The 53,875-nt window shown below is 66.2% G+C and carries 54 protein-coding genes; 29 read left to right on the top strand and 25 right to left on the bottom strand.

The annotated features are described in order from the left end of the window. Window positions 1-374 precede the first annotated feature (374 nt). Together AC6LKD_RS19590 and AC6LKD_RS19585 are read left to right on the top strand one after the other, a co-directional pair. A complete protein-coding gene (locus AC6LKD_RS19590) occupies window positions 375-1,385 on the top strand; it encodes a Bug family tripartite tricarboxylate transporter substrate binding protein (protein WP_013392932.1) in 1,011 nt (336 codons plus the stop codon). Window positions 1,386-1,405: 20 nt separating this feature from the next. Then, on the top strand, window positions 1,406-3,142 hold the full coding sequence (locus AC6LKD_RS19585; protein ID WP_498117171.1) for an IlvD/Edd family dehydratase: 1,737 nt from the start codon (window positions 1,406-1,408) through the stop codon (window positions 3,140-3,142). Between the two features lie 2 nt (window positions 3,143-3,144). Here AC6LKD_RS19585 and AC6LKD_RS19580 read toward each other — a convergent pair whose 3' ends face one another. Further along, window positions 3,145-4,038 (bottom strand): LysR family transcriptional regulator, encoded by an 894-nt coding sequence (locus tag AC6LKD_RS19580; RefSeq protein WP_013392934.1) that lies wholly within the window; start codon window positions 4,036-4,038, stop codon window positions 3,145-3,147. A 133-nt stretch (window positions 4,039-4,171) separates the two neighbouring features. Between AC6LKD_RS19580 and AC6LKD_RS19575 the strand changes: the two genes are divergently transcribed. Then, the gene (locus AC6LKD_RS19575; protein WP_498117170.1) at window positions 4,172-5,161 is read left to right on the top strand and encodes a 2-hydroxyacid dehydrogenase; all 990 of its coding nucleotides are present in this window, start codon (window positions 4,172-4,174) and stop codon (window positions 5,159-5,161) included. A gap of 53 nt (window positions 5,162-5,214) precedes the next feature. Here AC6LKD_RS19575 and AC6LKD_RS19570 read toward each other — a convergent pair whose 3' ends face one another. Continuing rightward, the gene (locus tag AC6LKD_RS19570) at window positions 5,215-6,114 is read right to left on the bottom strand and encodes a pirin family protein (RefSeq protein WP_498117168.1); all 900 of its coding nucleotides are present in this window, start codon (window positions 6,112-6,114) and stop codon (window positions 5,215-5,217) included. After that, window positions 6,111-6,548 carry a DoxX family protein gene (locus AC6LKD_RS19565; RefSeq protein WP_498117167.1) on the bottom strand — a complete coding sequence of 146 codons (438 nt, stop codon included), beginning with the start codon at window positions 6,546-6,548 and terminating at the stop codon, window positions 6,111-6,113. The genes AC6LKD_RS19570 and AC6LKD_RS19565 overlap by 4 nt, the downstream gene beginning before the upstream one ends. 95 nt (window positions 6,549-6,643) lie before the next feature. Between AC6LKD_RS19565 and AC6LKD_RS19560 the strand changes: the two genes are divergently transcribed. Then, window positions 6,644-7,051, top strand: coding sequence for a winged helix-turn-helix transcriptional regulator (locus tag AC6LKD_RS19560; RefSeq protein WP_492275405.1), 408 nt, complete (start codon window positions 6,644-6,646; stop codon window positions 7,049-7,051). 33 nt (window positions 7,052-7,084) lie between these two features. Here AC6LKD_RS19560 and AC6LKD_RS19555 read toward each other — a convergent pair whose 3' ends face one another. Together AC6LKD_RS19555 and AC6LKD_RS19550 are read right to left on the bottom strand one after the other, a co-directional pair. After that, window positions 7,085-7,723 carry a hypothetical protein gene (locus AC6LKD_RS19555; protein ID WP_498117166.1) on the bottom strand — a complete coding sequence of 213 codons (639 nt, stop codon included), beginning with the start codon at window positions 7,721-7,723 and terminating at the stop codon, window positions 7,085-7,087. 87 nt (window positions 7,724-7,810) lie between these two features. Further along, window positions 7,811-8,182: a hypothetical protein gene (locus AC6LKD_RS19550; protein WP_013392939.1), complete on the bottom strand. Its 372-nt coding sequence runs from the start codon at window positions 8,180-8,182 to the stop codon at window positions 7,811-7,813. 208 nt (window positions 8,183-8,390) lie between these two features. Between AC6LKD_RS19550 and AC6LKD_RS19545 the strand changes: the two genes are divergently transcribed. Both AC6LKD_RS19545 and AC6LKD_RS19540 read left to right on the top strand, forming a co-directional pair. Beyond that, window positions 8,391-9,305 (top strand): PhzF family phenazine biosynthesis protein, encoded by a 915-nt coding sequence (locus AC6LKD_RS19545; RefSeq protein ID WP_013392940.1) that lies wholly within the window; start codon window positions 8,391-8,393, stop codon window positions 9,303-9,305. A 250-nt stretch (window positions 9,306-9,555) separates the two neighbouring features. Further along, window positions 9,556-9,990, top strand: a complete 435-nt coding sequence (locus AC6LKD_RS19540) for a GNAT family acetyltransferase (RefSeq protein ID WP_013392941.1) — start codon at window positions 9,556-9,558, stop codon at window positions 9,988-9,990. A gap of 31 nt (window positions 9,991-10,021) precedes the next feature. On the opposite strand, the gene AC6LKD_RS19535 is transcribed toward AC6LKD_RS19540, so the two are convergent. Both AC6LKD_RS19535 and AC6LKD_RS19530 read right to left on the bottom strand, forming a co-directional pair. Further along, a complete protein-coding gene (locus AC6LKD_RS19535) occupies window positions 10,022-10,975 on the bottom strand; it encodes a M14 family metallopeptidase (protein WP_498117165.1) in 954 nt (317 codons plus the stop codon). Between the two features lie 11 nt (window positions 10,976-10,986). After that, a complete protein-coding gene (locus AC6LKD_RS19530; protein WP_498117164.1) occupies window positions 10,987-11,985 on the bottom strand; it encodes a Bug family tripartite tricarboxylate transporter substrate binding protein in 999 nt (332 codons plus the stop codon). A 117-nt stretch (window positions 11,986-12,102) separates the two neighbouring features. Between AC6LKD_RS19530 and AC6LKD_RS19525 the strand changes: the two genes are divergently transcribed. The 3 genes from AC6LKD_RS19525 to AC6LKD_RS19515 all read left to right on the top strand — a co-directional run bounded on the left by AC6LKD_RS19525 (window position 12,103) and on the right by AC6LKD_RS19515 (window position 14,122). Beyond that, window positions 12,103-12,966 carry a MurR/RpiR family transcriptional regulator gene (locus AC6LKD_RS19525; RefSeq protein WP_013392944.1) on the top strand — a complete coding sequence of 288 codons (864 nt, stop codon included), beginning with the start codon at window positions 12,103-12,105 and terminating at the stop codon, window positions 12,964-12,966. A 195-nt stretch (window positions 12,967-13,161) separates the two neighbouring features. After that, window positions 13,162-13,416: a hypothetical protein gene (locus AC6LKD_RS19520; protein ID WP_013392945.1), complete on the top strand. Its 255-nt coding sequence runs from the start codon at window positions 13,162-13,164 to the stop codon at window positions 13,414-13,416. Between the two features lie 112 nt (window positions 13,417-13,528). Continuing rightward, window positions 13,529-14,122: a BPSL1445 family SYLF domain-containing lipoprotein gene (locus tag AC6LKD_RS19515; RefSeq protein WP_013392946.1), complete on the top strand. Its 594-nt coding sequence runs from the start codon at window positions 13,529-13,531 to the stop codon at window positions 14,120-14,122. Between the two features lie 69 nt (window positions 14,123-14,191). Here the strand turns inward: AC6LKD_RS19515 and AC6LKD_RS19510 are convergent, their stop codons facing one another. Further along, window positions 14,192-14,425 carry a hypothetical protein gene (locus tag AC6LKD_RS19510; RefSeq protein WP_498117163.1) on the bottom strand — a complete coding sequence of 78 codons (234 nt, stop codon included), beginning with the start codon at window positions 14,423-14,425 and terminating at the stop codon, window positions 14,192-14,194. 108 nt (window positions 14,426-14,533) lie between these two features. Continuing rightward, window positions 14,534-15,004, bottom strand: a complete 471-nt coding sequence (locus AC6LKD_RS19505) for an Lrp/AsnC family transcriptional regulator (RefSeq protein WP_006226939.1) — start codon at window positions 15,002-15,004, stop codon at window positions 14,534-14,536. A gap of 160 nt (window positions 15,005-15,164) precedes the next feature. Here AC6LKD_RS19505 and AC6LKD_RS19500 point away from each other — a divergent pair, with 160 nt between their 5' ends. The 6 genes from AC6LKD_RS19500 (at window position 15,165) to AC6LKD_RS19475 (ending at window position 19,360) form a co-directional block, all read left to right on the top strand. Next, a complete protein-coding gene (locus tag AC6LKD_RS19500) occupies window positions 15,165-16,076 on the top strand; it encodes a DMT family transporter (RefSeq protein ID WP_498117162.1) in 912 nt (303 codons plus the stop codon). Window positions 16,077-16,182: 106 nt separating this feature from the next. Beyond that, window positions 16,183-16,929: a sulfite exporter TauE/SafE family protein gene (locus AC6LKD_RS19495; RefSeq protein ID WP_498117161.1), complete on the top strand. Its 747-nt coding sequence runs from the start codon at window positions 16,183-16,185 to the stop codon at window positions 16,927-16,929. 70 nt (window positions 16,930-16,999) lie between these two features. After that, window positions 17,000-17,224: a hypothetical protein gene (locus AC6LKD_RS19490; RefSeq protein WP_013392950.1), complete on the top strand. Its 225-nt coding sequence runs from the start codon at window positions 17,000-17,002 to the stop codon at window positions 17,222-17,224. Window positions 17,225-17,573: 349 nt separating this feature from the next. Next, the gene (locus AC6LKD_RS19485) at window positions 17,574-17,786 is read left to right on the top strand and encodes a hypothetical protein (protein ID WP_008159938.1); all 213 of its coding nucleotides are present in this window, start codon (window positions 17,574-17,576) and stop codon (window positions 17,784-17,786) included. A 148-nt stretch (window positions 17,787-17,934) separates the two neighbouring features. Continuing rightward, entirely contained in the window at window positions 17,935-19,041 is a 1,107-nt protein-coding gene (locus tag AC6LKD_RS19480; protein ID WP_041655410.1) for an AGE family epimerase/isomerase, read from the top strand. A 103-nt stretch (window positions 19,042-19,144) separates the two neighbouring features. Then, window positions 19,145-19,360: a hypothetical protein gene (locus AC6LKD_RS19475; protein WP_013392952.1), complete on the top strand. Its 216-nt coding sequence runs from the start codon at window positions 19,145-19,147 to the stop codon at window positions 19,358-19,360. Window positions 19,361-19,466: 106 nt separating this feature from the next. Here AC6LKD_RS19475 and AC6LKD_RS19470 read toward each other — a convergent pair whose 3' ends face one another. Continuing rightward, on the bottom strand, window positions 19,467-20,399 hold the full coding sequence (locus AC6LKD_RS19470) for a LysR substrate-binding domain-containing protein (protein WP_498117160.1): 933 nt from the start codon (window positions 20,397-20,399) through the stop codon (window positions 19,467-19,469). Between the two features lie 112 nt (window positions 20,400-20,511). On the opposite strand from AC6LKD_RS19470, the gene AC6LKD_RS19465 reads away from it, so the two are divergent. The 7 genes from AC6LKD_RS19465 to AC6LKD_RS19435 all read left to right on the top strand — a co-directional run bounded on the left by AC6LKD_RS19465 (window position 20,512) and on the right by AC6LKD_RS19435 (window position 26,897). Next, window positions 20,512-21,501 carry a Bug family tripartite tricarboxylate transporter substrate binding protein gene (locus tag AC6LKD_RS19465; protein WP_013392954.1) on the top strand — a complete coding sequence of 330 codons (990 nt, stop codon included), beginning with the start codon at window positions 20,512-20,514 and terminating at the stop codon, window positions 21,499-21,501. Between the two features lie 2 nt (window positions 21,502-21,503). After that, on the top strand, window positions 21,504-22,373 hold the full coding sequence (locus tag AC6LKD_RS19460; protein WP_013392955.1) for an N-formylglutamate amidohydrolase: 870 nt from the start codon (window positions 21,504-21,506) through the stop codon (window positions 22,371-22,373). A gap of 72 nt (window positions 22,374-22,445) precedes the next feature. Further along, a complete protein-coding gene (locus AC6LKD_RS19455) occupies window positions 22,446-22,787 on the top strand; it encodes a hypothetical protein (protein WP_498117159.1) in 342 nt (113 codons plus the stop codon). 130 nt (window positions 22,788-22,917) lie between these two features. Further along, window positions 22,918-23,949: an ABC transporter substrate-binding protein gene (locus AC6LKD_RS19450; protein ID WP_498117158.1), complete on the top strand. Its 1,032-nt coding sequence runs from the start codon at window positions 22,918-22,920 to the stop codon at window positions 23,947-23,949. Next, window positions 23,936-24,952, top strand: a complete 1,017-nt coding sequence (locus AC6LKD_RS19445) for an ABC transporter permease (RefSeq protein ID WP_498117157.1) — start codon at window positions 23,936-23,938, stop codon at window positions 24,950-24,952. Before AC6LKD_RS19450 ends, AC6LKD_RS19445 begins: the two co-directional genes overlap by 14 nt. Continuing rightward, complete coding sequence (locus tag AC6LKD_RS19440; RefSeq protein ID WP_498117156.1) at window positions 24,946-25,737, top strand: ABC transporter ATP-binding protein; 792 nt, start codon at window positions 24,946-24,948, stop codon at window positions 25,735-25,737. Before AC6LKD_RS19445 ends, AC6LKD_RS19440 begins: the two co-directional genes overlap by 7 nt. 62 nt (window positions 25,738-25,799) lie before the next feature. Then, entirely contained in the window at window positions 25,800-26,897 is a 1,098-nt protein-coding gene (locus AC6LKD_RS19435; RefSeq protein ID WP_498117155.1) for a c-type cytochrome, read from the top strand. A 10-nt stretch (window positions 26,898-26,907) separates the two neighbouring features. Here AC6LKD_RS19435 and AC6LKD_RS19430 read toward each other — a convergent pair whose 3' ends face one another. Continuing rightward, window positions 26,908-27,750 (bottom strand): LysR family transcriptional regulator, encoded by an 843-nt coding sequence (locus AC6LKD_RS19430; protein WP_498117154.1) that lies wholly within the window; start codon window positions 27,748-27,750, stop codon window positions 26,908-26,910. A 108-nt stretch (window positions 27,751-27,858) separates the two neighbouring features. Between AC6LKD_RS19430 and AC6LKD_RS19425 the strand changes: the two genes are divergently transcribed. Next, window positions 27,859-28,842 (top strand): bile acid:sodium symporter family protein, encoded by a 984-nt coding sequence (locus AC6LKD_RS19425; protein WP_013392962.1) that lies wholly within the window; start codon window positions 27,859-27,861, stop codon window positions 28,840-28,842. 97 nt (window positions 28,843-28,939) lie between these two features. On the opposite strand, the gene AC6LKD_RS19420 is transcribed toward AC6LKD_RS19425, so the two are convergent. Genes AC6LKD_RS19420 through AC6LKD_RS19410 form a run of 3 tightly spaced genes read right to left on the bottom strand, consistent with a single transcriptional unit; the run spans window position 28,940 to window position 31,616 of the window. Continuing rightward, window positions 28,940-29,404, bottom strand: a complete 465-nt coding sequence (locus AC6LKD_RS19420; protein ID WP_498117153.1) for a chromate resistance protein ChrB domain-containing protein — start codon at window positions 29,402-29,404, stop codon at window positions 28,940-28,942. 21 nt (window positions 29,405-29,425) lie between these two features. Further along, a complete protein-coding gene (locus AC6LKD_RS19415; RefSeq protein WP_498117152.1) occupies window positions 29,426-30,625 on the bottom strand; it encodes a chromate transporter in 1,200 nt (399 codons plus the stop codon). Between the two features lie 25 nt (window positions 30,626-30,650). Next, on the bottom strand, window positions 30,651-31,616 hold the full coding sequence (locus AC6LKD_RS19410; protein ID WP_498117151.1) for a chromate resistance protein ChrB domain-containing protein: 966 nt from the start codon (window positions 31,614-31,616) through the stop codon (window positions 30,651-30,653). Window positions 31,617-31,746: 130 nt separating this feature from the next. Between AC6LKD_RS19410 and AC6LKD_RS19405 the strand changes: the two genes are divergently transcribed. After that, a complete protein-coding gene (locus AC6LKD_RS19405) occupies window positions 31,747-32,025 on the top strand; it encodes a metal-sensing transcriptional repressor (RefSeq protein WP_498117150.1) in 279 nt (92 codons plus the stop codon). 11 nt (window positions 32,026-32,036) lie between these two features. Continuing rightward, window positions 32,037-32,912, top strand: coding sequence for a nickel/cobalt efflux transporter (locus tag AC6LKD_RS19400; protein WP_498117149.1), 876 nt, complete (start codon window positions 32,037-32,039; stop codon window positions 32,910-32,912). Here AC6LKD_RS19400 and AC6LKD_RS19395 read toward each other — a convergent pair. Then, complete coding sequence (locus tag AC6LKD_RS19395) at window positions 32,909-33,301, bottom strand: Rieske (2Fe-2S) protein (protein ID WP_498117148.1); 393 nt, start codon at window positions 33,299-33,301, stop codon at window positions 32,909-32,911. The genes AC6LKD_RS19400 and AC6LKD_RS19395 overlap by 4 nt on opposite strands. 52 nt (window positions 33,302-33,353) lie before the next feature. Continuing rightward, window positions 33,354-35,159, bottom strand: coding sequence for an ABCB family ABC transporter ATP-binding protein/permease (locus tag AC6LKD_RS19390; protein WP_498117147.1), 1,806 nt, complete (start codon window positions 35,157-35,159; stop codon window positions 33,354-33,356). Between the two features lie 341 nt (window positions 35,160-35,500). Here AC6LKD_RS19390 and AC6LKD_RS19385 point away from each other — a divergent pair, with 341 nt between their 5' ends. Further along, window positions 35,501-36,328, top strand: coding sequence for an aldo/keto reductase (locus AC6LKD_RS19385; protein WP_013392965.1), 828 nt, complete (start codon window positions 35,501-35,503; stop codon window positions 36,326-36,328). 39 nt (window positions 36,329-36,367) lie between these two features. On the opposite strand, the gene AC6LKD_RS19380 is transcribed toward AC6LKD_RS19385, so the two are convergent. Then, on the bottom strand, window positions 36,368-36,553 hold the full coding sequence (locus AC6LKD_RS19380) for a hypothetical protein (protein WP_013392966.1): 186 nt from the start codon (window positions 36,551-36,553) through the stop codon (window positions 36,368-36,370). Next, window positions 36,550-37,725, bottom strand: a complete 1,176-nt coding sequence (locus tag AC6LKD_RS19375; protein WP_013392967.1) for a PepSY-associated TM helix domain-containing protein — start codon at window positions 37,723-37,725, stop codon at window positions 36,550-36,552. The genes AC6LKD_RS19380 and AC6LKD_RS19375 overlap by 4 nt, the downstream gene beginning before the upstream one ends. Before the next feature lie 173 nt (window positions 37,726-37,898). On the opposite strand from AC6LKD_RS19375, the gene AC6LKD_RS19370 reads away from it, so the two are divergent. After that, window positions 37,899-38,612, top strand: a complete 714-nt coding sequence (locus tag AC6LKD_RS19370; RefSeq protein WP_013392968.1) for a metallophosphoesterase — start codon at window positions 37,899-37,901, stop codon at window positions 38,610-38,612. A gap of 36 nt (window positions 38,613-38,648) precedes the next feature. Here the strand turns inward: AC6LKD_RS19370 and AC6LKD_RS19365 are convergent, their stop codons facing one another. Further along, a complete protein-coding gene (locus AC6LKD_RS19365; protein ID WP_498117146.1) occupies window positions 38,649-41,240 on the bottom strand; it encodes a penicillin-binding protein 1A in 2,592 nt (863 codons plus the stop codon). 232 nt (window positions 41,241-41,472) lie between these two features. Beyond that, a complete protein-coding gene (locus AC6LKD_RS19360; protein ID WP_498117145.1) occupies window positions 41,473-42,273 on the bottom strand; it encodes an AraC family transcriptional regulator in 801 nt (266 codons plus the stop codon). A 170-nt stretch (window positions 42,274-42,443) separates the two neighbouring features. Here AC6LKD_RS19360 and AC6LKD_RS19355 point away from each other — a divergent pair, with 170 nt between their 5' ends. Next, complete coding sequence (locus AC6LKD_RS19355; protein ID WP_498117144.1) at window positions 42,444-43,688, top strand: MFS transporter; 1,245 nt, start codon at window positions 42,444-42,446, stop codon at window positions 43,686-43,688. A gap of 120 nt (window positions 43,689-43,808) precedes the next feature. Here AC6LKD_RS19355 and pgaD read toward each other — a convergent pair whose 3' ends face one another. The 4 genes from pgaD to pgaA are packed head-to-tail and all read right to left on the bottom strand — an operon-like array spanning window position 43,809 to window position 50,114. Further along, window positions 43,809-44,255 (bottom strand): poly-beta-1,6-N-acetyl-D-glucosamine biosynthesis protein PgaD, encoded by a 447-nt coding sequence (gene pgaD / locus AC6LKD_RS19350; RefSeq protein WP_492275428.1) that lies wholly within the window; start codon window positions 44,253-44,255, stop codon window positions 43,809-43,811. Further along, a complete protein-coding gene (gene pgaC, locus AC6LKD_RS19345) occupies window positions 44,252-45,592 on the bottom strand; it encodes a poly-beta-1,6-N-acetyl-D-glucosamine synthase (RefSeq protein WP_454694132.1) in 1,341 nt (446 codons plus the stop codon). The genes pgaD and pgaC overlap by 4 nt, the downstream gene beginning before the upstream one ends. After that, a complete protein-coding gene (pgaB, locus tag AC6LKD_RS19340) occupies window positions 45,589-47,622 on the bottom strand; it encodes a poly-beta-1,6-N-acetyl-D-glucosamine N-deacetylase PgaB (RefSeq protein WP_498117143.1) in 2,034 nt (677 codons plus the stop codon). The genes pgaC and pgaB overlap by 4 nt, the downstream gene beginning before the upstream one ends. 20 nt (window positions 47,623-47,642) lie before the next feature. Then, complete coding sequence (gene pgaA, locus AC6LKD_RS19335; RefSeq protein WP_013392975.1) at window positions 47,643-50,114, bottom strand: poly-beta-1,6 N-acetyl-D-glucosamine export porin PgaA; 2,472 nt, start codon at window positions 50,112-50,114, stop codon at window positions 47,643-47,645. Between the two features lie 552 nt (window positions 50,115-50,666). On the opposite strand from pgaA, the gene AC6LKD_RS19330 reads away from it, so the two are divergent. After that, a complete protein-coding gene (locus AC6LKD_RS19330) occupies window positions 50,667-51,878 on the top strand; it encodes a GGDEF domain-containing protein (RefSeq protein WP_013392976.1) in 1,212 nt (403 codons plus the stop codon). Here the strand turns inward: AC6LKD_RS19330 and AC6LKD_RS19325 are convergent. Continuing rightward, window positions 51,868-53,784 (bottom strand): S9 family peptidase, encoded by a 1,917-nt coding sequence (locus tag AC6LKD_RS19325; protein WP_498117173.1) that lies wholly within the window; start codon window positions 53,782-53,784, stop codon window positions 51,868-51,870. The two genes, AC6LKD_RS19330 and AC6LKD_RS19325, sit on opposite strands and share 11 nt — an antisense overlap. Window positions 53,785-53,875 lie beyond the last annotated feature (91 nt).

Here is a 53,875-nt window from a genome sequence, read left to right as displayed (position 1 = left end):
GCCCTGCGCCATTCCGATGCTCGCCCCGCTGGGGCTGCGCTTCGGATGGCTCCGGGGTCCTCGGCTGACAGTCACCTGATGCGGTGGTTTTGGATCTTGCTCATGGGCAGATGCCTTGAGCCGGTGGCCGGGCGGAGGGATCCGAAGCGCAGCCCCACCGGGGCGAGCATCGGAATCCCGCAGTCCGGACGCCGGCGACTCAAGAACCCTATCTTACAAAACCGAAGTGCTGTCCGGATTTTCCTCATCCGGACGTCCTGGAACTCTCACGGATTTTTTTGACAGAACATAAATTTTTTTCTCTTTTCGCAGGCGAGAGTTTGCGAACATGCGTCTAGAGCTTTCAAGCCATAAGAACGCATCGGGAGACAAAAATGTTCTGTAAGCACGCCGCGCGCAAGCGCATCAACATCGTTGCGGCCGCCTTTGTCGCGGCCGCCGCGTTCGCCATTCCTGGCCATGCATCCGCGCAGGCTGCCGACAGCTATCCCAGCAAGCCCATCCGCCTGATCATTCCGTATCCGCCGGGAGGCGCGACCGACGTGATCGGGCGCATCGTGGGCCAGCGCCTGAGCGAAGAGATCGGCGGCCAGGTCGTGATCGAGAACCGGGGCGGAGCAGGCGGCAATATCGGAGCGGCCGAAGTGGCGCGCGCCCAGCCCGACGGCTATACCTTGCTGATGGGCGCGCTGACCTCGCATTCGGTCATGGCGACCTTGGAGAAGGACACCATCCCGTACGATCTGCGCAAGGACTTCGCGCCTGTCGGCGTGGTCGGCTTCGTGCCGCTGGTGGCCGTGGTCAATCCCAAGCTGCCGATCAAATCGCTGTCCGAGCTGGTGAGCTACGCGAAGGCGAATCCCGGCAAACTCAACTTCGCCTCGTCAGGCGCCGGCGCGCCCCAGCGCATGGCCATGGAACTGTTCAAGCAGATCGCGGGCGTCAAGATCGAGCACGTGGCCTACCGCGGCAGCGGCCCGGCCATGACGGACCTGGTCGGCGGCCAGGTCGAGACCATGACGGAGACGGTTCCCGCCGCGATCTCCTTCATCAAGTCCGGCCAGCTGCGTCCGCTGGCCGTGCTTACGCCCCAACGCGTCTCGATGCTGCCGGACATTCCCACCGCCGAGGAACAGGGTTTCAGCGGCTTTAACGTCAGTTCGCTCTTCGGCGTGATGGCGCCGGCGGGCACGCCGGCCCCCATCGTCGCCAAGCTCAACAAGGCGCTGACCACGGCGCTGGCCAAGGACGATGCCAAGGCCCAGCTGTTGCAGCAAGGCGTTTATGCCGACGCGCTCGATGTCGAAGCCTCCAAGGCACGCCTGAACGCGGAAATCGAACAGTGGGCCAAGGTCATCCGCGACGGCGGCATCACCGTAAATTAACTGGAAGCAGTTTGAACAAGATGAGCAAGAAGAATACCGAACCATCGCAGGACCGGGCCGGCGGCCTGCGCAAGGGTCTCACCAGCTATGGCGACAGCGGCTTCTCGCTGTTCCTGCGCAAGGCCTTCATCAAGGGCGCGGGCTATACGGACGGCGCGCTGGACCGGCCGGTGATCGGCATCGCCAACACCGGCAGCGCCTATAACCCCTGTCACGGCAATGCGCCGCAGCTGCTGGAGGCCGTCAAGCGCGGCATCATGTTCGCGGGCGGGCTGCCGATGGATTTCCCGACCATCTCCATCCACGAGAGCTTTTCCTTTCCCACCAGCATGTACCTGCGCAACCTCATGTCCATGGACACCGAGGAACTGATACGCGCGCAGCCCATGGACGCGGTGGTGCTCATCGGCGGATGCGACAAGACCGTGCCCGCCCAGCTCATGGGCGCCGCATCGGCGGACATTCCGGCGATCCAGCTGGTGACCGGATCGATGCTGACGGGTTCGCACCGGTCCGAGCGGGTGGGGGCATGCACGGATTGCCGCAGGTACTGGGGCAAGTACCGCGCCGAGGAAATCGACGATCAGGAGATCGCCGACGTCAACAACCAGCTGGTTGCCAGCGTGGGCACCTGTTCGGTCATGGGCACCGCAAGCACCATGGCCTGTATCGCCGAAGCGCTGGGCATGACCGTGCCCGGCGGCGCCACGCCGCCTGCGGTTACGGCGGACCGGATGCGCATCGCCGAGCTCACCGGCGCGCAAGCGGTCGAAATCGCCAGACAACGCCTGTCCGTTTCCAAGATCCTGACCGCGGATTCCTTCGAGAACGCCATGCGCGTGCTGTTGGCCATCGGCGGGTCCACCAACGGCATCATCCATCTCACCGCCATCGCCGGCCGGCTGGGCCTGGACCTGGACTTGCAGGCGCTGGACCGCATGGGGCGCGAGACGCCCGTGCTGGTGGACCTGAAGCCGTCCGGCCAGCACTACATGGAAGACTTCCACAAGGCGGGCGGCATGGCCACGCTGCTGCGCGAACTCAAGCCGCTGTTGAAGCTGGACGCGCTGACCGTGACCGGCAGGACGCTGGGCGAGGAGATCGAGCGCTCGGGGCCGGGCTTCGCGCAAAGCGTGGTCAGGACGCGGCAGGACCCGATCTATCCGCAGGGCGGCATTGCCGTGCTGTCCGGCAACCTGGCTCCCGAAGGCGCCATCATCAAGCAGTCGTCCGCCAATGCCGGGTTGATGGAGCATGAAGGGCGCGCGGTGGTGTTCGAGAACGCCGAGGACCTGGCGAGCCGCATCGATGCCGCCGATCTGGACGTCACGCCGCAGGACATCCTGGTGCTGAAGAACATTGGCCCCAAGGGCGCGCCCGGCATGCCGGAGGCGGGCTATATCCCGATCCCCAAGAAGCTGGCGTCGCAGGGCGTGAAGGACATCATCCGGATCTCGGACGGCCGCATGAGCGGCACCGCTTTCGGCACCATCGTGCTGCACGTCACGCCGGAAGCGGCCATAGGCGGGCCACTGGCCTATGTCAGGAACGGCGACCGCATACGTTTGAGCGTGAGCCAGCGGGAAATTTCGCTGCTGGTCTCGGAAGAAGAACTGGAACGCCGCCGCCGCGAGCAGCCGGTCACGCCGCCCACGGCCGAGCGCGGCTACAAGAAGCTGTTCCTCGATACGGTGACCCAGGCTGACAAGGGCGTCGACTTCGACTTCCTGCGCGGCGTGCCGGGCAAGTCCAAGTAAGGCTACGGCTTTGCCCGGCGTTCTTCCATGTTGCCGAAGATGGTCCGGGCATCCTGGGAAATCGACGCGGCCATCTTGGCATGATGGCCGCGGGTGTTCCAGATCAGGCCGTTCCTGCGCACGGGCGCGCGGTTGGGCAACGGAATGCGCGCCACGTCGAGCGACTTCCACATGGAGGACCAGTCCGGAATCAGCGCCACGCCCAGGCCCTCGTGCACCAGGGCGACGATGGCGAGCAGGCCGTCGATCTCCAGGCGCTGCTTGGGCCAGATCTGGTGGTCGCGCAGATAGCGGTCGGCCAGTTGGCCGCCGTATATGTTCCGGTCATAGCGTATGAAGGGTTGGGTCGACAGCAATGCGTGGGCGTCCTGGTCCGCAAGATGGGACGGCGCCACCACGACCAGCGGTTCTTCCATGAACGGCTGCCACAGACAGCTCTTGGGCACGGCGAACTGGGGCTCCACCACGATGGCGGCGTCGAGTTCGCCGTTGACCACCTTGCCGCACAGGTCTATGGAACCGCCCGGCGTGACGAATACCGATGCGTCCGGATGCCTGCGGTACAGGGACTTGAGGATAGGGGGCAGCACGTTCGTGAGCGCGGACACGAAACAGCCGATGCGGAACTCGCCCGGCTGGTCGCCGTCGATGGCCATGGCGCGCAGATCGCGGAGGTTGCGGATGGCCGCCTTGGTGCCTTCGAGGATGCGCATGCCGCTCTCGGTCGGCCTGACGGAACGCCCCGAGCGCTTTACCAGCGCCACACCCAGATCCATTTCCAGCGCCTTGATGCGCGCGGCAATGGCAGCCGAGGTCAGGTCGAGCTTGCGCGCGGCTTCGGCGAATGAACCGGCTTCGACGACCGCGACGAAGCTCTGCATGCACTTGATGTCCATGATGCGATGGGCTATTGCCCTGAAAGGAGAAACTTCAGATTGAAGATCGCACGAACTGCTACGAACCCGGCCGCGATGGTTGCAGGCTTATCGCGCCAATTCCCCGTATGTTATAGCGTCGAGGTTGAAATCCATGATGGAGCATGAACTGGCCGCAACGCGCCAGGCGGCAGCAATAAGCCCTGAGGATCGGGGCGCCCAGTTTCCCCTCTTGCTCAAGGTAGGGGTTTTTCCCGAGTCGGTGGAAGCGCAGTTCCGTTCGGTGTTCACCTTGATCGAGGAAGAGGCGCTGCAAAACGATCCGGCGCTGCTTGCAGCGATAGGCGGCATCGTCACGCGTTCGAACTACCGGATTCCCGCCGAGCTCATGGATCGTCTGCCGGGCTTGCGCATCGTAGCCACCAACGGCGTCGGCTACGACGGCATCGCGCTGGATCACGCGCGTGCGAAGAACATCGTCGTGACCAACACGCCGGACGTATTGAACAAGGCCGTGGCGGAGTTGGCGGTGGGACTGCTGCTGGCCTTGTTGCGCCGCCTGCCCGCGGCCGACGGTTTTGTGCGCACCGGGGCGTGGCAGGCCTCGCCTTTTCCGCTGGGGGCGAGCCTGGCGGGCAAGCGGGTCGGCATCGTCGGCCTGGGGCGCATAGGCAAAGAGATCGTGCAACGGCTCGCGCCGTTTGAAGTGGATCTCAGCTATTTCGGCCGCACTCGCCAGGACGTGCCATGGCGGCACTTCGATTCACTGCCGGCCATGGCCCGCGACGTGGACGTGCTGATCCTGTCGTGTCCCGGAGGCGAGGCTACGCGCCATCTCGTTGACGCGACCGTGCTGCGGGCGCTAGGACCCGACGGCCTGGTCGTCAACGTCGCCCGCGGCTCGGTCATCAAGGAGGCCGACCTGTGCCATGCGCTGGCCAACGGCATCATTCAGGGCGCCGCGCTCGACGTGTTCGAAAGCGAGCCGCTGGGCGAGAGTCCGCTGCGGCACATGCCCAATGTGATCCTGGCGCCCCATATCGGCAGCGCCACGCATGAGACGCGCCGCCAGATGGCGGAGTTGGCGATACGGAACCTGGTGTCGTTCTTCAAGACGGGGAGGGCGGTTACGCCGGTGGCATGAAGGGGAGGCTGCAGGCGTCGGGAGGATTGCGTGTACGCGGCGCCGTGGCGATCCTACAGGAAGACAGGAGTACTCCCCGATTTCGTGCGCCGCTCGCCTGCTGCTTGCAGCTTTTCATGCAGTTCCCGAATGCGGCGTTCGCCTGCTGCGAGCGCCTGCGCCGAGGTATGCACCGAGTGGTTGCCCAGGTGCAGGGGATAGCGATGGGGCACGGCCGAACCGAGGACGAGAACGGCGCTTTCCTGGCTTGATGCGGTGAGCGTGATAGGGGTTTCGCCGTGTTCGAATACAGCCATTTCGCCCGTCACCAGCGCGGTGCCCGCGTCCAGTGAACCTTGGGCGACAGCGAGCCACCCGACCGAGTGGCCCGCTGGCGGCAGGTACGTCCATGTTTGACCTGGCTGCAGGGTGATGAGCAGATAGTTGATGCCTTCAGGCGCGGGCACAGGGCTTTGCTTCCCACCATGACGTCCGACGATGACGTATGCCGGTCCGGTTGTTGGCATATCTCGGGCCTCGAGGTATCGGCTGACGGAAGCGCTGTTTTCCAGTTCAGGAGGCAGGGCGAGCCAGAGCTGAAATGCCTGGATGCGCGGGGCGGCGCCCGGCGACAGTTCCTTGCCGTGCCAGGCTCCACCACCGGCTCGCATCCATTCGACGCCGCCATAGCCGAGTGTCCCGGACGCGCTGTCCGGATCATCGTAACGGACATGGCCTTCGGTGATGAGGGTGACCGTGGCAATGCCCGAGTGGGGATGCAGTGGCATGTCGGTGATAGCTTGCATGGTTGCCGGGCTGACATCGATGAGATCAAGCAACACGAAGGGCTTGAGGGACTGCCCCAGATCGGAAGGGCTCATGAGGCGGGTGATGGGCCCATGCGCGTGGCCGAATGCGCGGTAAGCAATGGACCGCGAAGCCGTTGTCGGACGGTTGGTGGCAATGGCGTTCATGGCGTGGCGTCCGAGGGGGCGGGCATGGCTGGACGCGCGGCGGCTGCCTGTTTGCCGGGGCGATGCAGCCAGGCAATCGTAGCGGTGATGAGTAGTAGAGCTATGGCCGGAACCGGGCTGCCCTCGATGACAAATGAATGGGCCAGCACGGCGCCGACCATGGTGGCGCTCAGCAGCAGTCCGCCGAGAAAGGCGGCTGCGGGGACGAGGACGGCGATCCCGCCTATCACTTCGACGATGCCGGTAACGATGCGGAACCACTGTCCAATGCCGATGTGGTCGAAGGCCTGGACCATTTCCGGCGCACCCGACAGTTTGGCTGCGGCGGCCGCAAGGAATGCGACGGCCGCCAGGATGCGCAGCCCCCAGGAAACGTACTTGAGGGTTTTGGATTGGGCTTGCGGCTGGTCGGCGCTGCTGCGGGGTAGCTTCATTGTGGGTTGCCTCGGTATAAAATTGTGACTGAGGCTAGCAATGTAACTATGGTCCCGATCGCCCACAATACGGCACATCAGGAGAACTCGGTATCATGAATGTGACTGAAAAGCTCCACGCTTTGCACGAGCACGACTGTCAAAAGATCAGTCAGGTGCTGGCGCGCATCGGTGAAAAATGGAGCGTGCTCATCATCATGATTCTGTCTGATGGTCCGCGTCGTTTCACCGAAATCAAACGCACCATCAACGGCATCTCGCAACGGATGTTGACGCTTTGCCTGCGTGGTCTGGAGCGTGACGGCCTGGTCAAGCGCACGGTCTATTCAGTGATGCCGCCGCATGTGGAATATGAGCTGACGCCGCTTGGGCGCTCGCTCACCGAACCCGTGACCGCGTTGGGATGCTGGGCCAGCAAACATATTGCCGACATCGATGTGGCCAGGGCGGCCTTCGATGCCGAGGCCGACGCGGCGAGTGAGGCGCCGCCCCGGCGCCGGTAGCTGACGCCGCGCCGGAGTCGGCATGGCGGCCCGCTAGACCCACACCGTCGCGATCAGCAGCGCACAGCCTGCCGTGGCCGTGGCGGCCATGATGGCCGCCAGGCGCAAGGCGATCTTGCGTTCCCTGCGGCCGACGTTGGGGTTGCCGTCATTGGCCGAGCGCAGCTGTTCCCAGGTGGACGCGGCGCCCGCCTCGCGGCTCTGCATGGCCGACGCGGTATTTGCCGTGGAACGGGAAATGCCGGTGAGCCGCAGCGCCGGATAGGCCAGCAGCAGCCCCGCCAGGAACAAGGCGCAGGCGCTCATCGCGCCTGCCGTGAAGGCTGAGCTGTCGCGCGCCGCAAACAGGATGATGGCGGCCGCCAGGCCGATGACATTCAAGCCAGCCAATGCTTTCAGCGCCTGGATTCCCCAGGGGCCGGTAGCTTCCTCGGTGAAGTCGCCGACCGAGCGCCAGTAAGCGGCGTCCTGGGTAGCGGCCTGGAAAAAAAAGGCGAGATCCCTGAGGAGCACGTCGCCTTGCCTGTTGTCAGGGCTGGTGTCCCGATGCCACTGGGTGGCGAATTTCCTGCTTCGCTCGGCGTCCGCGTGATGCGCGCGGGCCCAGTTTTCCGCCAGACCTACCGCTGCTTCGACGGTAAGCGCCCCTGCGGGGCTTGCACTGTCTTTCATTTTTGTCGTCCCCATATATGGGACATTGTACTAGGCCTGAGTGTCCGGTACTTTGAGGCAGGACAGGTTGGCGCGGCGCGGCGCAGATCAAGGCAAGGCGGTGCCGGGGCGGGGCGCGGTCCGGGAAAAACATACTTCGAGCAAGCTGTTGCTGCGCAGCTTGAGGGTGACGTCCGTACGCCGCCTGCCCAGCGTGGTGGCGGCAAAGAGGCCAAGAGCCAGGCCGCCGAACCAGGCGGGAAGCAAACTCGCCAGATCCCACCCCGTGATGCCGCTGTTGTAGGGTTGCTTGAGTACCTGGACGCTCAGCCCGTGATCGTGGCAGAGCGTCTGCATTGCCGCCACGGTTTCTTCGATGTCGGGGATGTTCTCAAGAAAGAACGGCTCTTGGGCCTGCGTCAACCGGTCAAGTTCGCCAGCAGGCAGGCGGTCCTGGAAGTAGGTGCGTACCGTGGACATAGGGTGGGTTCCTGGTGTGCGCAAATCGTCGTGCGCCGGCTGCGGGGGGATGAACCGAAAAAAACGCCGGGCTGGGCCAGCGTAGTCTATGCCAAATCCGCCCGCTGTTATGGTCGGGATTCTCTGCCTCTGTGTCTGGCGGCCTGTCCATCGGCCCCGCACACTAGTCTGGTCGCCGCGCCGTCCGCGCGGCTTGAAAGGACGTACCATGCGCTACCGCTATGTCACCGCCGATGTGTTCACCAGCCATGCGTATGGCGGCAATCCCTTGGCGGTCGTGTTCGACGCGCAGGGCTTGAGCACGGCGCAGATGCAGCGCATCGCGCGCGAGTTCAACTATTCTGAAACCAGCTTCGTGCTGCCGCCGCGAGACCGTGCGCACACGGCCTGGGTCCGCATTTTTACGCCTGATCGCGAAGTGCCGTTCGCGGGGCATCCGAATGTGGGCACGGCCGTGGTGCTGGCGCGCGAAATGGCCGCCTCGGGCCTGACCGTGCCGGATGCCTTCGTGTTCGAAGAGGAGGCTGGACTGGTGCGCATTGCGCTGCGCGCGGGCGCAAGCGGCGTGGCCGGCGCCGAGCTGCTTGCCCCGCAACCGCTGTCGCGCGCCAGCGAGGCGCCAGCCGCCGCGGTCGCGCGGGCCTTGAGCCTGGAGCCCGCGGACATCGAGACCTCGGCGCATGCGCCGCAGGTGGCGTCGGTCGGCCTGACCTTCCTGGTGGTGCAGTTGGCCAGCCGCGAGGCCTTGCGCCGGGCCATGCCCGACCCGGCAGGCTACGCGGCCCTGCTGCCGCTGGGCGGCGCAAAGTCCATCTATGCCTATACCACCGACACGGGTGTGGACGCGGCGGCCGCACGCACCGACATCCAGGCCCGCATGTTTACCGGACGCATGACGGAAGACCCCGCGACCGGCAGCGCGACAGCGGCCATGACGGCGCTGCGCGCGGCCTTGCGCGGCGATGGCGTATTGCGCCTGCGGGTGGAGCAGGGCGTGGACATGGGGCGCGCCAGCGTGCTGCTGGCCCACGCCGAACCGCGCGCCGACGGCGTGTGGGCGGGCGTGGCGGGCGAGGCCGTGGTGGTCATGGAAGGCACCCTGGCGGCGCCTGATGCGTCTTGAAGTTGGCTGAGTTTCGGCGCCTCATGTATGCTTGCCTGCATGAACGCACCGCATTTCGCGCTGATGTCCGGCGCAACCTACCGACGAATCACTCGACGTCCATGTTGAGTGGCTAGTCACGTCCGGGCGCTGAACCATCGGCGCCAAAACCTGAAAGCCACGATACCCCTCGTGGCTTTTCTGTTTCTGGCTGGTCCCGCTGTCGAGGCGTATCGCAAGGCTTTCGTTGCCATCCTTGAAGGAACGAAGCATGAGTGCGCAAGACCTCGCCATCCGGCCCTACCATTCGACCGACGAAGCCGCGATCATCCAGCTGTGGCATGACTGCGGCCTGACCCGCCCATGGAACGATCCGCGCAAGGACATTGCGCGCAAGCTTGCGGTGCAGGCGGACTTGTTCCTGGTGGGGGAGGCAGACGGCGCGATCGTCGCGACGCTGATGGGCGGCTACGACGGCCATCGCGCCTGGATCAACTATCTGGCGGTATCGCCGGCGCATCAGCGCCGCGGCCATGCGAGCGCGCTGATGCAGGCGGTAGAGCGCAAGCTGCTGGAAATGGGCTGCCCCAAGATCAATCTGCTGATCCGGTCGGGCAATGTTGCGGTGAAGGATTTCTACGCGACCCTGGGCTTTCAGCAGGACGAGGTCATCAGCCTGGGCAAGCGCCTGATTCCGGATCTTTGACGGATCCGGGCCAGGCGCCGGCGGGCAGCGATCAGATCGCCACGGTCAGGTACACCGCTTCGCGGCCCACGATGGGCATGCGCGTGGGCATGAAGATGGTGCAGTCGTCACAGGGCGAACGGATCTCCTCGGTGCCATTCATGGCGATCAGCTCGTCCTTGGCAAAGGTTTCGAAGCCGATCACCGGACGCGTGAAGTTGAAGTCTTCGGATTTCACCATGTGCACTTCGAGCAGGCGGTAGCGCTGCGGCGCGGGCGGGGGCGGCGTGCCGGCGGGCATGTCGATCAGGCCCGTGTGCGCCAGGAAGCGCAGCGTGACGTCCGTGGCCAGGTCGGCGGCGGATTGCGCGAAATGCTGGCCGCATTCGACCACCAGCGAGCCGTTGCTGTCGGAGCGCGGATCGCCATGGCGGCCGTAGCCCATGACGCCGGTGCCGGGGAAGAGGTCGGGCGGCATCACCAGGTGCACCTGTGGCGCGCCGACGGCGCTGGCCAGCGCCGTGTTGCGGTCCATTTCCGTGTAGACCCAGAAGGGCTGCACCGGCGCGCGGGTGGAGTGGATGTCCAGCACGAAGTCGGCGGCGTCGAGCACCGGACGCAGTTCGCGCGCGCGGCGCAGTTCGGGGCTGTCTTCCGGACCGTCCAGCATGGCGGCCGACCAGATGCGGTTCAGGTTGTGGACGAGCTGGCGATTCTCGTAGGGGTTCTCGATATCGAAGGCTTCATAGGCTTCGACGTGGGCGAAGCTGACGGTGAGCGTGCCGATCTTGGGGCGCACGCCGCTGTCCAGCAGATGGGTCGCGGCCACCATGCCGCAGATCTCGTTGCCATGCGTGATGGCGTTGATCAGCACGTGCGGGCCGGGCCGGCCCGACTCGAAGCGGTGCACGTAGGGGATGCCGACATTGCCCTCGCGGTAGGCCGAGAGGTCGCGTGGCAGGACTTCCAGGGGAGCGGTGTCGGGTTCGAAAGCGGGATTTTTCATGAGGGTCTGGCCTATTCAGGACGGATGCCGGCGCGGTCGATCAGGTCTTTGTACAACGCCAGGCGCTCGGACATCATGGCGGTGAACTGCTGCGGAGTCTGGTTCTCGGGCGGCAGCGCGCCGGCCTTTTCCAGGGATTGCGGCATGCCGTCCTCGGTGGCGGCGGTGCGCACGGCGGCCAGCAGCTTCTGCACGATGTCGGGCGGTGTGCCGGCGGGCGCGGCCAGGCCGATCCACGACATGGAGTTGAGCACGGGATAGCCGAGTTCCTCGAAGGTCGGCACGTCGGGCAGGGAGTCCAGGCGCTTGGGGGCGGCCACCGCCAGCGCGCGCATCTTGCCGACCTGGATGTGCGGCAGGAAGGGCGCGAGGTTATCCAGCGCGAACTGCGCCTGGTCGGAGAGCAGGGCGTTGATCAGCGGCGCGCCGCCACGGTAGGGCACGTGCACGGCCTGCAGCTGCAAGGTGTTCTTCAGCAGCTCGGCGTTGAGCTGGCCCATGCTGCCGATGCCCGCGGTGGCGTAGTGCAGCTGATCGGGGCGCGCCTTCAGCAGCGCGACGAACTCGGCCAGGTTGCGCGCCGGCACGGCCGCATTGGTCACCAGCACATTGGGTGTGCGCGATAGCTGCGAGATGGAAACGAAGTCCTTGATCGGGTCATAGCCGAGATCATTGCGCATCAACGGGTTGGCCAGATGCGAGCTTTGCGAGGACGCGACCAGCGTGTAGCCGTCAGGCGTGGCGCGCGCCACGCGCTTGCTGCCGATGGCGCCGCCGGCGCCGTCGCGGTTTTCGATGATGACGCTGGTACCGAGCGCCTTGCCCAGCGCGTCCGCGTACAGCCGGCCGATCAGGTCGACGGAGCCGCCCGCAGGAAAGGGGACGACCAGCGTGATGGGGCGCGAGGGATAGGCGTTGGCGCGTGCGGCCAGCGGCAGCAGGGTGGCGCCCAGGCCGGCCAGGACCAGGCAGCGGCGGGCCAAGGACGGCCCCTGGGGGTGATGCTTCATGGAATTCTCGGTGATGACTGCGGGTTTGGTCTAATTTGCAATGAAGATTGCAGGCTGCAATATAAGATGCAATGTGTGTTGTGAAATTTGGGGTTATCACCTAGGACCCGGGCAAGCATGAATCTGCATCAACGTATCGCCGGCTACGGCCGCAAGCTCAGCAAGAGCGAACAAGTGCTGGTCGAGGAAATGCAGGCGCGCTATCCGCAAAGCCTGCTGGAATCGGCGACGGCGCTGGCCAGGCAGGTCGGCACCAGCGCCTCCACCGTGGTGCGCTTGCTGGCCAAGCTGGGCTACGAAAGCTATGCGCAGGCGCAGATGGAGGCGCGCGCGGAAGTGACGGCGCGCCTGGCCTCGCCCGGCGAACGGGCGGACGCGGTGGGCGCCGACAAGCCTACGCCGCGCGCCTGCCTGCACAACGCCTTGCTGCATGACCAGCACAACCTGAAGGAGACCTACGCGTCGATCGACGTGGCGGCCTTCGAGGCGGCCGTGCGGCTGCTGACGCAGCGTAAGGGCCGGGTGCATGTGTTGGGACTGCGCCAGGCCGCGCCGCTGGCCAGCCATGTGGCGCTCTACCTGAACCTGTGCCTGCCGTCGGTGAAGCCCATGGTCGCCGCCGGCCCTCTGTTCCTGGAGGACCAACTGCTCTGGATCGACGAGGCCGATGTGCTGCTGGCGTTTACGTTCAGACGCTATTCAGTCGCCGCAGCCAAAGCGGTGCAGTACTTCCGGCAGCGCGGCGGCAAGGTAATCCTGGTCACCGACTCCGCGTCGGCGCCCGCTGCCGCCTCCGCTCACCATGTGCTGGTCGCGCGCAGTTCCAGCGCCTCGCCTTTCGATTCCTACACTGCGGCCTTCTCGGTTTGCAATGCCTTGCTCGCGGCGGTGGCGCAGCGCAGCAAACAGGCACTGGGCGCGGCGCTCGAACGCGGCGAAGGCTTGTGGGACGCGCAATGGATACGTCCGCCGCGCGGCTGAAAACAGCAGTCCGCGCGATTGCGCAGGCCCGCTGCAAAGTCCTCGGAAAGGAGTGGCCGGCAGCCATTTCCGCGGACTTCAAGATGCGTTCGCACTAGCCGTACTAGTACGTCATAACTCCTTGAAAACATTGCTTTTCAAGGCCCAATATTTTTGGCATATTGCGGCCGGGAAAACCTCTTTCAGGAGCGAGGAATGGGCGCGTGGCCACAGCGTCATATCGATGGGTTCGAAGTGGAATGCCAGGTCATCCGGCTGGACACAGGCGTGCTGGCGATCGAGGTTGCCGTGTGCCGGAAGGCGGAGGGCGAACTGGAGCGGCGCTGGTCGTTGCCGCGCTTCGTCACCTTCGAGGATCCGGGGATTGCGAGACGCCATGCCGAACTGGTGCTGTCCGGCATCGTGTCGGTGGACGAGTCCACCGGCGAACCGCGCTACGGGATCCTGTAGCAGGGCTTGGGCATGCAGGCAGGTTTTGTTTCTTTTCACACAATCGTGTGCTTTGCGCTGGCCGATTTGCCCGGTACAGTGGCAGAGGGTGACAACAAAAAAGGAGAGTTCCATGTTTGATACTTTTCCTGTCTTGCGTCGCGCCGGCCTGGCTGCCGCGGCGATCGGTGTAGCCGGCCTGATGTTCACGGGTTGCACCACTACCAGTCCCAAATCCTCCGCAACCGCCACTGAACAGCGCCAGTCCCTGAACAGCGCGGCCGAGGCCACGCTGGGCAAGCTTTATCAAGCCTCGCCCCAGTCCAGGGAGCTGGTCGCGCGTGCCCGGGGCGTGCTGATCTTTCCCGACGTGTTGAGCGGCAGCTTCATCATCGGCGCCGAGCACGGCAAGGGCGTGCTGCACGTGGGCGGCTCCACCGCCGGCTACTACAGCACCACCGCGGGTTCGGTCGGCTTCCAGGCTGGCGCGCAGTCCAAGGCGATGGTGCTGCTGTTCATGACGGACGAGGCGCTGAGCAAGTTCCGCAACAGCAGCGGCTGGACCGTGGGCGCCGACGCCACGGTGGCCGTCGTCAATATCGGCGCCAACGGCCGCATCGACACGAATACGGCGCAGCAGCCCATCGTTGGTTTCGTGATGAACAACGGCGGCCTGATGGCGGGCGTATCCCTGGCCGGCACCAAGATCTCCAAGCTGGATCTTTGAGCCTGCCGGCAAGGCAAAACGCCGCGGATGTTTTCCGCGGCGTTTTTGTTTTTACGCGTCGTCAGCGTTTCAGCCCATCAGGGAGTCGCCGTTGTTGCGCACCGCGCTCTCGCGCTGCATCTCGGCAGCTTCGATGGCCGGGTCCAGGCCGCGCCAGCGCTTGATGGGGCCGCGGTCCTGCTCGGGCTCCCAGCCGAGCATGCCGTAGCGTGTGATTTCGGTTTCACCGGTTTCGAATTCCACTTCGAAGTAGCCCTGACGATCGGGTAGCGTGCCGCCGGGGAACCAGTCGGTTTCAGGCATGGTGTTCTCCTTGCTAGGCGATGGGAGGGGCGCTGGCGCGGGCGCGCAGCCCGCGCGGCGCCTTCATTGTGGAGGGGCGCCGGGGATCCTGCAAGTTGCTGCGGGGCTTCACGCCAGCGGGACCGCGGTGGTGTAGAGCACCTGCTTCAACGCAAAGCTGGAGCGGATGCTGGCCACGCCGGGGATGCGGGTGATGTGTTCGACGATCAGCCGCTCCAGTGCGTCCACGTCCGGCACCAGGGCGCGGATCAGGTAGTCGGCGTCGCCCGACATCAGGTAGCACTCCATGATTTCCGGCAGGACGGCGATCTCGCGTTCGAACACGTCCAGCGCCGCTTTGCGCTGCTTGTCCAGCGAGATCTGGATGAACACGTTGACCTTCAGGCCCAGCTTGCGGGCGTTCAACAGCGTGACGCGGCGGTCGATCAGGCCTTCGGTCTCGAGCCGGCGCACCCGCGCCAGACAGGGCGAGGCGGACAGGTTCACGCGCGCGGCGAGCTCGACATTAGTCAGCCGCGCATCGCGCTGGAGTTCGTTGAGGATACGGATGTCAGTGGCATCCAGGTTGATTTCCGGCATAAGTCACCCAGTTATGGTCATTCGGCAATCCATCCGTGCTGAGTATGACGGGTAATGCGATCGAATGCAGCTAAATATGCTGGGGTTTACCCTATAGACTATTCCCTCGTTTGGCAATTGGGCCAAAACACGGAATATTCAAGCGGTAGATTGGGCAGTAATGAGTCAGCAGAGCACATTGGGCAGGTTTTTGCCGCTGGTCGGCGCGGTAGCCATCTGGGGCGGCAATTGGCCTGTCATGAAGCTGGGGCTGACGCACATGAGCCCGCTCTGGTTGGCCGCCAGCCGCTTCGGCTCGGCTGCGCTGATCAGCGCGCTGGTGCTGGGCATGCTGGGCCGTCTGCGCCTGCCCACGCGGCAGGAATGGCCGCTGGTGGCAGGCGTGGCGCTGCTGCAGATGGGCGCGTTCACCGCGCTGGCGCTGTGGGCCCTGCAATACGTGGCGCCGGGACGCGCGTCGGTCATTGCCTATGCCACTTCCATCTGGGTCATTCCGCTGTCCTCGCTGATCCTGAAGGAACGCCTGTCGCTGGCCCAATGGCTGGCGACGGCGCTCAGCTATGCCGGCATCGTCGTCATCGTGGCGCCCGCGTTTAGCCCATGGCAGGCGCACACGGTGATCGGGCTGGCCATGTTGCTGGGCGCCTCCTTCGCCTGGGCCTGCAACATCATCCAGCTGCGCGGCAACCGGCATATCCGCCTGGGCGCGGACATGATTCCTTGGCAGACCGCCATCGCGGCGCTGCCGCTGGCCGCGCTGGCGTGGCTGCGCGATGGCGCGCCTGTCTTTCTGGCCGAGCCGCAAGCATGGCCCGTGATCCTGTACACCGGCCCGCTGGCCACTGCGCTGACCTTCATCGTGGTGCTGGGCATGACGCAGAAGATGCCGCCGGTGGCGACGTCGATCGCCATGCTCTGCGTGCCGGTGATCGGGCTGATCGTGTCGTCGCTGGTGTTCCAGGAGCGCATCTCGGCCGATCTCGCGCTGGGACTGGCCCTGATCGGCGCCAGCGTGGCGGCCTCGGCCGCGGCGACGCGCCTGAAGCGGCCGCTGGCGCTGCGCCCCTCGTAGCCGTAGTCCATGCAGGCGCGCCCAGCCACGGGACGGAATAGCTGCGCGTTCTAGAATGTCGTGCGCCGGGACCGGTCCCGGCTTCTCTTGCGGGCGTGCGGCGGATATGGATTCCTTATATGTGCTGGTCGCGGCGGGCGCCATGGCCGCCGGTTTCGTGCAGGGCCTGTCGGGCTTCGGCTTCGGCATGGTGGCCATGTCGTTCTGGGCCTGGACGATAGATCCGAAGCTCGCCGCCGCCATGGTGGTGTTCGGCTCGCTGACCGGACAATTGCTGGCCGCGTTCAGCGTGCGCCGCGGTTTCGCAATGGCGCAGCTGCTGCCCTTCGTGGCGGGCGGACTGCTGGGCATTCCGCTGGGCGTCAAACTGCTGCCGTACCTGGATCCGCTGATGTTCAAGGCGCTGGTCGGCGGACTGCTGGCGGTCTGGTGCCCCGTCATGCTGTTCGCGACGCGCTTGCCTCCCATCTCCGCAGGCGGAAGAGTCGCCGACGGCGTGGTGGGCGCGATGGGCGGCGTCATGGGCGGCATAGGCGGATTCACCGGCGTCATTCCCACTCTGTGGTGTACCTTGCGCCGCTTCGACCGCGACGTGCAGCGCGCGGTGATCCAGAACTTCAATCTGTCGATGCTGGTCGTGACGATGGCGAGCTACGTCTACACCGGCGTGGTCACGCGCGACATGCTGCCGTTGTTCGCGGTGATCCTGCCGGCGATGCTGGTGCCGACCTTGTGGGGCACGCGCGTGTACGTGGGCATCAGCGACCTGGCGTTCCGCCGCATCGTGTTGGGCCTGCTCACCGTCTCGGGCGTGGCGCTGCTGGCGTCATCGCTGCCCGGCCTGCTGGCCTAGCGTTCTTTACAGGTCACCAGGACCGGCCTGGCGACATGCTATCGTTGGGTATTCAAGAGAGAATCACCGCATGGCATTGCATCGTTTCGAGAAAGGCGAGTTGGGACATTGGCTGCGCGTCGTGGCCGACAATGGCGAGCCCGGCGCTGCCCAGACTGAAGTGCCCGCGCACGTGGCGCAGGCGCTGGAGACGTTGCGTTGCATTGAAGCTGGCGCGGATGGCCGCTGGCTCATCACCGACAAGGGCAAGCTCTCCCTGCGCATGGAAGAGCCTGGCGCGATCCATTTGCGATAGCGCCGCGCAGTGCGCGCCAGCTGCAGAATCCGATAATGTCGACAGGCGCTGCGGCGCAGGCCCGCGTGCCGCGTTTCGCTGCGTCTTGATCGTTTGGCTTACGAAAATCCCACACAATTTGCGAATGTTTTCGCAGTATGTCGCAGCTTCGCGAGTATTCCGGGGGCGCTACGGGAATTTCCTGAGACGGAATGCGCGATTTGGCTGCTTTTCGACGTATCGCGGGCGTCGAGTCGCCAGTAAGATGAACTTGCGTGACGTTTGCAGGTCTATTCATTTGCGCGGGAATCCTGCTCCCGCAACGTCACGCGTGGTTCACGCGTTTAGGTAACCGACTGGGAGGTAGCACATGCAGCATCGTGACCAGGAAGTTCTGATCGACGTTTCCACAGCGGCCATGGATACCGGCGGATATGGCGTACTGCTGACGGTTACGGCCGAGGGCGGCACCGAAGTGGATGCCGCGTTTTCCCACTTGGGCAACTGCGCTTCGTTGGACGAAGCACGCGATCGCGCGGAAGTATTCGCGCAGAACTGGGTAGAGGAAAACATCTTCCGATAGGGCGCTACGCCCTGGACGGAGCTGATTGGCAGGACCGGTCTGTGTGCGCATGACGCTTCGGAGAATACTCAACGGTTTGCGGCGAAAATTTCGGTTATCGTTGCTGCTCCAAAATCTGGGGCCCTTATTGGGTATGCGCCGTTCCAAGATGACTGCCGCACAGACCAACTCTTCACTTGCGGAACACATCCGCGCATTACGCCACCATTTTGATTCCGTTGTCCTGCCCCTCTGGATGGGGCAGGGTTTCAATGGCGCGCTCGGTCTGCCTTTTGAATCGCTGGACGCGGCCACTGGCGCTGCGCTGCCGGTTGAGCGCTACCGTGCCATGGCTTGCGCGCGCCAGCTCTACGTATTTTCAGAAGCGCCGGGCGCCGCCGCTGGCGCGCATGCCGATCTGCTGTTCGAATCGCTGCGGCGGGTGTTCCGCGACGAGGTCCATGGCGGTTGGCGCTACAGCGTGGATGCCGAGGCGCGTCCGCTGGACGAAACGCAGGACCTGTACACCCACGCCTTTATCGTGCTGGCTTGCGCGGCCTATTTCCGCCGCAGCCGCAACGCGGATGCGCGCAAGCTCATGCTGGCCACGTCCTCGACCATCGAGGCGCGTTTCAAGACCGCCGATGGGCTGTATCACGCCGCGCTCAGCGCGGACCTGAGCCAGCCGCTGCGCGCGCCCGCGCAGAATCCCATGATGCATCTGACCGAGGCGTATCTGGCGGCAGCCCAGGTCGCGGAGCCGGCGCTGTACGCGCAGCGCCTGCGCGGCCTGGCGCAAGGCATCAGTCAATTCTTCGTGCACGCGGCCTCGCAATGCATTTCGGAAGCGCGGCAAGGCACGGCCGGGAACCGGCTGGAGCCCGGGCATCAGTTCGAATGGCTGTCGCTGGTGCATGGCTCGGCCGAGGTGTTCGACGGCCTGGACCTGGCGGAATCACTGCCGCGCGCCGTGCGCTGGTCGCGCCGCCATGGCGTGGACGCGGGCGGAGTGGTGGCATCGCTGGACGAGTCTGGCGCCGTGATCGACGACACGCGCCGGATTTGGGCGCAGACCGAGTATCTGCGGGTACTCGGCGTGCTGGGCGACCTGCCCGCGCTGGAGGCCGGTTTGGCCCTGTTCCGAACGCGTTTCCTGCACGCGGGCGGCTGGTACGAATGCCTGGATGCGGAAGGAACGGTGGTGCGCGCGGATATGCCTTCGACCTCGCCGTACCACCTGGCGACCTGTCTGTCCGCCATGCCGACCGTTGTTTAATTGTGGCGTTAACAATTATTTTTGGATTTACCGTCACATATCGATAGAAAAGTATTGGTGAAATCCCTTACAATTTGGTTACTATGTTTGTAGGGAAGCATCAATGAGCGTTATGTGCCTGGCTTGCCAACGCATTAACCCGGGGCTTGCTGGCGTTGCGCCGCATGCCCATCTGGGGCATCAAGGCTTTACCAATCCGACGCAGAAGGGCCGTGAGGAAAGCCGTGAAGATCATTTCCGCTGCCTGAGTTGCGGCGCGAAATGGCTGCGCGAGACCGACAAGTGGGGCGTGGACCTGGGGTTCAAGCTCGCGCCTTGAGCATTCCGCCGCGTCATGTGAACGGGCTCCTCTGCAGGAGCCCGTTTTCGTTTGGTAGTAATTGATCGCCGCCGCGCGAAACCGCATGTTTCGCGCAGCCGGACTTTCAGCCCGGGCCGGCGGCCAACACGTCCGGGTCTCGCCCGGCGGTCTCCAGCAGCCACTGGCGGAAGCAGGCCAGCGCGTAATGGTCGCGGCGCTGGGCCGGGGCGCACAAGTGGTAGCCGCGGGCGATGCGGATGGGCAGCTCGGGAAACGGAGCCGCCACGCGTCCGGCCAGCAGGTCGTCGCGGACCAGGCAGCGCTGCAGGACGGCGATGCCCATGTCGGCCATGACGGCGCGGACCAGGATGGAAACCTGGTCAAAGCCATTGGCCAGCTGGACCGAGGCGCGCGGCACGCCGGCGGCGCTCAGCCATTGCACCCAGTTGTCCACGCCGTTCGAGTGATACAGCAACGGCTCCCCGAGCAGGCCCGCGGGCGTGTCCCAGAGCCCTTGCGCGCGTCGCGCCGCCAGCCGGCCGGGGTGGCAGATCACGACCATTTCCCGTCCGATCACATAGTCCGCCTGCCAACCCGGCCATTGCTCCGGCATGCCCGACAGGATGCTGGCGTCGGGCGTCGCGCCCGAAAAATCCTCGTTGCGGCGATAGGCCGCGAAGCCTAGCTGGATATCGGGATGGCGCGCGTGAAAGTCGGACAGGCGTGGCACCAGCCAGGCGCTGGCCAGCGTCGGCACCGTGGACAGCGTCAGGCGCAGGCGGCGGTCGTTGGCGCGCAATCCGGCGCTGAGCGCTTCGATTTCCTGCAATGGGCCCTGCGCGCCGTCGTACAGGCGGCGCCCGGTTTCGGTCAGGGTCAGGCCATGGGCGTTGCGATGCATCAGCGGTTGGCCGAAATGCGCTTCCAGGCGCGAGATGGCCCGGCTGACGGCGCCCTGGGTGACACACAGGACCTCCGCGGCGCGGGTGAAGCTGCCCAGGCGTGCCGCCGTCACGAAGGCGTGCAGTTCGGACATGGAGGGCGAGTGCAGTCGCATCTAGCATGACCATTGGTAATGAAGCCGTGCAATATAGTCGTTTGAAAGGGGACCGTAAAGTTCGGACACTGGCGGCCTTGTCGTTTGACCTTCAACTTTCGGAGTCATCCCCATGTCCCGCCGCCTTCTGGGCCGGTCCGCGCGCTTCGCGCTCGCCGGCATGTTCGCCACGCTGACCTTCGCCGGCATCGCCCAAGCCGCCGACTATCCCGCCCGTCCCATCAAGCTGGTGGTGCCGTTCGCCGCCGGCGGTTCGACCGACATCGTGGCGCGCCTGGTGGCCGAGTACGCCGGCCGCGACCTGAAGCAGACCATCGTGGTCGAGAACAAGGCCGGCGCCGGCGGTTCCATGGGCATGGAGCAGGTGGCGCGCGCCACGCCCGACGGCTACACCATCGGCATGGCCACGATGAGCACGCACGGCTCGAACCCGGCCGTGTTCCGCAAGATGAACTACGACCCGGTGAAGGATTTCGTGCCGGTGGCCAATGTGGTCGCGGTGCCTAGCATCTTCGCGATCAACCCGGGCCTGCCGGCCAAGAACATGGCTGAATTCGTGGCTCTGGCCAAGAAGCAGCCGGAACGCTACAGCTTCGCCTCGCCGGGCGTGGGCTCGCTGGGCCACGTGAACATCGAGAACTTCATGATGCTGTCCGGCATCAAGCTGCTGCACGTGCCGTACCGCGGCGCGGGTCCAGCGCTCAATGACGTGATGGGCGGGCAGGTGGATGCGATCACCGACAACCTGTCCTCGACCCTGCCGCAGGTGCAGGGCGGCAAGCTGCGCGCGCTGGCCGTGCTGGGCGCCGAACGCTCCCCGCTGCTGCCCGACGTGCCGACCTACATCGAACTGGGCTACCCCGACATGGGCACGGGCGGCTGGTTTGGCCTGGTGGCGCCCGCCGGCACGCCGCCGGCCGTGATCGAACGCCTGAACAAGGCGGTGCGCGCCGCGCAGGATGATCCGGAATTCCGCAAGAAGGCCGAGGAAGTGGGTGGTACGCTGGTGCGCACCACGCCCCAGGAATTCGAGGCGCAGATCCAGCAGGCCCTGGCCCGTTACGCCAAGGTCGCCAAGACCGCCAACATTCAGGCTGATTGACGATGACCCACGCCGACTTCGACGCTGTTTCCGTACACGAGCCCACGGGCCCGGCCCTGCCGCTGGTCTGCGATTCGCCGCATAGCGGCGAGCGCTATCCGGACGATTTCGGCGCCGCGGCCACCCTGGCGCAGTTGCGCCAGGGCGAGGACACGCATGTGGACGCGTTGTGGTCGGCGGCGCCCGCCCTGGGCGCGACGCTGATCGCCGCGAACTTTCCGCGAGTCTACATCGACCCCAATCGCACGCTGCAGGATCTGGACCCCGAGCTGCTGGCGCAACCCTGGCCCGAACCGTTGGACCCGGGCGAAAAGACCCGCCTGGGCAAGGGCTTGATCTGGCGCAGGATGGACAGGTCCACGCCGATCTACGATCGCAAGCTGACGCTGGCCGAAGTGCGCCACCGCATACAGGCGTACTACGAGCCCTATCACGCGGCCCTGTCGCAGGCGATCCAGCAGGTGCGGCAGCGCTTTGGCGCGGTCTGGCACCTGAACCTGCACTCCATGCCCAACGATGCCTACGAGCGCCTGGGCCGACAGAGCGAGCATCCGCTGGCGGACTTCGTGCTGGGTGACCGCGATGGCACGACCTGCGAGCCCGAGTTCATCGCCCTGATCGAGGCGGCCTTGCGCGGCAAGGGCTATACCGTGGCGCGCAACGACCCGTACAAGGGCGTGCAGCTGATCGCGCAGATCGGCCAGCCGGCCTTGAACCGCCATAGCCTGCAGGTGGAAATCCGCCGTCCGTTGTACATGGACGAGGCTACGCGCGAGCGCAATGCGGGCTTCGCGCCGCTGCAGGCCGACCTGTCCGACGTGCTGGAGCAGGTGGCGGCGTACGTGCGCGCGCGCCAGGCCGCGCTGGCTTAAGTTTCCCCGCGGCGGGCCGTAGTCGGTAACAAGGAACCGCGCCTTTCTTGGACGCGGCCACACGGAACCGCAATGGCTGAGAAGATCATCAACGGATTTTCGGTGCTCGCGTACGCGACCCAACCCGAGGGGCGCGTGCCGCCGCGCGCTTTCATCGAAACGCGGCGGCTGCCGAAGAAGCAGAGCCAGGCCGAACGGGACGCGCAGGCCGCGGCCCAGGCGGACGCGCAAGCGCAACCGGCTGACGCCGCGCCGGCAGACGCGCAGGACGCGGAGCCGGACACCCAGGCTTTCGAGATCTTCATCAGCCGGCGCTTCCGCAGCACGGTCGAGGCCATGTCGGCCGCGCGCAACGCGCTGGACCGCATCAAGCTGGTCGACGAGGACGGCGTTCCGGATCACTTGCCCGAGTAGGCCGGCTCCTGGGCGGCGATGCGCCGCCCATATTGTTATCCCGACTTTGTATTTGTCGAACCCCTGAGCGCAGGCCGATGATGCCGCATGGCAATCATCGCCATTCACAGTCTGCTCAAAAGGAAGGTTGATGAATACGAACGTCCATTCCCGCACCATCTCCACGCGGGGAATCTCGCGCCGCTCGCTGTTGCGAGCGGCAGGCGCCGCGGGCCTTGCCGCGCCGCTGGGCATGCTGGGCTCGCGCGTGCTAGCCGCCAATGCGGCGCCGCGCACTTTCAAGATCGCATGGAGCCAGACCGCGGTCTGCCAATCGCCTGTGTCGGTGGCGTTGGAGCGCGGCTTCTTCGACAAGTACAACCTCAAGGTCGAACGCATCAACTTCGGCGGCTCCACCGATCAGCTGCTGGAGGCGATCGCCACCGGCCACGCCGATGGCGGCATCGGCATGGCGTTGCGCTGGTTGAAGCCGCTGGAACAGGGCTTTGACGTGAAGCTGGCCGTGGGCACGCATGGCGGCTGCATGCGTTTGCTGACGGCGCAAGACTCGCCGATCAAGAGCGTCAACGACCTGAAGGGACGCCGCGTGGCGGTGTCTGACCAGGCCAGTCCGGTGAAGAACTTCTTCGCGATCCGCGTGGCGCAGTTGGGCATCGATCCGGAATCGGTGGACTGGCGCCAGTATCCGCAAGACCTGTTTGGCGAGGTCCTGCGCAAGGGCGAGGTCGACGCCATCGCGGGCGATGATCCGTTGATCTACACGCTGCGCGAGGACAACAAGCTGCGTGAGATCGCCACCAACATCGAGGGCGACTACGAGAACCGCACCTGCTGCGTGCTGGGCCTGCGCGGCGACCTGGTACGCAAGGATCCCGAGGCCGCGGCAGCCATTGCGCGCGCGGTGATCGACGCGCAGCGCTGGACGGCTTCCAACCCGGACGAGACCGCGCGCATCTTCGCGCCCTATGTGCCCGGCAAGGTGCCGGCCGAACGCGTGGCCGCGATCCTGCGCAGCCATAGCCATGGGCATGCGTCGACCGGGGCGGCGTTGCGCGAGGAGATCGTGGGCTATGCCAAGGACCTGAAGACGATCAAGGTGCTGAGCGCGGGCCTGGACGTCAACAAGTACGCGCAAGTGGTGGTGCCCAATGTCCTCGGCTGACGTATTGCATGCCCCGGCCGCGGGCGCGAATCCGCCTGCGCGCGACCGGCGCTTGTGGAAGTCTGGCATCGTGGCCGCCGTCCTGTGGGCGGGCGTGGGCGCTGTGACGCTGTCATGGCCGAATGTGGAAGTCGGCTTTTCGTCCTGGGGCTATACGCGCGAATTCGGCGCGGCGGCCTTGGCGTTGGCGTTGCTGCTGTTGCTGGCGGCGGCGCCGGGGGCGGGGCAGTTGCGTGCAGTGCGCGCCTTGCACCGCGCGGGCCCCTGGCTCGCGGCCCTGGCCGTGGCGGTGGGCGCCTGGGAGATCGCGACGGCCAAGCTGGCGCTCCTGCCCAGCCCGTTCTTCGCGCCGCCGCAGTCGCTGATCGAGGTCTACGCGACCGACTACAAACGGCTGGCCGACAGCCTGGCGAACTCGCTGTGGCTGCTGGCCAACGGCTTTCTGCTGGGCGCCGCCGCAGGCTTTCTGACCGGCGTGGCCATTGGCTGGTCGCGCGGCCTGGGCTACTGGGTGCATCCGGTGCTGCGTTTCCTGGGGCCGGTGCCGTCCACGGCCTTGCTGCCGATGGCGTTCTTCTTCTTTCCGTCGAGCTGGTCGGCAGCGGTCTTCCTGATTGCGCTGGCCACCTGGTTTCCGGTCACGGTGCTGACCTGGTCGGGCGTGGCCGGCGTGAACCGGGCCTACTACGACGTGGCGCGCACCATGGGCGCCACTGAATGGTTCCTGGTGCTGCGCGTGGCGATCCCGGCGGCCTTGCCGCAGGTATTCGTGGGCCTGTTCATGGGCCTGGGCGCGTCGTTCTCGGTGCTGGTGGCGGCCGAGATGATGGGCGTGAAGTCTGGACTGGGCTGGTACCTGTCGTGGGCCCAGGGCTGGGCCTCCTACGCCAATATGTACGGCGCCCTGATCGTGATGGCGCTGGTGTTCTCGGGCCTCATCACCTTGCTGTTCCTGGGACGCGACCGCCTCCTGGCCTGGCAAAAGGGAGTGGTGAAATGGTAGCGGCGGCCGTGTCTGAACAACAGAAAGCATCCGGCGCCGCGCTGGCCGTGCGCGGCGTGAGCCATCATTTCGATCTGGATGGTGCGGACTTGCCGGTGCTGGACGGCATAGACCTGGACGTGAAGCCGGGTGAGTTCGTGGCTTTGCTGGGACCCAGCGGCTGTGGCAAGTCCACGCTGCTGCGCCTGGTCGCGGGCCTGGAGCCTCCGGCCGAAGGCGGTCTGCTGGCGGACGGCGAGCCCATCACGGGACCTTCGCCTTCGCGCATCGTGGTGTTCCAGGATCCGACGTTGTATCCCTGGCGCACGGTGTGGGACAACGTGGCCCTGGGGCTGCAGGCGCGCGGGCTGTTGAAGACTCAGCGCAGCCGGGTGGACGAGGCCTTGCAGCGCGTGGGTCTGAAGGCGTTCGGCCAGGCCTACCCGCACCAGCTGTCCGGCGGCATGGCGCAGCGCGCCGCGCTGGCGCGCGCGCTGGTCAACGATCCGCGCATCCTGATCCTGGACGAGCCGCTGGGCAAGCTCGACTCGCTGACCCGCATCGCCATGCAGTCCGAACTGGTGGACCTGTGGCAACGCGAAGGCTACACGGCCTTGCTGGTCACGCACGATGTGGAGGAGGCGCTGTTCATGGCCACGCGCATCGTGGTGCTGAGCGAGCGGCCGGCGCGGATCAAGGACGAGATCGTCAACGATCTGCCTTACCCCAGGCATCGCGGTGATCCGCGCCTGGCGGCCTTGCGTCATCGCGCGCTGGCCTTGCTGGGGCTGGACGCGACGTGGTGAGCATCGCGCGGCGTCAGCCGGCGGCCGCTTGCGCGGCTCGGCCGGCCCGGCGGCGCGTTGCGGTGCTGCTGACGATCGGATTGGCCGCGTTGGCGCTGTTCCTGGCCGCAGCGATCTGGAGGTCGCTGGTCCAGGCTCCCGTACTGGCCTACTGGCCGTTCGCGTGGCGCTACGACCCGGACCTGCCCGTGAGTCCGCACACTTGGCGCCAGCTGTGGCTGGCGTTGGCGCAGTCGGCGGCGGCGCTGGCCTTGCTGTGCGGCGCGCTGTTCGCCAAGCGCCGGCGATTGGCATGGCTGGGCGCCGCTGCCGCGCTGGCGCTGCTGACCGACTGGCCGCGTCCGCAGATGTTGTTGACCGAGGCGCACAGTTCCTCCTATCAGCTTTCACCGCTGCCGTTTTCCGACGCCAACCTGCTGCAAGGCGGGCGGCTGTACCAGGCGCATTGCGCCGCATGCCATGGTGCGGCAGCCGATGGACGGGGCGAGCTCGCGGCCAGCCTGCCGGTGTGGCCCAGCGTGCTGGGACCGGCCCTGTTCCAGAACCGGTTGGAAGGGGAACTGCACTGGCGCATCGCGCATGGCGGCCAGGAGCCTGCCGGCAAGCCCGTGATGCCCGCGTTCGGTGCAACGTTGAGTGCTGACGAGATTTGGCAGATGCTGGACTATCTGCGCTTGCGGGCCTATGGCGGCAGCGGCATGCCGGCAGTCGCTGCGCCGGTCGTCGATATCGTCTGCCGCGACGGTCGGGCGACCCGGCTCAGCGGCTTGCGCGGACTGCCCCTGCGGGTGATGGCGCAGGTACCGGGCGCGTCCGACGAGCCGCAAGATCCGCGTCTGCTGACCGTGGCGCTGACGCGCGGCGAGACTCTGGACGTGGCTGCGGATTGCGTGGCTGCGGGCGTGGACGCCTGGAACGCCTACGCGCTGGCGGCGGGTGTACTGCCCGGCGAACTGGCGGGCGCGCAGTTCATGGTCGACCGCCAGGGTTGGCTGCGCGCGCGCCGCCTGCCAGGCGCGGCACCGGCATGGACCAGCGCGGACGAGGTTTGCGGGCCGGGCGGGCGGATGGAGGGGGCGACGGCCCGAGGGCTGGGTGAGCTGCTGATGGCAATGGACCGTGCGCCCATTGCGATTCGAGATACGCGCCGCGAGCACTAGATGCCGCGCCTCAGGTCAGCGTGCTGCGCATCAAAATCTCGGTCAGTGCCCGCGTGGGCTTGTTGGGCGCGGGCGTCGAGATCACGATGAATTCCACCTGCGGCAGGGCCGGCAACTGCGCGGCGCCCGCCGGCGCGGCCAGCCCCGCGGTGGACAGATGCGAGGGCTGCACCGTGATGCCCAGGCCGGCGCGGGCGGCGGCTTGGCAGCCCGCGTAGCTGGTACTGGTGCACACGATCTGCCAACTACGGCCGGCGCGGGCCAGCGCGTCCAGCGTCAGGCTGCGCGTCACGCTGGGTTCGCGCAGCAGGATCAGCGGCAGCGGTTCGCCGGGCGCCACGCGCAGGCCTTCCTTGGCCTGCCACAGCAGGGCTTCCTTGTGCAGGGTCTGGCCGCGGCGGTCGCCCTTGCGGCGCTTGCCTATCATCACGTCCAGGCCGTTGTCGTCCAGCAGCTTGTAGAGCTCGCTGGTGACGCCGATGGTCAGGTCCAGTTCCACTTCGGGATGGGCCAGCCGGAACGCGGCCAGCACGTCGGGCAGGGGACCCATCGCCAGGTCGTCCGAGGTGCCCAGGCGCACCCGCCCGCGCAGGCGGGGCGCGTCGAACAGGCGCTCGGCGCGTTCGTGCGCGTCCAGGATGATCTGGGCATGCACCAGCAGGCTGCGGCCGTCGCTGGTGAGCGCGAGCGAATGCGTGTCGCGCTGGAACAGGCGGCGGTTCAGGGCCTGCTCCAGCTGACGGATGTGCTCGCTGACCGTGGGCTGCGTCAGGTCCAGCCGCCGGGCGGTTTCGGTGAAGCTCGGGGCGGCGGCGGCGGCAGTGAAGGTCTTGAGCCAGAGGGGATTGAGCATGGCGGCCTGGTCATAGGATATTCCGATGGCAGTTAAAGTACCTAGTGGTCTTCACGATGGCAAGAGGCGCGCCTATAGTTTTCCGCAACCTTTACGGAAACCTTTGCCATGCGCCGCTTCCTGCCCGACCAATTCACGCTCATCCTGATCGCCACGGTGGTCTTCGCCAGCTTCTTCCCGGCCGTGGGCCAGGGCGCGGCCTTCATGACAGTGGCCAGCAACATCGCCATTTCGCTGCTGTTCTTCCTGCATGGCGCGCGCCTGTCCACGGATGCCATCGTGGCGGGGGTGAAGGACGTGCGCCTGCATGCGCTGATCCTGGCCTGCACCTTCGTGCTCTTTCCGGCGCTGGGCCTGGGGCTGCGGGCGCTGTTTCCCAATCTGTTGACGCCGTCGCTGTGGCTGGGCGTGCTGTTCGTCTGCACCCTGTCTTCGACTGTGCAGTCGTCGATCGCCTTTACCTCCATGGCGCGCGGCAACGTGCCGGGCGCGATCTGCGCGGCCACGGCGTCCAACCTGCTGGGCACCGTGCTGACGCCGCTGTTGGTGGCGGTGCTGCTCCACCGCCAGGGCGGCGGGCACGGGTTGGCCGATGCCGGCCGCATCCTGCTGCAGTTGCTGCTGCCGTTCGCGGTAGGCAGCCTGTTGCGGCCCTGGATCGGCGCCTGGGCCCAGCGCAACAACCGCACGCTGTCGAAAGTGGACCGCAGCTCTATCCTGCTGGCCGTCTACACCGCGTTCAGCGAGGCGGTGGCGCAGGGCATCTGGCACGCGTTCCCGCCGATCGACCTGGCCTCCATGGTGCTGGTCAACGCCTTGCTGCTGGGCACGGTGCTGCTGGTCACGACCTGGGGCAGCCGCAAGCTGGGGCTGTCGAAGGAAAACGAGATCACGCTGGTTTTCTGCGGCTCGAAGAAGTCGCTGGCATCGGGGATTCCGCTGGCCACCGTGCTGTTCGGCACCTCGCAGATGGGGGTGGTGGTGCTGCCGCTGATGATCTTCCACCAGATGCAGCTGATGGTCTGCGCGGTGCTGGCGCGCCGCTACGCGGAACGGCAGGCGCCGGCCGAAGCCGCGGTGGCGCGGGCCTGAGTGCGCAAGGGAGTAGCCGAGGCGTGCGGCGTCAAGTGTCGATGTTCATTGACGGTGGGAACTCGGGTCATGAGAATCGAAGACCTGGCGTCGCCCCTTATGCCATGGGCATGACCGGTGGCCAGCGGTGCGTTTCCTCCTGGCACGACTGGCACCAGGCATAAAAAGCGTCGTACATGACCATGCCATGGCCAAGCATGACGTGGTCGTTGGCGTACAAGTGCGACAAGCCCAGCGATAGTGCGTACAGTCCGGCTGACTGCGGGGTCAGGTCCAGGCGCGAGGTGTCGGCGCCGCGAACGATTCTGGCCATTTGCTGCAGCGCCGGGTTGTCCGCCAGCCTGTACCTATCGAGGAAGGCGTCAAAGCTGCACAGTTCTCCAACGTGCGAAAGTTCCACGCCAGGGATGTCGTAGGGAATTGCGGCGGTTTCCTTGGCGATGCGTAGAACATCCCCCGCCGGCACGTAGAGAAATTCTGGCGTTGCGTCGATGAACCGGGCGATTAGCCATGGACAGGCGATGCGGTCGATCTTGGGCCGTTCACGAGTGATCCATTGCATGATGAACTCCTGGAAAAGCACTTAGTGCAGCAGCGGATAAACCGCCAAGCCGATCATCGCCGCGCCAGCAACGATCATCGGCTCGGACAGTTTCTTGAAGCACAGCAGCAATAGCACTGCAGCCATTGCCAACAGCAATGTCGGCACATCGACGATCGTGCGCCGGGCGATAACGATGACTGCGCCCACGATGGCGCCGATCGCAGCGGCGGTCACGCCATCAACGAAGGCGAGAATACCGGGCAGTTTTCCGTACTTCTTGAAGTACGGCGCCGGGATGATGGTGAACAGATAACAAGGCAGAAAGGTAGCCAAGGCCGCCACACAGGCTCCGGGCAGGCCCGCGACCAGGTAGCCGATGAAGCCGACCGTGATTACAACGGGTCCCGGCGTGATCATGGCTACCGCGACGGCATCGACGAACTGCTTGTCATTGAGCCAGTGGAAGTCGGTAACCACGCTGCCGTAGAGAAACGGCACGATGGCCAGCCCGGAGCCGAAGACGAATGCTCCCGCCTTGGCGAAGAACAAGGCGATTTGCCAGAGCAGCGGCCAGTCCAGCGTGCTCAGCGTAGCCCCCGCCGGCACGGATACCGCTGCCACCGCCGACAGATGACCGGACTTTACCCACCTGGGCGGCGCACGCCAAAACCAGACCAGCAGACCGGCCGCCAGAAACAGCCAGGCAATTTCGGATTCGGTGATGACAGTGACGAGGGCCAGCGCCAGATAGATGGCCCACAACAGCTTGTCCTTGCCCACGCTCTTGGTAGTGAGCTTGTAGCCACTGATGGCAATGATGCCGATCACCGCAGCGCTCACGCCGTAGAACACGGCTTGCATCCACGCCAGGCCGCCAAAACGCATATATGCCCACCCCAGGGCAACGACCATGAAGAACGACGGCAGGATGAAGGCGATCCCCACCAGCGTGGCGCCAAGAACGCGGTAATGCACGTAGCCGAGGTAAATGGCGAGCTGCGCGGCCAGAGGACCTGGCGCGAGCTGGGCGAGCGCCAAACCTTCCTTGTAGTCGCCGCCGGCGATCCAGCCTCTTCCCTCCACCAGATCGCGGCGCATATAACCGGCCAGGGCAACCGGCCCCCCAAAGCCCAGGGCCCCTAGCCGGATGAAGTACCAGACGAGTTGCCAGAGGGTATAGGTTGGTTGCGCGACAAGCGTTGCCGCACTGTCGCGGACGGATTCTTGGGACGGATTCATGGTTGCGCTCTTGAACAGAGGACAGTCAGGTCTTACGCTCGCCGGAGAAATGGGCGTACAGGGAATCCAGTACGGTGCAGGCTTCGAGCAGCAAGGCATCGTCGTCGGACAGGCGTTTGCGAGCGCCAGCCAGGATGGCTTCAAAGCCCGCCGCTTCCGGCACCGCAGCCCCGCCCACGTCGAGCGCATGTACCAGCGTTCCCAACTGCGCGAGGCCGCGATTCTCCTCCAGGCCGAAACTGGCAAGCAGGACCTCGAACGACACGCGATCGCCGACGTGCGTGAAAGTGGCGCCGTCGAAATCGAATCCCAGGGCGTCGGTCGGGCAGTCGGCTGGGGTTTCCAGCCATAGAAAGCGCGCGGAAGGGTCAATGAAGCGCTGGATCAGCCACGCACAGGCAACTCGATCAACCCAGATATGGCGTCGGGTCGCCCAGATGCGTCCCCGATGGTTCATGGGATCGCGACGCGCTATGCCTCCCACCGACGCGTGGGGCTCGCCGGGCGACAGGATGGCTTCGATGGCATTGGCGAAATCGCGCTGCTGCGCTTGCGCGCGGAGCGACGTTTCAGCCGGGAAGAAATCTATGCGGCGCAACGCCTGGTAGCTACGTTCGTAGCGGCGCAACAGGCGGTTGAGCTCAGTCGCCTTCAATTCAGCCAGCGTCTGGCGCGCCTGGGCCAGTTCCGCCAGCCAAACATCGTAGTCGGCCGAACGGTCGAACAGGGCCCGGAACGAGGCGGACTCGTCGTTGTCCTGGGCCTGGACCCGCAGCAGCCAAGCCTGACCGCCTTCTTCGCTCGTTTCGGCGGCCAGATCGGTCAGTTGGAGCGCTTGCTCGGCGTGCGCCGGCAGCAGATAGGCTCCATCGCGCAAGGCTGCGCATCCCAACGCCTTGAGCTTGCGCCAGATGCGCATGCGCGCCGTGGCGCCGTTGGTGGGCAGGCTGACGATGAGCAGCAGCCAAGAGGAGGCAAGTGACGTATCCATGGGGAGCAGAATATGAAAGCATCGCTATCTCTGCAATCATGTAGATATCGCTACAGACCGATACTCCCTTTCCCCGATCGACGACATGGTTTCCTTAATCATATCCCCCCGGGGGGGATATGATGGCTCCATGAATAAACCCGATCCTCATCATCATTACGATGCCGTCGCCAAGCGCCTTAAGCGAGCTGAAGGCCATTTGCGCAGCATCCTGACAATGATGGAAGAACATCGTCCCTGCCTTGAATTGGCCCAGCAGCTGCATGCGGTCGAGCGTGCCATTGCCCAGGCCAAGAAGATCCTCATTCAAGACCATATCGACCATTGCCTGCAGGATGCGGTGGGCGAGCTGGACCAGGACAGACAGCGCGCGATAGACGAATTCAAAGAAATCACCAAGTATCTTTAAGAACGCCATCCATGCTGTCGTTTTCCGATTTGATTGCCCAGGGTGCTACGCATGCCTGGTTGTTTATTCCCAGCGCCATCCTGCTGGGCGCTCTACACGGGTTGGAACCCGGCCACTCCAAGACGATGATGGCGGCGTTCATCGTCGCGATCAGGGGGAGCGTGTGGCAGGCTGTGCTGCTTGGAATCACCGCGACCATTTCGCACACCCTGATTGTGTGGGGCATCGGGTTGGGCGGCATGTATCTCTGGCGCGGAGTCGCTGCGGAGGAACTGGAACCGTACTTCCAGGTGGCGTCCGGGGTGATCATCGTGCTGATCGCTGCATGGATGTTTTGGCGGACCTGGCGCGATCAGCATGGCGCAAGCCACGAGCATCATCATCACGACCATCGCAATGGCCACGGGCATGCCCACAGCCATGCCGTCGCATTCACGGAGCCAGATCAACACCAGCGTGATCATCGCCATGAAGGGCCGCGAGGACTGGAGGTCGCGGGCGTTGGGTATCAGGACGCCCACCAGCTTGCGCACGCCAATGACATCCGGCGGCGCTTCGCCAACCGGAACGTAACCAACTGGCAGATTGCCCTGTTTGGCCTGACCGGCGGGCTTATTCCTTGCCCCGCGGCAATTACGGTGCTCCTGCTGTGCCTGCAATTGAAGGAATTCACGCTCGGAGCGGTGCTGGTGCTGTGTTTCTCGATCGGACTGGCCATCACGCTGGTGACGGTCGGCGCCGTGGCGGCGCTAAGCGTACGCCAAGTCAACAAGCGTGCTCCGTGGTTTGGCGCGGTCGCCCAGCGGGCTCCGTATCTCTCCAGCCTGTTGATCATCGCCGTGGGCATCTATGTGGGGATGAATGGATGGCTGGGCATCCGGGGCTAGCCGTCGGCCGCGTCTCCCAAAGGACGGATCTTGCCGGCCGGCTGCCAATAGACCGCGCCGTCGCGTTCTTCGACCGCCAGCACGGTCAGGCGGCCGTTCTTACAGGGGCCGCCCACGCACAGGCCGGTGTCGGGCTGGTAGGTGGCGCCGTGGCGCGCGCACATGATCAGGTCGCCGGCGCGGGTGAAGAAGCTGCCTTCCCAATCCAGTTCCACGCCCACGTGGGCGCAGCGGTTCAGGTAGCCGTGCACGCGGTCTTGGTAGCGCACGAAGAAGGCGGTGGTCCGGCCTGCGGCGTCGGACACGGGTATTTTCACGCCCAGGCCGCCGTTGGCGAGCTCAGCGGAGGCGCAGACGCGGACGGCGGGGGCGGGGGTCGGATCCTGCATGGGTGGCCTGGAATGCAAAAGGGTGCGATGTTCGGACAGGGCGCTGGGCTTGTCAATCCGGCGCGCCGGCCTGGGAGCTTTCCTGCTGGCGGGCCCACATGCCGGCGTAGACGCCGCCGTGCGCCAGCAGTTGCGGATGGCGGCCGCGTTCGACGATGCGGCCCTCGCCTAGCACGATGATCTCGTCCGCGTCCGCCACGGTGGACAGGCGGTGGGCGATGATGAGGGTGCTGCGGCCCTGGCTGACTTCGCGCAGATTGGCCTGGATCTCACGTTCGGTGTGGCTGTCCAGCGCGCTGGTGGCCTCGTCGAACAGGAAGATGGCGGGATTCTTCAGGATGGTGCGGGCGATCGCCACGCGCTGCTTTTCGCCGCCGGACAGCTTCAGCCCGCGTTCGCCGACCATGGTCTGGTAGCCGTCCGGCATGGCCATGATCAGGTCGTGGATGTGTGCCAGGCGCGCCGCCGCCTGGATCTCGTCCTCGGTGGCGCCGGGACGGCCGTAGCCGATGTTGTAGAGGATGGTGTCGTTGAACAGCACGGTGTCCTGCGGCACCACGCCGATCGCGGCCCGCAGGCTGGCTTGCGTCACTTCGCGCACGTCCTGGCCGTCGATGAGGACGGCGCCGCCATCGGCGTCATAGAAGCGGAACAGCAGGCGCGCGATGGTCGATTTTCCGGCGCCCGACGTGCCGACGACGGCCACGGTCCTGCCGGCCGGGATGGTGAAGCTGACGCCCTTCAGGATGGGCCGGCGCGTGTCGTAGCCGAAATGCACGTCGCGGAATTCCACCTCGCCGCCGGTCACGCGCAGCGGCTGGGCATCGGGCCGGTCGGCCACTTCGCGGTCCTGTCCCAGCAGTTCGAACATGCGTTCCATGTCGATGATGGCCTGCTTGATCTCGCGGTACACGAAGCCGAAGAAGCTCAGCGGCTGGTACAGCTGCAGCAGGTAGGTGTTGACCAGGACGAAATCGCCCAGCGTGTAGCGGCCCTCGGCGATGCCGGTGGCGGCCATCCACATGACCAGGGTCAGGCCCACCGAGATGATGGCGGCCTGGCCGACGTTGAGGACGGACAGGCTGACCTGGCTGCGCACGGCGGCGCGCTCGTAGCGGGTGAGCGAGGCATCATAGCGGCGGGCCTCATGCTCCTCGTTGCCGAAGTACTTGACCGTTTCGTAGTTCAGCAGGCTTTCGATGGCCTTGGTGTTGGCTTCGGAGTCGGTTTCGTTCATCTGGCGCCGGAACTTGGCGCGCCATTCCGTGACCAGCAGCGTATACGCCATGTACAGCGTGACGGTGGCGCCGGTGGCCAGCGCCAGCCAGATGTCGAACATCTTCCACAGCACGATACAGACCAGCCCGATTTCGAAGAAGGTCGGCAGGATGCTGAAGAGCAGGAACGACAGCAGGGTCTGGATGCCCTTGGTGCCGCGTTCGATGGCGCGGTTCAGGCCGCCGGTCTGGCGCGTCAGGTGAAAGCGTAGCGACAGTGCGTGCAGGTGGCGAAAGACCTGCAGGCCGACCGCGCGGATGGCGTGCTGCCCGACCCGGGCGAAGATGGCATCGCGCAGCTCCGAGAACAGCAACGACAGCACCCGGGCGGTGCCGTAGGCCAGGATCAGGCCCAGCGGCACCGTGACGGCGCCCGGCGCGCCCTTGCCCAATTCGTCGATGGCCTGCTTGTACAGCAGGGGGACATAGACCGTGGCCGCCTTGGCCGCGAACAGGCATAGCAGGGCTGCGACGACGCGCGTCTTCAGGCCGGTTTCGCCGGGCGGCCAGAGATAGGGAAAGAGGGTGCGCAGGGTGGAGAAACCGCCGCGGCGCTCGGGCCGCGTGTCAGGAGCGTTCATGGTCAGGGCCGGGAGGGTTATGCATGGGCCGGCGGGCCGTCGGAAGCGCATTATCGGCTACGGGCGGCATTTCTGCCGCGGGGCCGCGCCAGGGGCGGGAATAGCTGCTTTGGCGGGGGCATTCAAGGAATTGGCGGCCGTGGGGGTATTATCGGCCTCACGGCCCCTGGGATGTGTGCACCTCTCCCGGGGGTTTTCAATCCGGCACGGTGACTCGGGCGCAGCCTGGCGGGCCCGTTCTTTACTATCTCAACCAAGGACGAAGCCTGGCTGCCCCTTGGTTGCGCGACCCGGCGCATATTCGCCGCGCGGACGTCGCGTCGCAAGCTACGGAGGTTCTTATGGCGAAAGTACCCGCAGTGAAATTGAACGACGGCGGCAAGATTCCCCAGCTGGGCCTGGGCGTCTGGCAGGTGCCGAACGATCAGGCGGCCGCAAGCGTGAAAGAGGCGTTGGCGGCCGGCTACCGCTCGGTGGACACCGCGGCCATCTATGGCAACGAGGCTGGCGTGGGCGAGGGCCTGCGCGCGGCCGGCGTGGCACGCAAGGATCTGTACGTCACGACCAAGCTCTGGAACGACAGGCACGGCTACGACGAGGCCCACAAAGCCATGGACGAGAGCCTGGAAAAACTGGGCCTGGCCTATGTGGACCTGTACCTGATCCATTGGCCCGTGGCTGGCAGCACCAAGTTCGTGGATGCCTGGAAGGCCATGATCGAAATGAAGGAAGACGGCCGCGCGCGTTCGATCGGCGTGTCCAATTTCACCCAGGCCAACCTGGAACGGTTGATCGACGCCTCCGGCGTGACGCCGGCGGTCAATCAGGTCGAACTGCACCCCGGCTTCACCCAGCGCGCGCTGCGGGACTTCCATGCCAGGCACGGCATCGCGACGGAGTCATGGAGCCCCCTGGCCCAGGGCGGCGTGGCGAAGGACAAGGTCATCCTGGACCTGGCGCAGAAGCACGGCAAGTCGCCCGCCCAGGTGACGCTGCGCTGGCACCTGCAGAACGATCTGATCGTGATTCCGAAGTCGGTGACGCCGGCCCGCATCCGCGAGAACATCGATGTCTTCGACTTCGAGCTGTCGGCGGCGGACATGGCCGCCATCGACGGTATCAAGGAAGGCGGACGCCTGGGGCCGGACCCGGAAGTGTTTGGCAAGTAGCCGTGTTGCGCGCGGGCGGCGCCTGGCGCGCCGCGCGCGCTACGGCTTCAGCGGAAACACCCAATAGCGTGCGATCACCGCCAGCAGGATGGCCAGGGAGGTCCAGGACGCCCAGTGCCAGCCCCCCGTGCCCAGCAGGGCGGCCAGCAAGCCGAACACGCTGAGCACGCCCAGCAGGATCGGGGCGCCCCAGACAAACATGAAACCACGGGCTGTCTTGCTCATGCGGGAGTCCTTTTGGGGATGGCGGCGGCTTGGTGTTTGCGCACGAGTTCGGCGATGCGCGCTTCGGTGGCGCGGCGGCGGGCCAGCCAGAGATAGAGGCCGCTGACCAGGACCACGATCGTGATGACGTCCAGCAGCGCCCAGATGATTTTCAAGGGCAGGCCGCCATAGTCGCCGAAGTGCAGCGGGCGCGAGACTTCCAGCGCGGTCAGGTACCAGGGCATCTTGGCCACGGTGGTCAGTTCGCCGGTCTTGCCGTCCACCAGCACGGGCGTGTTCAGCTTGGAGGTCAGCGGCGTGTCGCCGCGCATCCAGGTGATGTAGTGGTGGGGGCTGCCGAAGGCGTTGCCGGGGAAGGCGATGAACGACACCTCGTTGCCGGGCAGGGCCTTGCGGGCCGTATCGGCGGCGGCATGGGCCGATGCCAGCTCGGTGGGCACGCTCTGGCCCTTGTAGGGTTCCAGGATGCGCACCAGTTCGGTCGACTGCCACAGGCGGAACAGCGGCGTGGACAGCTCATTGATCACGCCGGTGATGCCCACTACGAAGGCCCAGACCAGCGTCACGATACCCAGCAGATTATGCAGGTCCAGCCATTTCAGGCGGGTGGAGCGGGTGGCGCGCACGGTGCCGAATTCCAGCTTCTTCATGAAGGGGCCGTAGAGCACCACGCCGGAAACGATGGCCACGCAGAACAGCAAGCCCATGAATCCCAGGAACAGCTCCCCGGGCAGCCCCGCGAACAGGTCCACGTGCAGCGCCAGCATGATGCCCATGAAGGAAAACTTGTCCTGCGTGTAGAGCGGGCCGTCCAGCAGCACGTCGCCGGTGCGCGCGTCCATGCGCACGGCGTGGCCGGACACCTGGCCGTCGCCGGGCGTTTTCGCCATGCCGACATAGACTTGCGGCTCGTCGGGGTCGAAGAACAGGTAGTCGACGACTTCGCCCGGATACATGGCGCGGGCGCTGTCGACCAACTGGTCGAGGTTGGCGCGAGGGGTCGAGGCCGGCACGTCGGACAGCGGCTTGCCATCGTCGAGCCAGTGTTCGATCTCGTGGTGGAACACCAGAGGCAAACCGGTAAGACAGATGATGAGCAGGAAGATCGTGCAGACCAGGCTGGTCCATTTGTGGACCAGGTACCAGGTTTTGATGGTGGACGCGGCAGTCATGGGGGGCGGGCCCTTGCAGGCGCGGGTTGGAGAAAACTGGATATTATCGCGAATAATATCGATTCTCGTAACCAAATTTTGACCATGGCCTTGCTAGGGGGGGCAGCCGGGTGGGCTTGAAAGCGGGTTAAAAAGAGGGATCCAGCATCAACCCAGTGGCAGTCCTGATCATCATGGAGCAGCGTTTTCTCAAAGTCCCGCGCAACCAGCTAGGCCGCGATTTCGCGGTGGGCGACCTGCATGGGCATTTTTCCCGCCTGCAGGAAAGCCTGGACCAGTTGGGCTTCGATCCGTCCCGGGATCGATTGTTTTCCGTCGGCGACCTGGTGGACCGCGGTCCGGAAAGCGAGGCCGCGCTGGAGTGGCTGGCCCGGCCCTGGTTCCACGCGGTCCAGGGCAATCACGAGGATTACGCGATCCGCCACGTACGCACCGGGCAGGTGGACGTGGACAACTGGCGCGGCTACGGCGGCGGCTGGTTCCTGGACCTGCCCTCGGATCGGCAGCAGGTGTTCGCCGAGGCCTTCGCGCAATTGCCCATCGCCATCGAGGTTGAAACGCTGGAAGGGGCAGTGGGGCTGCTGCATGCCGATTGTCCTGTGCTGTTCTGGCCGCGGCTGGAATCCGCCTTGCAGGACCGCTACCGGCGCACCAGCGCTGCATGCCAGTGGTCGCGCGACCGCCTGCGGCAGATGGACCGCACCGGCATCCGGGGCGTACGGGCGGTGGTGGCCGGGCACACGCCGGTGCCGGCGCCCTTGCTCTTGGGCAACGTCTATCACATCGACACCGAGGGCTGGAAATCCGGCTACTTCACCTTCCTGGACCTGGAATCCCTGCAGGCCTGGCCGCGTGAGGTCGTGACCGAACTCGCGGAGCAGGAATAGCAGGCTTGAATTCCCGGCGGCTGGCGCCGGGACCGGTTACAGCGGCCGGGCGGCCACCGGTCCGGCGCCGCTGACGGCGCTGGCGCGGGCAGGGGTGTCGGCGTCCACGCGCGGCACGGGGATGGGCGGGATGACAGGCACATTGCCGGCCGGCGCGCCGCCCGCGGGCGCCACGGGGACGGGCAGGGCCACGGGCGGTTGGCCAGGACTGCTCTGCGGCACGGCGCCGCTGGGTGGCAAGGGCTTGACCGAAGTGTCCACGCCGTCCGTCGAACGGTTGTTGTTCAGGAAATCGGTCAGCGCATCGCCCGAGGACAGGTCCAGCGAGGCCACGGCCTGGCCCGGCGGGAATTCCGAGAAATAGTATTCGCCGTTGTCCACGATCAGGCCGTCCGGGCGCGGCGCGGGTTTGGTTTCGGGCACACCCTTCAAGGCCGGCTGCATGTAGTCCAGCCAGGTGCTCAGGGCCAGGCCGCTGCCGAATTCGTTGGTGCCCAGCGACTTGGGCTGATCAAAGCCCATCCAGACCGTGGTGGCCAGGCCGGACGTGAAGCCCGAGAACCAGACGTCCACGGCCTCGTTGGTGGTACCGGTCTTGCCGCCGATGTCGTTGCGCTTGAGCACCTGGTGCGCGCGGGCGGCGGTGCCGCTGACCGTGACGCCGCGCAGGATGTCGTCCATGACCCAGGCGGTGCGGGGATCGATGGCGCGCGCCTGCTCGTCGCCGGCGACCACCGGCTGCGCCTTCATCAACACGTTGCCTGAGCGGTCCGTGACGTGGTCGACCAGGTAGGGGGTGACGCGGTAGCCGCCGTTGGCGAACACGCTGTAGCCGTTGACCACCTGCAGCGGCGTGGCGCCGCCCGCGCCCAGGGCCAGCGGCAGCACGGCCGGCCAGCGCGACTTGTCGAAGCCGAAGCGGGTCAGGTAGTCCTGGGCATACTGCGGCGAAATAGCCTGCAGGATGCGGATCGACACCATGTTCTTGGAACGCATGAGGCCCTGGCGCAAGGTCAGCATGGGCTCGTACTTGTTGCCGTCGTTCTTGGGCTGCCAGGCCTTGGAGCCGGTCTGCTCCGCGGTCAGCATGAAGGGCTGGTCGGAGATCTGCGTGGCCGGGGTCAGGCCGCGCTCCAGCGCCGCGGCGTAGACGAAGGGCTTGATGTTGGAGCCCGGTTGGCGCCAGGCCTGCGTCACACGGTTGAAGCCGCCGCGGTTGTAGTCGAAGCCGCCGATCATGGCGCGAATGGCGCCGTCCTGGGGCACCATCGAGACCAGCGCCGCCTGCAACGTCGGCATGTTGATGATTTCCCAGCTGTCGCCGTTCTTGTGGATATAGACCACGGAACCGCGGCGCAGGCGCTGGCTGTCGCTGGCCTTGGGGTTGAGCGCGCGGGCCACCACTGCCAGCGCCTTCTTGTCGCTGATGGTGATGATGTCGCGCGCGCTGCGCGCCAGTGTCACTTCGGTGGGGCTGGCGGCCAGCACCACGGCGGTCAGCAGGTCTTCGCTGTCAGGCGTCTTTTCCTGCACGCCGTCGAGGATCTCATCCAGCGCGGCAGCGTCCTGCTCGACGCCGTCGGGCAGGTCTATCTGGTCTTCCGGGCCGGGATACACGGCGCGGCGGGTGTAGTCCATGACGCCGTCGCGCACGGCGCGGTAGGCGGCTTCCTGGTCCTTGGAATCGATGGTGGTGTAGACATCGATGCCCTTGGAGTAGGTCTGCTCCTGGAACACACCGTACATCAGCTGGCGCGCCAGTTCGGCCGGGTAGTCGCCATGGATGGCGAAGCCGCGCGCGCTGGCGCCGTCCGCGCCGCGGATCGTGAGGCGCTGCTTGAGCGCTTCATCGGCCTGTTCGGGCGTGAGGTAGCCCAACGTTTTCATGCGGCCCAGCACGTAGTGCTGGCGGATCTCGGCGCGCGGGAAATTGGTGATGGGGTTGAAGCGCGACGGCGCCTTGGGGATGCCGGCGAGCATCGCGGCCTCGGCCGGCGTCACTTCCGACAAGGGCTTGCCGAGATAGGTGCGCGAGGCGGCCGCGAAACCATAGGCGCGGTGGCCCAGGTAGATCTGGTTCATGTAGAGCTCAAGGATCTGGTCCTTGGAAAGCTCGGATTCGATCTTGAAAGTGAGCAGCAGCTCGTAGAACTTGCGCGAATAGGTCTTTTCCGACGACAGGTAGAAGTTGCGCGCCACCTGCATCGTGATGGTGCTGCCGCCCTGGCTCTTGGAACCCTTGACGAGGTTGGTCAGCACCGCGCGCGCCACGCCCATCCAGTCGACCCCGCCGTGGCTGTAGAAACGGTCGTCCTCGGCCGCCAGCACCGCCTGGCGCATCACCGGCGGGATCTCGTCAAAGCGCAGTACGTTGCGGTGTTCTTCGCCGTATTCGCCGATCAGCACCTTGTCCGCCGTGTAGATGCGCAGCGGCACCCGCGGGCGGTAGTCCGTCATGGCGTGCAGGTCGGGCAGGCTGGGCCAGGCCAGGGCCAGCGCCAGGCCGAGCGCGATGCCACCGCACACGGCGGCGCCGCCGGCGGCTACGCCAGCCTTGATCAGGATTCGTTTCCAGGGGAGGCCCGGTTTGCCGCCCGGGGTGGCGGAGGATTGCTGGGGGGTGCTCATTGCAGGCGATTCTAGGGCAGAACGCTATAGACCGCCCAGGGAGCAATAAGGTTTCGGTAACCAAACTTGCCCGGGGGGCGGAAGCAGCGCAAACGCCGGGGGAATTCAGGGACGGGTTCCAGCATACGCCCGGCGCGGCTTTGTCGCGGTGCTGCGCTGCGGGAACGCACTGAAATGTATTGCGGGCCGTGACAAACGGCAAGTCCGGTTGCAAGCGTCAGCCGCTTTTCAGTCAGCTGTTCTTCAGGTAGCTCTGCGGTGGCGCGCCCAGCGCCCGGTGGAACATGGCCGAGAAGGCGCTGGCGCTGCGGTAGCCCAGGTCGGAGGCGATGCGCGCGACCGGCACGCCCTGCGATAGCCGGCACACCGCCTCGGCCAGCCGGACCTGCTGCACCCACTGCCGGTAGTTCAGCCCCAGCTCCGCCTGGAACAGGCGGATCAGCGTGCGCGCGCTGGCGCCGACTTCGTCGCCCCAGTCCTCGATGCCGCGTTGCAGCCCGGGATCGTCCAGGATCGCCGCGCAGATGGTCTGCAGGCGGCGGTCGCGCGGCCAGGGGATCTGCAGCGGCGCGACGCGCGCGGCGGCCAGCTCGGACAGGACCAGGGCGGCGATCTGCTCCGCCCGGCCGCCCAGCGGGTACTCGATGGGTTCGGCGGTCAGCGCCAGGATCAGTTCGCGCAGCAGGCCGCTGACCTCGACCACCTGGCATTGCGGCCAGTAGCCGCAGGCGGTCTCGGCTTCGAGGTAGAGCGAGCGCATGGACACGGCGCCCACCATGTCCACGCCATGCGGCACGCCCGCCGGCACCCACAGCGCGCGCAGCGGCGGCAGGGCCCAGAAGCCACTGGGCGTGGTGACGCGCATCACGCCTTCGACCGCGTAGACCAGCTGGGCGCGCGGGTGGGAATGGGTGCCCGTCCGGGTGCCGGGCGGGAATTCCTTGGCCATGGCCGTCACCGCGCGCGGCCGGTGCTGGTAGTCCTGCGGATTGACGCTGCGGGTGGGGTCGGTCAAAAGCAGTCGGGCGGGCATGCGTGTCACTTCCGGCGTAAGGATGAGAGAGGCGGCTCAAGTGCGGTTTCCGTATTTTGTCACTTAAACGACGAAAGTTGGCATATGGGATCCGGCCCGGATTCCTACACTGGCAGCAGGTCCCGGCACGGTGCCGGGCATGCCCATCCCCTTATTCGCGTCCGTCGCTCATGAATCCACCCCAGAACCCTGCCGCCGGCATCGCCGACGCCAACACGGCCCCGCCGTCAGCCGCCTCGTCGGATCCGTCCACCGCTTTCAAGGTGCTGGGCGCGATCAGCGTGGCGCACCTGATGAACGACATGATCCAGTCGATCCTGTTGGCCATCTATCCCATGCTGAAGGATTCGTTCAGCCTGTCGTTCGCGCAGATCGGCCTGATCACGCTGGTCTACCAGCTTGCGGCCTCGCTGTTGCAGCCCTTCATCGGTTTCTACACGGACCGCAATCCCAAGCCGTATTCGCTGCCGGTGGGCATGGGCTTCACCCTGGTGGGGCTGCTGCTGCTGTCGATGGCGCCGTCGTTCGGCTGGCTGCTGGTGGCCGCGGTGCTGGTGGGCACGGGTTCGTCGGTGTTCCATCCGGAATCCTCGCGGGTGGCGCGCATGGCGTCCGGCGGGCGTCACGGCCTGGCGCAGTCGCTGTTCCAGGTGGGCGGCAACGTGGGTTCGGCGCTGGGGCCGCTGTTGGCCGCGCTCTTCATCATTCCGCACGGGCAGCGCAGCGTGGCGTGGTTTTCGCTGGCGGCGCTGTTCGGCATCGTGGTGCTGACCGGCATCGGCCGCTGGTACAGCGCCAACCGCGTCCGGCTCAAGCCGCGCGCGCGGCGCGAGGGGGCCGGTCACGGGCTGTCGCGCAATCAGGTGCTGGGCGCGCTGGCGGTGCTGGGCGTGCTGGTGTTCTCCAAGTATTTCTACCTGGCCAGCCTGAACAGTTACTTCACGTTCTACCTGATCGACAAGTTCGCGTTGTCGGTACGCGAGGCGCAGCTCTACCTGTTCCTGTTCCTGGCCGCGGTGGCGGTGGGCACGGTGGTGGGCGGCCCGGTTGGCGACCGCATCGGCCGCAAGATCGTGATCTGGGTGTCGATCCTGGGCGTGGCGCCGTTCACGCTGCTTTTGCCCTACATGAACCTGTTCTGGACGGGCGTGCTGGTGGTGATCATCGGCATGGTGCTGGCCTCGGCTTTCTCGGCCATCGTGGTCTACGCGCAGGAGCTGGTGCCGGGCAAGGTGGGGATGATCGCTGGCTTGTTCTTCGGCTTCGCCTTCGGCATGGGCGGCGTGGGCGCCGCGGCGCTGGGCAAGCTGGCCGACGCGACCAGCATAGGCTACGTGTACCAGGTCTGCGCCTATCTGCCCTTGCTGGGCGTGGTGGCGATCCTGTTGCCGAATGTGGAGAAGGCGCGCCGCTGAGGGCGGGCGCCAAGTCTGGAGCAGGCGCGTCGCCGAGCATAAAGGGCGGGTGCGGCGCGGGCGCCAGACCGGGTAGCGGGAAGGCCGCGCGCGGCGCCCGCTATCCCGTAGCGGGGGGAGTCAGCCCGCCCGCAAGGCGCTCAGGTGAGGGCGGCCCATTTCGATGCCGGTGATGTCTCCGCCCGCGCCGTGGTGGATGATGCAGGTGTGCGCCGACCGCACCTGCATCAGCTGGGCCGGGCTGATCGCGAAGCTGCTTGCCACGCGGCGGTCGCCCACCGGCTTGATCGGCTTGCGGCGGTCGCGGCCGGCGAATTTGCGGTGGTTGTAGACGGCCCAGGCCACCAGCACGCCGGCGTTGATCAGCGCCAGCAGGGCATAGCCCCACAGCGTGTGCACGGTGGGCAGGAACACCGGCCACAGCGAGACATCGGGACCGCCCGCGGCGGCGCGCAGGATCGCCAGAATGCCGGCGCCGAACAGATACACGAAGGCGAACCAGCCGATGGCGGTCAGGACCAGGTCGAACAGATAGCCTGCGCGGGAACGTTGCGTGGTGATGATCATGACGTTGCGTCCGGTGATTTGATGCCCCGGTCCGGGCTGGTCCAGCGCGCGCGGCGGGCCTGCTTGCGGAGCATGACTTTGGGGAAACTGACCAGGGTGGTGAACAGGCTCACCATCCAGAAGGCCAGCGGATACCAGATGACCCAGTACAGCGAGCGGGCGAGGCCCGGCTCGTAGCGGCGGTCGATCAGGATGCTGACGACGAACTGCAGCAGGCAGACCACCGCCAGCATCATGCCGGTGAAGGCAGGCGGCATCAGGCTGGCGATCTGCATGTTGTTGGGCAGAGTGACCACCTGGCTGAGGGCCCACAGCAGCACCGACACGCCGAAGGCGAAGGCCCAGGCGGTGGACAGGCAGAACTCGGCCATCAGTGGCCACAGGCGGCGATGGCGCCAGACCCAGATGGAGCGCAGGTTTTTCAGGAAGACCTCGGCGCCGCCCTGGGCCCAACGCAGCCGCTGCTTCCACAGTCCGCGCAGGGTTTCGGGCATCAGGATCCAGCACAGGCCGCGCGGCTCGTAGAAGATCGACCAGTGGTCGCGTTGCAGCTTCCAGCTGATGTCGATGTCCTCGGTGATCATGTCCAGGCTCCAATAGCCCACGCGGTCCAGCGCCGCGCGCCGGAAGGCGGCGACCACGCCGGACACCGTGAACACCTGGCCGTAGACGCGCTGGGTGCGTTTGATCAGGCCGATGATGGACGAGAACTCGCCCACCTGGATGCGCCCGATCATGGTGGAGCGGGTGCGGATGCGCGGGTTGCCGGTTACCGCGCCCACGCGCGGATTGTCGATCAGCGGCGCCACCAGATAGGCGGCCGCGTCCGGGTCCAGCATGGCGTCGCCGTCGATGCAGACCAGGTATTCGCTGCGCGCGGCCATGGCGCCCATGCGCAGGGCCATGGCCTTGCCTTGGTTCTGCGCCAGATGCACCACGCGCAGCCGCGGATGGGCGGCGGCCATGCGGTCCAGCATCGCGGCGGTGCCGTCGCTGGAGCCGTCATTGATGGCGATGACCTCGATGTGCGGATAGTTCTGGCCCAACGCCGCCAGCAGCGTCTCTTCGCCGTTGTCGGCCTCGTTGTAGCAGGGCACCAGGATGGACACCAGCGGATTGCCGGCCAGGGCCGGCGGTTGGCTGTCCTTGCCCCATTTCCAGTGCCGCTCCCAATGCCACCAGAAATAGATGCCGCCGGCCATCCACATGCCGGACATGAACAGCGGATAGAAGAACACGAAGCCCAGCAGCGCCTCGCCGGTCAGCATCAGGGTGAAGCCGAAGGGCGCGCCAAGCACCGCGCAGAGAATCAGCAGAGCAATCAGACGGTCTATCATCGGAGGGGATACCATGCTTCGGAAATGGCGGGCCGGATGCCTTGCAGCCGGGGCTGGTCTTGCGAGAAATCGTCGGGGTAGTAGCCGAAACTGCGCGAGCCGCGCAGCTGCAGCCGCTTCATCCAGCCGGCCAGCTCGGCCGTGTCGACCGGCGTGGCCTCTGGGCGGCCGGGGCCGGTGCGCCAATCGCGCGCCTGCAGTTCGAACACGGTCTTGTCCAGCGCGCCGGGGCGCTGCGCGACGGTGTCGACCAGCCGGTCAAGCCAGGCGTTTTCCTTGCCTGCCGGCACGTTCTCCATCAGCGGCATCGCCATCGGCGCGGTCCAGTCGTAGGCGCCCAGGAAGTCGTCCAGGTTCTGCGCGAACCAGGTTTCGCTGTCGGGGTTCAGGATGGGTTCGGCGAAGATGTTGCGGGCGGTCTTGATCTGCGGACCGCGCACCGCGCGCACCCGCTGCGTCAGCTCCGCGGTGAAGTCCACCAGCGCGCGGCTCTTGTAGCGGGTCCAGCGTTGCAGGGTGCCGGGATCCGCGCGCAATTCGGCGATGCTGCCCGGCAGGCCCGCGGCGCGATAGGCGGCCAGCGCGCCGGGGCTGGCGTCCTCGAAGTCAGACAGCAGCGCATCGTCATGGAACAGGATGCCGTCGAAGATCGCGTAGCGGGACAGGTCCTCGTACAGGTCGCCGATGCGCGCACGCACGGTGGCGTCGAACGGCGACAGGCGGCGGTACTGTTCGGGATCCGGCTCTGGCTGCGCCTGGCCTTCCTGCCAGCGCGTGACGCGGGGCAGGGCGGGATCCAGGTCGAAGGACAGCACCGGCATCCAGGCGTAGACCATCACGTTGGCGCGGTTGTGCAGTTGCCAGGCGGCGCGGTTGAACAAGTCGGCGCGCATCGGCAGCCAGCGGTTGGGGAAGTAGACCGACTTCACCAGGCCGTCGCCCACGGGGTCCGAATAGGCCTGCAGGAACACCGTGTTGATCTGCATGTCCAGGATGCGCTGCACCAGCTCGCCCAGGTTGCGGTCGGTCTGCGCCGGGTCCGGGTCGTAGACGTAGTCCAGGTCCACGTGCGCCACGCGCATGAAGGGCTGGGCCTCCATGCCGACCACGCTGTTGGCGAAGGGCTTGAGCGTGGGGTCGCTGGACAGCAGCAGGCGCGGCGTGGACATCAGGCGGCCGACGCGGCCCGGACCATCCTCCAGCGTCAGCGCCAGCTGATAGCCGTGCTCGGCGGTGATGCGCAGGGTGGAGCCGCCTTCGGCGCCGTAGGGCCAGACCCACACGCGCGGCTTCTTGCCAGTGGCGCGGCGGATCTTCTCCGTGATGGCGGCGACGTCGCCGCCCATGCGGGCCTCGAACTGCGCCTCGGTCTCGTAGCGGCGGGTTTGCGCGTCATAGGCGCGGATGGCGGCGGCCGGCTCGGTATTGCCCTGCGGGTTGGCCAGCGCGCCGTAGTGCGAGGCGTTGGTGTGCGCGGCGATCTCCACCAGTCCCGAGCGCGAGATCTCGCGGATCTCGTCCCAGTTCAGGAAGCGCTTGCGGTCTTCGGGGCTGCCGCCGAAGTCGACGCGCTGGTCGGCCGGCGTATCCATCCAGATACCGACCGGCGCCAGCAGCGCGGGCCATTGGTAGGCTTTCAGGATGGGCAGCACGCGGGTATAGAAGCTGCGGTAGCCGTCGTCGAAGGACAGCAGCACGGCGCGCTCGGGCAGCGGCTTGCCGCCCTGGCGCGCGGCCAGGATCTGGTCCACGGTCACGGCCTGGTAGCCGTTGGCGCGCAGCCAGGCCAGCTGCTCCACCAGACGGTCGGTGCGCACGCTGAGAAAGCCCTGGTCGGGATCGTCGTCTTCCACGTCGTGGTAGGCCAGGGCCAGGAATTGGCCCTGGACCCAGGGCTGTTCGGCGGGGGCGAGCGGGCGCTGGTCCGGCGGCGTGTAGACCGGGATGTCCTTGGCGCAGGCAGTCAGCGCCAGGATCGCGAGCAGCAGCAGGCCGGCCAGGATCAGGCGGGTATGGGTTTTAAGCATCATGGCGTTACTCGGTTCCGGGTTCAGAAGCGGTACGTCAGGTCGAACACGATGCGCAGTTCGCGCTCGCGTTCGCCGTCGTACGGGCGGCTGGTGCCGGTGATCATGGCGCCCATGTCGAGGACGTCGTTGGCGCGGTATCGCTGGCCATAGCCCAGCGCGATGACGCCGCCGGTGCCGTAGCCTTGCTGGGTGTAGGCGCCCGCGCCCAGGGTGCCGATCTGCTCCCAGGCGGTCTCGTAGCGGCGGTACAGGGTGTGGGTCAGGCGCACGCCGGGCAGCAGCATCAGGTCCGAGCGCGGATTGAAGTACGGCACGTTGCTGTCATGACTGTTGCGCTGGGTGGACGCCTCGAACTCCAGGTCCGCCAGCAGGTGCGGCGAGGTATAGACGCGTTCGCGCCCGGCCAGGCCCAGCGCCCAGCGGTTGTTGCCGTCGCTGAAATGCGAGGGCGACAGCGCCAGCGTCCACTCGCGGCGCTCGTCGGCGCGCCAGCGCACGAAGGCCGACAGGCTGTTGGACGTGATGCCACTGGTGAGTGCGCGCAGCGGGGTTTCGCGCGACATGATTTCGCCCGAGCCGCCCACCTGCCAGTGGTCGTCCAGGTCGTAGGCGGCCGACAGGCGCACGCCCGGCTTCACGCCGTGGCCGTAGTCATGGGTGGAGACTTCGCCTTCGACCGTGAGGTCGCGGCCGCGCCATTCCACGCCGGTGCGCAGCCAGCGGTAGTTGCCGCGGCCTTCCTCGAAGTCGCCGGAGGCGTAGCCGCCGCCGCCGAAGACCCGCCAGTTGTAGTCCAGCGGAGAGGAGTACAGCACCGCGTCGATGCCGAAGTCGCCGCTGCCGGTGACCGGGCTGTCCGAGGCCAGGCCGCGGTAGCCGTTGATGCGCAGCTCGGCCTTGTTGTGCACTTCCCATTCGCGGGCCAGGCGGCGGCTGGTCAGGTTCTCGGGCGAGCGGGTGATGGTGTCTTGCGACAGCGCTTCGGCCTGGCGCCATTCTTGCAGGTCCAGGGCGGTGAAGCCCTGGCCGTTCTCCACGCCCAGGCTGCGTGGCGCCAGCGTCTCGGCCATCTTCAGCTCGGTTTCCGAGGCGCGGGGCAGCGAGCGGGCGCGGTAGACCGTGGCCAGGTCGCTGCGCAGGCCCGAGTTGTTCGGGGCGTTCCCGACCATCTCTTCGAGGCGCTGCTGGGCGGCGACGGTGTCGTTCGCCTGCAGGCGCGCAGAGGCCAGGGTCTGCCGGCTTTCCAGGTTCAGGTCGTTGGGCATGCGGGTGGCCTGGCCCTTGTAGTACAGCCAGGGGGCATAGCCTGATTCGACGCCGTCGGTGACGATTGTGGTCTCGTCGAACTGCTCGCCTTCGGCCAGCGAGTAGTAGAGGCCGGTTTCGGTCGCCAGCCGCTGTTCGGCATCGTCGCCGCGCAGCGCATCGTCGGCCGCGACCTGGCGGTAGATGTCGCGGGCGCGTTCGGGTTGGCGCAGGTACAGGTAGGCCGAGGCCACGTCGTTCAAGGCGTAGCGCGGCACCGTGACGCCTTCGGCCTGCAAGGCTTCGTATTCGCGGACCAGATCGGCCATGCGCACTCGGACGTGCAAGGCGTGCAGGCGGTCGATACGGGCGCGCAGCGCGTCGGCGCGGGCGTCCTCCTGCTGCTGCCAGGCTGGAATCAGTTCGTCGTAGCGGGCCAGGGCGCGGTCGGCCAGCACGAAACGCTCGGCTTCCGAGCGCGTGGGCATGGCCGCCAGCCGCACCTGCTGGGCCAGCGCGTCGGCCTCGAAGCCGCGCATCTGGCCGGCGTCGAACAGGTCCTGATGGCGCCGCGCCAGTTCCAGCGCCACATCTGCCATGCGGGCGCGCTGCAAGGCATGGATGTACTCGCGCAACACGTAAGGGGTGTTGGGCGCTGCGGCCAGGGCCAGGTCGGCCTGGTGCAGCGCTTCGTAGGGCTCGCCCTGGCGCGCATGGACATAGCTCAAGGCCAGCCGGGCATCGACATCGCGGGGATGCCGCTTGAGCCACTGCGCGGCCGCGGCGCGCGCCTCGGGGTAGCGGCCGGCGTCGGCCAAGGTCATGATTTCGCCGGCGCGGAAGGCGGATTGCCCGGGATGGTTGCGTGCGCCCGCCTGATAGGCGGCCAGGGCCTCGGGCCAGCGCTGCAGGTCGCGGTAGGCGCGCGCCACGGCCAGCTGGATGTCGGCGGGCAGTGGCGCGCCGTGGGGCAACTGCTCGTAGGCGGCGATGGCTTCGGCGGGCTTGCCGGCCCAGCCCGCGATGATGATGTGGTCATGGATGGCGCGGCTGCCGCCGGCCGGGCCTTGCTGGCGCAGCATGGCCAGGGCGGGCTCGTAGTCGCCAGCTCGCGCCTGCGCGATCAGCGCGTCATAGTCGTTACCGGGGGCGGCCAGGGCCAGGGCGGGAGCCAGCAAGGCGCAAGCCGCCAGCAGGCTCAGTCTTGGTCCAGCGGCACCCGGGGGTGTCGATCCTCTGTTTTGCATCTGTTTTACTTCCGCAGTTGCTACTCGGGGCGTTCCTGGTCCGGCCGGCCGAGTGCGTGCCTTTTGTCGGCGCGAGCCAAGGCGACGCGCAGCACAAAGGCGCCGGCGGCACGGGGAAGGAACACTTTTTGGTTAGGACTGCGCGGCGCCCGCTGCGGGGACCTTCGCACTCGCGCTATGGGAGTGCATGGCTAGTACGCGCCACGCCCGTAGGGCGTGATTGCGGCGCTCTTGGCGGCACCGTCAATGAACGAAATTATAAGTGTGTTAACTGTCAGGTAACTGTCAATTAGTGCAAAGGAAGGTTGCGCAGACTTCGCCTTGGCGTATTCTTCGTCGCTTGCCGCGCAATCGTCTTGGCGCGGGCAGTAAAGGTTCAGGGCGAAACGGCGTGCCGCGACGGACGGGCGCCAGATAGTGCCGGTCTGTCGCCGCGTGGGTAACAAAAAGCGTCTGGAGTGGTGGGATGTAACGCCGCCAGATGTGTGAACCCAGTGCAACAGCAATGACGAGCGACGGCGCGCGCCTGCGGGGCGTGTGCCGGCAAACACCATGACGACTTCTCTCTTCTTTCTGATGTGGGGCTTGGCCACGGCTCTGGCATTGCCATTGCTGGCGCCGTTCCGCGCCCGCGACGTGGGCGGCATCCGCGCGTTCACCACCGGCAACGCCTTGGCGGTGCTGTCGCTGCTCGCCTATGCGGCATCGCAGATCCTGCCGCCCGGCGTTTATGTGATGGCGTCGAACGCGGCCTGGGTCTGTGCGATCAGCCTGGTCTACGTGGGCGTGCGCCAGTTCTTCGGCCTGCGGCCGCTGGTGCGGCGCACGGCCGCCCTGGGCGGACTCTGCATTGTTGCGTTCGCGTTGCTGCTGTACGTGGTGGATGACTTGCGCGCGCGCATGCTGCTGTTCTCCGCCTATACCGTCGTCGCCATGGTGGCGACGGGCCTGGTGTTCTTCCGTCAGCGCAAAAGGATCCAGACGCGCGGCGTAATGCTGTACCTGATGCTGGCAAGCTTCGGCCTGGCCGCGCTGCACGCCTTGCGCGTGGTGGTCTACAGCGTTGGCGGGCAGGCGCCGTCGTCGCTGCTTGACCCGACTCCTTGGGGGTTGTTCTTCATCGTGTGCGGAACGGTGACCGTGCCTGGCCTGTTCCTGGCGCTGCTGCTGCTGATTCAGACCAGCCTGTCCGAGCGCATGGAGGCCGCGCTGACCTTCGACGGCCTGACGCGCGCCTATTCACGCCGCAGCATCATGGACGAACTGGAACGCGAGCTGCAGCGCTGCAAGCGCGCCGGCGGCAAGCTGGCGGTGCTGGTGCTGGACATCGACCACTTCAAATCCATCAACGACCGCTACGGCCATGCCTCGGGCGACGCGGCGTTGCGCCATTTTTCGCAGGTGGTGCAGCGGGCGGTGCGCGGCAGCGACCGCTTCGGCAGGCTGGGCGGCGAGGAATTCGTGCTGTTGATGTATGACTGTGATCCGGCCCGCGCGCTGGTGCAGGCCCAGCGCGTCTGCGATGCCCTGCGCGACACGCCATTCCACCTGCAAGGGCGGGAAGTGCGCATGACCACCAGCGGCGGCCTGGCTTCGTATCAGTCGGGAGACAGCGCGGACGGCATCCTGGCCCGCGCCGACGACGCGTTGTACCGCGCCAAGGAACATGGGCGCGACCGCGTGGAGATGGCCTGGATCGGCCGCCCCGCGGGCCGCGCGCAGGAGCGCGGCCCGGCGGCGCTGGAGGAGGAGGTCAGGGCTTGAGATGTTCCTTCAGGAACTTCTCCATGGCTTCGTAGAACTCGAACTTGTTCTCGTCGTTGTGAAAGCCGTGGCCCTCGTTGTCCTTGACCATGTATTCGACTTCGACGCCGCGCGCGCGCAGCGCCTTGACCATCTGGTCGCTCTCGTCCTTGTTCACCCGCGGATCCTTGGCGCCCTGGGCCACGAATAGCGGCGTCTTGATCTTGTCCGCATGCAGCGCGGGCGAGGTGGCGGCCAAACGTTCGCGGTCGCGTTCCGGGTCGCCCACCATGTCCTGCATCTTGTCCAGCATGGGCTTCCAGTACGGCGGAATGGACTTCATGAACGTGAACAGGTTGGACACCCCCACATAGTCCACCGCGGCGGCGTATAGATCAGGCGTGAACGTCACCCCGGCCAGGGTGGCGTAGCCGCCGTAGCTGGCGCCGTAGATGCCGATGCGCTTGGGATCGGCGATGCCTTGCCCGATCAGCCACTGCACGCCGTCGGTGATGTCGTCCTGCATCTTCAGGCCCCATTGGCCGAAGCTGGCTTCCCAGAAGGCGCGGCCATAGCCGGTAGAACCGCGGAAGTTCATCTGCAGCACGCAGAAGCCGCGGTTGGCCAGGAACTGCACTTCGGGGTTGTAGCCCCAGCCGTCGCGCGCCCAGGGGCCGCCGTGCGGGTTGACGATGCAAGCCAGGTTCTTCGGATCGCGGCCGGCGGGCAGCGTCAGGTAGCCGTGGACGGTCAGTCCGTCGCGGGTCTGATAGCTGATGGGCTGCACGCGCGACATGTCCGCCTCGGGAATGGCGGGGTTGATGTCGGCCAGCTTGCTCAGCGTGTCGGCGGCCGCGTCGTAGATGTAGCGCGAGCCGGGCGTGCGGTCGTTGTAGGCGGCGACGATGAACTTGTCTTCGTCGCGGTTGGAACCCTGGATGGCGAAGTCGTAGCCGCTGAGCTTGGCCGACAACTTATTGAAGAGTGTCTCGGTCTGCCCGTCGAAGAACTTGTATTGCGGCTTGTCGGTCTGGTAGGCGGCCACCGTCAGCACACGGCGCTTGCGCGAGTAGCCGGCGGAATCCAGGTCGACCGTGTCCGGGGTGAAGATTTCTTCCTCGGCATCGGGCTTGGCGGGGTCGATCACCACCAGCGACAGCTTGTCGCGGCCGCGGTTGGACAGGGCGTAGAACTTCTTGTCGTCAAAAGTGAAGAACGCCGGACTGACGCTGGTGCGGTAGTCGGTGGTGATGAGCGGGCGGAACTCGGAGGATTCGGTGTCGCGGTAGAGCAGGGTGGTGTTCAGGCCGTCGCTGGCGACGGCGGCGCGCACCTTGCCTGCGTGGTCGGTCTGCCAGCCGACGATGTTGCCGGGGTTCTGCGCAACCAATACGGCCGCGCCGGTGTGCACGTTGACGCGGTAGACGTCGAAGACTTCGGGGTTGCGCTGGTTGTGGCTGATGAGAACGTGATCGGGGTCGTCTTCCAGATCGTCTTCGATGCCGGCGCGCACGCCTTCATAAGGCGTCAGGTCGGTGATCTTGCCGGTCTTGGCGTTGACCGCCAGCACGTGGAAATTCTCGTCGCCGCCGAAGTCCTTTTGGTAGAGCACCACGTCGGCGCCTTTCCAGAAGAAGTTGCTGATGTCGCGCGCGGTTTCGCTGGTGAGCTGGCGGGGGTCGCCGACAGGCGTGCTGCCTTGCAGCGGCTGCACGTAGATGTTCATGCGGGCGGGCTTGCCGTCCACGCTGGTGGGCTGCATGAAGCCCAGCGTCCGGCCATCGTCGGCCAGGCGGAAGAAGCCCCGCTCGGGGTTGCGGAAGAAATCCTTGAGGGGATAGGCGCGCGGCGGCTGCGCGGCGCTGGCGCCCAGCGATGCGCCGATGATGCCGGCGGCCAGGACAGTGCGCTTGAGGAATGAGAACAAGGGGGACCTCCGAGGTTGCCGCGGCCGGCGCTTGGGGCCGGCCGCCAGGTGGTCCGCCGATAATGCCATAGCGGCGCGGGCGGTGTCGAAC

This window comes from Achromobacter sp. D7-1 (genome assembly GCF_059760445.1).
The sequence above is the reverse complement of the archived record's forward strand: the minus strand, read 5'-3'. Positions and strand labels throughout refer to the sequence as shown.

What these genes read in the sequence shown, in the direction of transcription:
- AC6LKD_RS19590 (WP_013392932.1), top strand. Translation starts at nt 375, where the DNA reads ATGTTCTGTAAGCACGCCGCGCGCAAGCGCATCAACATCGTTGCGGCC.
- AC6LKD_RS19585 (WP_498117171.1), top strand. Translation starts at nt 1,406, where the DNA reads ATGAGCAAGAAGAATACCGAACCATCGCAGGACCGGGCCGGCGGCCTG.
- AC6LKD_RS19580 (WP_013392934.1), bottom strand. Translation starts at nt 4,038, where the DNA reads ATGGACATCAAGTGCATGCAGAGCTTCGTCGCGGTCGTCGAAGCCGGT.
- AC6LKD_RS19575 (WP_498117170.1), top strand. Translation starts at nt 4,172, where the DNA reads ATGATGGAGCATGAACTGGCCGCAACGCGCCAGGCGGCAGCAATAAGC.
- AC6LKD_RS19570 (WP_498117168.1), bottom strand. Translation starts at nt 6,114, where the DNA reads ATGAACGCCATTGCCACCAACCGTCCGACAACGGCTTCGCGGTCCATT.
- AC6LKD_RS19565 (WP_498117167.1), bottom strand. Translation starts at nt 6,548, where the DNA reads ATGAAGCTACCCCGCAGCAGCGCCGACCAGCCGCAAGCCCAATCCAAA.
- AC6LKD_RS19560 (WP_492275405.1), top strand. Translation starts at nt 6,644, where the DNA reads ATGAATGTGACTGAAAAGCTCCACGCTTTGCACGAGCACGACTGTCAA.
- AC6LKD_RS19555 (WP_498117166.1), bottom strand. Translation starts at nt 7,723, where the DNA reads ATGAAAGACAGTGCAAGCCCCGCAGGGGCGCTTACCGTCGAAGCAGCG.
- AC6LKD_RS19550 (WP_013392939.1), bottom strand. Translation starts at nt 8,182, where the DNA reads ATGTCCACGGTACGCACCTACTTCCAGGACCGCCTGCCTGCTGGCGAA.
- AC6LKD_RS19545 (WP_013392940.1), top strand. Translation starts at nt 8,391, where the DNA reads ATGCGCTACCGCTATGTCACCGCCGATGTGTTCACCAGCCATGCGTAT.
- AC6LKD_RS19540 (WP_013392941.1), top strand. Translation starts at nt 9,556, where the DNA reads ATGAGTGCGCAAGACCTCGCCATCCGGCCCTACCATTCGACCGACGAA.
- AC6LKD_RS19535 (WP_498117165.1), bottom strand. Translation starts at nt 10,975, where the DNA reads ATGAAAAATCCCGCTTTCGAACCCGACACCGCTCCCCTGGAAGTCCTG.
- AC6LKD_RS19530 (WP_498117164.1), bottom strand. Translation starts at nt 11,985, where the DNA reads ATGAAGCATCACCCCCAGGGGCCGTCCTTGGCCCGCCGCTGCCTGGTC.
- AC6LKD_RS19525 (WP_013392944.1), top strand. Translation starts at nt 12,103, where the DNA reads ATGAATCTGCATCAACGTATCGCCGGCTACGGCCGCAAGCTCAGCAAG.
- AC6LKD_RS19520 (WP_013392945.1), top strand. Translation starts at nt 13,162, where the DNA reads ATGGGCGCGTGGCCACAGCGTCATATCGATGGGTTCGAAGTGGAATGC.
- AC6LKD_RS19515 (WP_013392946.1), top strand. Translation starts at nt 13,529, where the DNA reads ATGTTTGATACTTTTCCTGTCTTGCGTCGCGCCGGCCTGGCTGCCGCG.
- AC6LKD_RS19510 (WP_498117163.1), bottom strand. Translation starts at nt 14,425, where the DNA reads ATGCCTGAAACCGACTGGTTCCCCGGCGGCACGCTACCCGATCGTCAG.
- AC6LKD_RS19505 (WP_006226939.1), bottom strand. Translation starts at nt 15,004, where the DNA reads ATGCCGGAAATCAACCTGGATGCCACTGACATCCGTATCCTCAACGAA.
- AC6LKD_RS19500 (WP_498117162.1), top strand. Translation starts at nt 15,165, where the DNA reads ATGAGTCAGCAGAGCACATTGGGCAGGTTTTTGCCGCTGGTCGGCGCG.
- AC6LKD_RS19495 (WP_498117161.1), top strand. Translation starts at nt 16,183, where the DNA reads ATGGATTCCTTATATGTGCTGGTCGCGGCGGGCGCCATGGCCGCCGGT.
- AC6LKD_RS19490 (WP_013392950.1), top strand. Translation starts at nt 17,000, where the DNA reads ATGGCATTGCATCGTTTCGAGAAAGGCGAGTTGGGACATTGGCTGCGC.
- AC6LKD_RS19485 (WP_008159938.1), top strand. Translation starts at nt 17,574, where the DNA reads ATGCAGCATCGTGACCAGGAAGTTCTGATCGACGTTTCCACAGCGGCC.
- AC6LKD_RS19480 (WP_041655410.1), top strand. Translation starts at nt 17,935, where the DNA reads ATGACTGCCGCACAGACCAACTCTTCACTTGCGGAACACATCCGCGCA.
- AC6LKD_RS19475 (WP_013392952.1), top strand. Translation starts at nt 19,145, where the DNA reads ATGAGCGTTATGTGCCTGGCTTGCCAACGCATTAACCCGGGGCTTGCT.
- AC6LKD_RS19470 (WP_498117160.1), bottom strand. Translation starts at nt 20,399, where the DNA reads ATGCGACTGCACTCGCCCTCCATGTCCGAACTGCACGCCTTCGTGACG.
- AC6LKD_RS19465 (WP_013392954.1), top strand. Translation starts at nt 20,512, where the DNA reads ATGTCCCGCCGCCTTCTGGGCCGGTCCGCGCGCTTCGCGCTCGCCGGC.
- AC6LKD_RS19460 (WP_013392955.1), top strand. Translation starts at nt 21,504, where the DNA reads ATGACCCACGCCGACTTCGACGCTGTTTCCGTACACGAGCCCACGGGC.
- AC6LKD_RS19455 (WP_498117159.1), top strand. Translation starts at nt 22,446, where the DNA reads ATGGCTGAGAAGATCATCAACGGATTTTCGGTGCTCGCGTACGCGACC.
- AC6LKD_RS19450 (WP_498117158.1), top strand. Translation starts at nt 22,918, where the DNA reads ATGAATACGAACGTCCATTCCCGCACCATCTCCACGCGGGGAATCTCG.
- AC6LKD_RS19445 (WP_498117157.1), top strand. Translation starts at nt 23,936, where the DNA reads ATGTCCTCGGCTGACGTATTGCATGCCCCGGCCGCGGGCGCGAATCCG.
- AC6LKD_RS19440 (WP_498117156.1), top strand. Translation starts at nt 24,946, where the DNA reads ATGGTAGCGGCGGCCGTGTCTGAACAACAGAAAGCATCCGGCGCCGCG.
- AC6LKD_RS19430 (WP_498117154.1), bottom strand. Translation starts at nt 27,750, where the DNA reads ATGCTCAATCCCCTCTGGCTCAAGACCTTCACTGCCGCCGCCGCCGCC.
- AC6LKD_RS19425 (WP_013392962.1), top strand. Translation starts at nt 27,859, where the DNA reads ATGCGCCGCTTCCTGCCCGACCAATTCACGCTCATCCTGATCGCCACG.
- AC6LKD_RS19420 (WP_498117153.1), bottom strand. Translation starts at nt 29,404, where the DNA reads ATGCAATGGATCACTCGTGAACGGCCCAAGATCGACCGCATCGCCTGT.
- AC6LKD_RS19415 (WP_498117152.1), bottom strand. Translation starts at nt 30,625, where the DNA reads ATGAATCCGTCCCAAGAATCCGTCCGCGACAGTGCGGCAACGCTTGTC.
- AC6LKD_RS19410 (WP_498117151.1), bottom strand. Translation starts at nt 31,616, where the DNA reads ATGGATACGTCACTTGCCTCCTCTTGGCTGCTGCTCATCGTCAGCCTG.
- AC6LKD_RS19405 (WP_498117150.1), top strand. Translation starts at nt 31,747, where the DNA reads ATGAATAAACCCGATCCTCATCATCATTACGATGCCGTCGCCAAGCGC.
- AC6LKD_RS19400 (WP_498117149.1), top strand. Translation starts at nt 32,037, where the DNA reads ATGCTGTCGTTTTCCGATTTGATTGCCCAGGGTGCTACGCATGCCTGG.
- AC6LKD_RS19395 (WP_498117148.1), bottom strand. Translation starts at nt 33,301, where the DNA reads ATGCAGGATCCGACCCCCGCCCCCGCCGTCCGCGTCTGCGCCTCCGCT.
- AC6LKD_RS19390 (WP_498117147.1), bottom strand. Translation starts at nt 35,159, where the DNA reads ATGAACGCTCCTGACACGCGGCCCGAGCGCCGCGGCGGTTTCTCCACC.
- AC6LKD_RS19385 (WP_013392965.1), top strand. Translation starts at nt 35,501, where the DNA reads ATGGCGAAAGTACCCGCAGTGAAATTGAACGACGGCGGCAAGATTCCC.
- AC6LKD_RS19380 (WP_013392966.1), bottom strand. Translation starts at nt 36,553, where the DNA reads ATGAGCAAGACAGCCCGTGGTTTCATGTTTGTCTGGGGCGCCCCGATC.
- AC6LKD_RS19375 (WP_013392967.1), bottom strand. Translation starts at nt 37,725, where the DNA reads ATGACTGCCGCGTCCACCATCAAAACCTGGTACCTGGTCCACAAATGG.
- AC6LKD_RS19370 (WP_013392968.1), top strand. Translation starts at nt 37,899, where the DNA reads ATGGAGCAGCGTTTTCTCAAAGTCCCGCGCAACCAGCTAGGCCGCGAT.
- AC6LKD_RS19365 (WP_498117146.1), bottom strand. Translation starts at nt 41,240, where the DNA reads ATGAGCACCCCCCAGCAATCCTCCGCCACCCCGGGCGGCAAACCGGGC.
- AC6LKD_RS19360 (WP_498117145.1), bottom strand. Translation starts at nt 42,273, where the DNA reads ATGCCCGCCCGACTGCTTTTGACCGACCCCACCCGCAGCGTCAATCCG.
- AC6LKD_RS19355 (WP_498117144.1), top strand. Translation starts at nt 42,444, where the DNA reads ATGAATCCACCCCAGAACCCTGCCGCCGGCATCGCCGACGCCAACACG.
- pgaD (WP_492275428.1), bottom strand. Translation starts at nt 44,255, where the DNA reads ATGATCATCACCACGCAACGTTCCCGCGCAGGCTATCTGTTCGACCTG.
- pgaC (WP_454694132.1), bottom strand. Translation starts at nt 45,592, where the DNA reads ATGATAGACCGTCTGATTGCTCTGCTGATTCTCTGCGCGGTGCTTGGC.
- pgaB (WP_498117143.1), bottom strand. Translation starts at nt 47,622, where the DNA reads ATGATGCTTAAAACCCATACCCGCCTGATCCTGGCCGGCCTGCTGCTG.
- pgaA (WP_013392975.1), bottom strand. Translation starts at nt 50,114, where the DNA reads ATGCAAAACAGAGGATCGACACCCCCGGGTGCCGCTGGACCAAGACTG.
- AC6LKD_RS19330 (WP_013392976.1), top strand. Translation starts at nt 50,667, where the DNA reads ATGACGACTTCTCTCTTCTTTCTGATGTGGGGCTTGGCCACGGCTCTG.